Consider the following 45,811-nt stretch of genomic DNA (forward strand, 5'->3'; position numbering starts at 1 on the left):
TGGCCGGATCTGGCCACCGGGATGCCGGTCGTGGGGCGGTGGAGGTCGTCCAGCGCGGCGGTGAGGCTCGGCCGGATGGTCAGCCGCGCGTCCACACCGGTCACCTGGAGCGGGCGCAGCACGACGTGCCGGTGGGCCACGACGACGAACCGGATGCCGCGCAGCTCGGCGCGCTGGGCGGCCTCCAGGACGATGGCGATGCCGTTGGACCCGAAGAACTCGACACCGGACAGGTCGAGCACCAGGGCGGCGGGCTTGGCGTCGACCGCCGCGAGCGCCTTGGCCCTGGTGGTCTGCGCGGTGGTGGCGTCGATCTCACCGGTGAGCGCGAGCACCGACACGTCGTCGGGCAGGAGCGCGGTGGAGGTGGGAGTGGTCGGCGAGGCCTGCTTGGGCATGGGAAGTCCTCTCCACGAAGCAGAGAGAGACCAGCCGAGCTAGCTGTTGAACCCGAACCAATCTCGAACGCGCGAACGATGGTTCGCCTCGATAACGATACGAGGATCTGAAGGGGACGGCAACCCGGGAGCGTTCCCCACCCGTTCGGCGCGTCCCGGTCCGGCGGTTACGATGAGCGTCGCCGGTTGAGACACCAGCCGCGCGGACCGCAGTCGCCCACCGCGACGCGCATCCCGCGTGGATCGTGTCGCCGTCGCCACGGGAGTCGTCGAACAGTGACGGACCACCAGGACTCGTCTGCCCGGCGGCTGTTCGCCGGGCCGGGCGACACCCTCGCGAGACACCGGGCGCTCGACTGGTCGGCCACCCCCCTCGGCCCCGTCGACACCTGGTCGGTGGAGCTGCGCTCGGCGATCCGCACGGTCCTGCCCTCGCGCATCCCGATGCTGCTGTGGTGGGGGCCCCGGATGATCCAGATCTTCAACGAGGCCTACACACCGGTGCTGGGCGGCAAGTACCCCGAGGCCGTCGGCCAGCCGGGCGCGGAGTGCTGGCCGGAGGTGTGGGAGGAACTGGGGCCGATGGCGGAGTCCGCGCTGGCGGGCGGCGTCACGCACCTGGAGAACCACCTGCTGTACATGCGCAGGCACGGCTACCTGGAGGAGACGTACTGGACGTTCTCCTACAGCCCGGTGCACGCCGAGGACGGCTCGGTCGCGGGGATCTTCGTGGCGACGTCCGACGTGACGGCCCGCGTGCTCGGCGACCGCCGCCTGGAGGTGCTGCGGCGGCTCGGCACCGTGTCGGTCGCCGACGCCGCCACGGCGGCGGACGCCTGCCGGGCCGTGGTCGACGTGCTGGCGGGCAGCCCGCAGGACCTGCCGTTCGCCGAGATCCACCTGGGCGGCGCCGCCGGGCTCGTGCTCGTGGCGTCCTACGGCGACGCCGACGGCGTGGACGGCGAGGTGGTCGGGCGGGTCGCCGCGACGGGGAGCGCCGAGCGGACCGGAGCGGTGGCCGTCGTCCCGCTGCGCGGGGTCGGCGGGGTCCTCGGGGTCGTGGTGCTCGGGCTGAGCCGGTACCGCGAGTACGACCACGCCTACGCGACGTTCGTCGACCTGGTGGCCGCGCGGGTGGGCACCGCGCTGGGTGACGCCGTGGCCTACGGGGCCGAGCGCGACCGGGCGCGGGCGCTGGTCGACCTGGACGCCGCCAAGAGCCGGTTCTTCCAGAACGTCAGCCACGAGTTCCGCACGCCCCTGACGCTGCTGCTGGCGCCGCTGCGGAGCCTGCTGGACGACCACGCCGACGCGCTGCCCGAGGCCCAGCGGGAGGCGATGGCGGCGGCCCACCGCGCCGCGCAGCGGCTGCGGCTGCTGGTGGACGCCCTGCTCGACGTGGCCAGGTCGGAGTCCGGCAGGCTGCGCGCCCAGCCGGAGCCGACCGACGTCGCCGCGCTGACCGCCGAGTGCGCGGGCATGTTCACCTCGGTGGCCGACAACGCGGGCCTGCGGCTCGTGGTGGACCTCGACCCGGTGGGCGTGGTCGCGCTCGACCAGGAGATGTGGGCCCGCGTGGTGCTGAACCTGCTGTCGAACGCGCTGAAGTTCACCCCGGAGGGCTCGATCACGCTGGCGCTGCGCACCACGGGGACCGACCTCGTCCTGAGCGTCACCGACACCGGTGTCGGCATCCCGGTGAGCGAGCAGGAGCGGGTCTTCGAGCGGTTCCACCAGGTCGAGGGGATCACCGGCCGCAGCCGGGAGGGCACCGGCATCGGGCTCTCGCTGGTCGCGGACCTGTCCGCGGCGATGGGCGGCACCACCACCGTCGAGAGCGCGCCGGGGGTCGGCAGCACGTTCACCGTCACGGTTCCGCTGCGCCCGTCCGAGACCGGTTCCGGGCGCACCAGCCCCGCGGTGGCCGAGCTGGGCGCCGCGTTCGCGGGCGAGGCCCGGCAGTGGGACTCGTCCGCGGTGTCCACACCGGACGACTCGGGCAGCCGCGTCCTGCTGGTGGAGGACAACGCGGACATGCGCGACCACCTGGTGCGGCTGCTCGCCGGGCAGCAGTGGTCGGTCGACGCGGTCGGCGACGCGGACTCCGCCCTCCGGCAGGCCCGCGACAAGCGGCCCCACCTGGTGCTCAGCGACGTGATGCTGCCCGGCCGCGACGGCCTGTCGCTGCTGGCCGACCTGCGCGCGGACCCGGACCTCGCCCGCGTCCCGGTCGTGCTGCTGACCGCCCGCGCGGGCTCGGAGTCCACGGTGGAGGGATTGCGGCTCGGCGCGGACGACTACGTGGTGAAGCCGTTCGACCCGGTCGAGCTGGTCGCGCGCGTCCGCGTGCACCTGGAGCTGTCGCAGCTGCGCGAGGCGCTGATCGTCGCCGGGGAGCACCGGGTGAGCACCCTGCGCCGAGCGCTCGACACGCGCGACACGATCAGCCAGGCCGTGGGCATCACGATGGCGTTGAACCGGTGCGACGCCGCCACCGCGTTCGACCGGCTCGCGGCGACGTCGAAGAACCGCAACGTGAAGGTGCGCGACCTCGCGGTGGAGGTCGTGGAGCGGTTCACCACCGGCATCTCCTGACGGCCCGACACCGATCTGTCCGGTCGTGTCGCTTCTTGTCCGGTTGTGTCGATGACACGTAACAGGTCTGGACCATACGCTGAGTGCTCCGCTGCCACGTCGAGGAGGACGAGCCGAGGAGAGTCTGGCGTGAAGGCAACAACAGTCCGGTGGGCGGTCACCGCGGTGGCAGCGCTGTCCGCGGCACTCATCAGCTCCCCGGTGTCGGCGCAGCCGGCCCCGGCACCCGACCCGGTCCAGGCCAGGATGCTCGCGCAGCAACCGCTGATCGCGGCGGCGGACATCGTCAAGGCGGAGGCCGAGGACGTCACCGGCTTCGCGGGCCTCGTGCTGGAGGACTCGCACGTCGAGCTGTGGTGGAAGGGCGACGTGCCCGACTCCGTGGCCGCGGTGGTGAAGCGGGCGTCCGAGGTGGCGCCGGTGCGCGTCTCCCCCGCCGCGCACACCAACGCCGAGCTGCGGGAGGCGGCGAAGACCGTCGAGGCGAGCCGGGGGCCCGGGTCGCCGGTGCACGCGGTCAAGATCCCCGCCGACGGCAGCGGACTGGTGCTCGGCACCTACCCGTGGAGCGACGCGGGGGCGTTCACCTCCGCGCTCGACCCGGGCGTTCCGGTGTCCGTGGTCCGCGAGGAGCCGCTGCGGCCGGTGTCGCGGCGCAACGACGGCCCGCCGTGGAAGGGCGGCGCGACCATCGTGCTCGGCAACGCCGCCTGCACCTCCGGTTTCGCGGTCCGCAACGGCAACAACGACCGGTTCCTGCTCACCGCGGCGCACTGCGGCAACCCCGGCCAGCGGGTGACCGACCCGACGGGCGAGTACATCGGCACCGTGAGCGTCGAGCACTCCGACCACGACATCATGCTGATCCCCACCGGCAACGTGACGAGCCAGCTGTACGTGGGCGGCGGCGACAGCAACTCGGTCGAGGCCGTGCGCGGCTGGGGTGACGTCTACACCAACGAGATCCTGTGCCAGTCCGGTGTCACGAGCGCCGGGGCGACCGGCGGCGCCGTGTGCAACATCAAGGTCCTGTTCTTCTACTCCGACCGCGAGGACCTGGTGGAGGGCGAGCAGCTCAACGGCCAGCCCGCCGCGCGGCCCGGTGACAGCGGCGGCCCGGTCTACGGCCCGTCGTCCGCGGGCGGCGTGATCGCGAAGGGCACGGTGACGCGCACGGCGGGAGCCCGCATCGGGTTCCAGGACTTCCGCACGGCGAACCGCGACTTCGGCGTGTACATGCCGTAGCCGCACCGGGACCGGGGGATCCGCGCGCCGAGCGGTTCCCCCGGTCCGGGGAGCGACCTCCCCCGAACCGCTCCGCCGGGCTTGCGCTCGTCCCTACAGTGGTTCGCGCGATCTTGTCCCGCGCCACCGACCACCGAGGACGCCGACCATGCGCGTTGCCCGCACCACGAGCAGGGTCGCCGCGACGGCCGCCGCCGCGCTCCTGCTCGTCGCCGCCCCACCCGCGCTCACGGTGGCCGAGTCGGCGCCGACGAACGCCGTGCCGCCGCCGGTGGACCGCGACCTGCTGCCGGTGTCCGTGACGCCGAGGGCCGACCTCACCTACGCGCAGTCCAAGCCCTGCAAGGCTTCCGCCGCCGAGGACCAGACGCTCACGGCCAAGCCGCACGCCCAGCTCGTGCTGCGCCTCGACGACGCGCACCGGTTCGCCACCGGCAAGGGCGTGAAGATCGCGATCATCGACACCGGCGTCCGCCCGCACGCGCGGCTCGGCGACCGCGTGGAGGCGGGTGGCGACTTCGTCGTGACCTCCGACCGGGGCCTCGTCGACTGCGACGGCCACGGCACCGAGGTGGCGGGCGTCGCGGCGGCGAGCCGCGACCCGCGGACCGGGTTCGTCGGCGCCGCACCGGACGCCACGATCCTGTCCATCCGCCAGACGAGCGGCTTCTACGAGGCCGAGAACCCCGGCCCCGACGGCCGCACGACCCCCGGCGGGGTCCTCACGCTGGCCCAGTCCATCGTGCACGCCGTCGACCGCGGCGCCGACGTCATCAACATCTCGCTCACCTCGTGCACCAGGCCGAAGAGCCCCGGCCCCGGCGAACGCGCGGTGCAGGCCGCGATCGACTGGGCCGTCAACACCAAGGACGTCGTGGTCGTCGCCGCGGCGGGCAACCTGGGCCCCGAGGGCAAGGGGTGCGCCGCGCAGAACGACAACCCCGACGCCGAGGACGTCCAGGTCGTCGCGTCCCCGCCGTGGTACCGCGACGACGTGCTGTCCGTGGCGTCGGTGGACCGCCAGGGCAGGCCGTCGACGTTCAGCGTGTGGGGCCCGTGGGTGAGCATCGCCGCGCCCGGCGAGGAGATCACGACCGTGGACGCGCAGGGCGAGGGCCTCACCGACGTCTCCATCGCCGAGGACGGCAAGGAGGGGGCCATCCAGGGCACCAGCTTCGCCGCGCCCTACGTCGCGGGCGTCGCCGCGCTGGTGCGGGAACGCCACCCCGAGCTGACCGCGCGCCAGGTGGTGCGGCGCCTCACGTCCACCGCGCAGCACCCCGGCAACCAGGACGGCCGCGACCGCAAGGTCGGCGCGGGCGTGGTCGACCCGATCGCGGCGCTCACGGCCGAGCTGCCGCTGGAACGACCGGGCGCCCAGCTCCCCGAACTGCCGCCGCTGGTGACCGACCTCGGCAGCCGCGAGGCCCCGGACCGGACCCCGCTGGTGGTCGCGCTGGCCGGGAGCGGCACGGCCGCGGGTCTGCTGCTGCTGGCCCTGTTCGTCGTGCGCACGACCCGCCGAACCCGCTCGCCCCGAGGCTGACCGGGCCCTGAACCCCGGCCCGCTTCCGCACCGCGCAGACCCGCGCGCCCCGAAACCAACCGAACCCGACCCGCTTCCCCACCGCACCACCAGGCAAGCCCTTACCGCGAGCCGCCGTGCCCAGGCTTCCGGCGGCCCGCCGCCCGAACCGGGCAGCCGCACCCGGCCCCAAGAAGGTCTAGACAAGTCATCCCTTACATCGTGACTTGATTAAAGACATGCAGTAACGTCGCCCGCAGCCGCCGCCCGAGCGAAGGGAAGTGTCGATGAGGACACGAGCACTCGCGTTCGCTGGCTCGTGGGTCCCCCCGCCCTCCTGAGGGGTTCGCCGACTCAGCACCACCCGACCGGTTCCGCGGCACGACCGCGCGGACCGGCGCTCGCCGACCCCGTGCGACGCAGCCACCCTGCCGCGCCCCGCACGACCCCCGCCCCACCCGAACCGCGCTTCGCGAACCCACCGCGTCGCGCGGGGCTCCTATCCTGAAAGCGAGCCGTCCATGCAGTCATCCACGTCCAGGAGCCGTCTCCGGAAGCGCCTCGGCGCCGTCGGCGTCGCACTGGCCACCCTCGCGACCGGCATCACGGTCGCGGTCGTCGGCAGCACGGCCGCCGAGGCCACGGTCCTGCCGAACGGCTTCCGCAGCGTCGGCTACATGCCGTCCTGGTCGGGCAACGTCAACGCCATCCAGTACTCCAAGCTGACGCACATCAACTACTCGTTCGCCCTGCCGAACTCCAACGGCTCGCTCCAGGCCATCCCCGACCCCGGCAAGCTCCAGTCGCTGGTGAGCCAGGGCCACGCCAACGGCGTGAAGGTCTCGCTCGCGATCGGCGGCTGGAACGACGGCAACGACTCGGCCTTCGAGGCGCTGGCGGGCAACGCGGGCAGCCGCACGACGTTCGTCAACGCGGTCATGGGCGCCATCAACCAGTACAACCTGGACGGCGTCGACATCGACTGGGAGTACCCGGACCCCGGCCAGTCGGGCAACAACTACACCGCGCTGATGCAGCAGCTCAGCAGCGCGCTGCACGCGCAGGGCAAGCTGCTCACCGCGGCGGTGGTGTCGGAGGGCGGCACCGCGAACGGCGTCCAGCCCGCGGTCTTCAGCGCCGTCGACTGGCTCAACATCATGGCGTACGACGGCGGCAGCCCCCACGCCAACTACGACTGGTCGATCGCGTCGGTCAACTTCTGGAAGAACCGCGGCCTGCCCGCCAACAAGGCGGTGCTCGGCGTCCCGTTCTACAGCAGGCCGACCTACCTCACCTACGCCGACCTGGTGTCGCGCGACCCGGCCAACGCCAACCGCGACTGCACCACCATCAGCGGCGTGCAGCAGTGCTACAACGGCATCCCGACGATCAAGCGCAAGACCCAGTGGGCCATGGCCAACGCGGGCGGCATCATGAACTGGGAGCTGTCCCAGGACACGACCGGCTCCACCTCGCTGGTCAGCGCCATCTACGACACGGTCACCGGCGGCACCACCCCGCCCGTCGGCGGCAAGACCGGCCCCATCACCGGCATCGCGTCCAAGTGCGTCGACGTGGCGGCGGCGAACAGCGCGAACGGCACCGCGGTCCAGCTCTACACCTGCAACGGCAGCACCGCGCAGAGCTGGACGGTCGGCACGGACACCACGATCCGCGCACTGGGCAAGTGCCTCGACGTGACGAGCGCGGGCACCGCCAACGGCACGCCGATCCAGCTGTGGGACTGCAACGGCACCGGGTCGCAGAGCTGGCAGGCCCAGTCGAACGGCACCCTGCGCAACCCCGCGTCGGGCCGCTGCCTCGACGTGACGGGCAACAGCTCGGCGGACGGCGCCCGGCTCCAGATCTGGGACTGCTTCGGCGGCGCGAACCAGGTGTGGCGGCTCCCCGCCTGATCCGATCCCGCGGAACGCCCGGCCGCTCGCGCCGCGGCCGGGCGTTCCGCATTCACGAACGGCGTCCGGTCGGTCCGTTCCGGACATCAACACCGGGGCAGCTCGACCAGCGGTTCCTCCCTGTTCGCGGACCCGCCGGACGCCTCGACCGGCCCCACCGCCGCCGGTCAGATCCCGTCGGCGAGTTCGGCCAGCCTGTTCCCGACGGCCTCGGGGTCGATCCCCGTGTCGTTGGTCAGCACCGTCACGGACAGGCCGGACGACGGCCGGATGCTGTTGGCGCTGCGGAACCCCGTGACCAGCCCTCCGTGGTAGTAGGTGAGGCCGGGCCCGCTGTCGTGGACCTCGATGCCGTACCCGTACCCCACCGGCGTGCCCGGCACCTGCGCGCGCGGCACCACCATCGACGCCAGCGACCCGGCGTTCAGCACGGCGGGCGTCCCGGTGAGCAGGAAGGCGTTCCACCGCGCCAGGTCGCCCGTGCTGGACACCACGCCGCCCGCCGCGTAGTACAGCGACGGGTGGTCCTCGCCGGGTGTCGTCCAGTCCGTGTACCCCTTGGCGCGCGGGGCGGCGCCGCCGTCGTAGCGGGTGTCGCGCATCCCGAGCGCGTCGAACAGCTGCCGCCGCAGGAACGTCCCGTAGTCCATCCCGGACAGTCGTTCGACCAGCAGCCCGAGGACGACGTACCCGGAGTTGCTGTACCTCCACTGCGTCCCCGGCTCGAAGTCGAGCGGTTTGCCCGCCACGTAGGAGATCAGCTCCGCCGGGGCCACCTCGCGGTTCTGGAACCGGGCCGCCTCCTCCTCGGGGGCGGAGGTGTAGTTGTAGAGCCCGGACGTGTGCAGCAGCAGCTGCTCGACGGTGATCGGCGCCCACTCGGCGGGGCAGCCCTGGAGGTAGGCGCAGACCGGTTCGGTGACGCGCAGCTTGCCCTGCTCCTGCAACCGCAGCACGGCGACGGCCGTGAACTGCTTGGTGATCGACCCGACCTCGAACCGGGTGTCCGGCGTGATCGGCGCGCCCGACTCGACGTCGGCGGGCCCGTAGCCCTTGCGCAGCAGCACGTCCGTGCCCCGCCGCACCTCGACGGCGCCGCGGAACTGCTGCTGCCCCACGAGCCCGGTCAGGTAGTCGTCGAGCGGTCCGCCGTCCGGCGTCGGCGGGACGGACACGGCGGACGGCACCGACGGCGGCGTGGACGACGGGGCGGCCGGGGCCGAGGACGACGCGGGTGGGGGCGGCGTGGACGACGGGGCCGGGGCCGGGGCGGTGGTGCACGCCACCGCGAGACCGGCGACGCACAGCACCGCACCCACCACCGCACGCACCGAGCCGACCACGGCCACCCCCTTCACGAGGTGACTCTACGTCGTCAACCTGCGACGTTGCGCTCGGACTCCTCGACGGCCGGGCTGAACGGCAGCACGCGGGCCCCCGGCTCGGGAGCGGTCGCCGCGAGCCGGGCCAGCAGCGCCGGGGTGACGCCCCGGTAGGCGGCCGGGTCGACCGGGTTGAGCCAGTGCGACGCCCGGACGCGCGCCGTGACGTCCAGGTCGAGGTCGCCGAGCACCTCGTCCACGTTGTGCATCGAGAACGGGATGATCTTCGTGCCGCGGCAGTGGTGGCCGTCCGTGGCGGCGTCCATGAACGCCAACTGCTCCACGACCGCACCGCGCATCGCGCCCGCCTCCGGCAGCGGGACGGCGCCCGCGATGTCGGCGGCGATCCAGACGGCGGCCATCTCGGCGTTCAACGGGCTGAAGAACGAGGAGTTGTAGCCGTTGAAGTACAGGCCGGGCACGCCCAGCGGCAGGATCTGCCGGTACAGCATGAAGTTGCCGCGCTCGTCGAACAGCTCCCGCCGCACGTCCTCGGCCAGGAACGGCACCCCCTGGGTGAACCCGGTGGCGCACACGACCAGGTCGGCGGGCAGCTGGACGCCGTCGCTCAGCTCGGCGAACGGCTTCCCGTCCCGCGCGAGGAGGCGGGTGACCGTGCGGTCGCGGCGCACGGTGATGCGGCCCTCGGCGACGCCCTCGAAGAAGCCCTCGGTCGCGAGGCCGATGGCGCCGCGGACGATGTCCTCCATGGTCCCGGCGGGCACCAGGTCCAGCCGCTCGAGCCCGAACTGGCGGACCGACACCGAGCCGACGGAGTTGAGCATGGCGCGCCGCAGGCCGTTGCCCGGCCCGTGCAGGAACTTCTCGACGCCGCGCGGCCGCAGGTAGCGGAACAGCGCCTCGCCCATCCTGGTGAGCAGCAGCATCTTGAAGTTCAGCACGCCCGCGATCCTGCGCGGCACCTTCCACAGCAGTTGGCGGGCGATCACGTCCGTGCTGGCGGCGACCTCGCTGACCGGCACGGTCACGTCGCACGCCGACTTGCCGTAGCCGACGACCAGCACGTGCCTGTCCCGCGCCTCCTCGGCGTCGTGGAACTCCGTGCCCGCGAGCAGCCTCCCGCCCGCGGCGGTGAACTCCTCGACACCGGGGTAGGCCGGGACCATCGGCTCGCAGAACACGCCGTTGGCGACGACCAGCCGGTCGAACACCTCGGTGCCGACGGTGGTCGCCACGGTCCACCGGCCGTCGACGTCGCGCCTGGCGCTGGTGACCTCGGTCCCGAGCCGCAGCACGCGGTCGACCCCGTACCGGGCCGCGTAGGCCGCGAAGTACTCCTGGACCTGCTTCCCGTCCGGCCACTCGGGGTAGTCCTCCGGCATCGGGAAGTCCGACAGCGAGTACTGGGCCTTGGAGCTCTGGGTCGTCACGCCGGGGTAGCGGCGGGTCGCGCTCCACACGCCGCCGACGTCGGGCGCCTTGTCGAACACGGCCAGGTCGTGACCGGCCTGGAGCAGGACCTTGGCGGTGGCGAGGCCCGCGACGCCCGCACCGATGACGGCGATCCGCATGGCTACTCGGCCTCCGACGGGATCTGGAGCTCGATGCCGAAGTCCGCCATGATCGACTTCATCAGGGTCATGTCCTTGGGACCGGGCGGCATGTCCGCGAGCGCCTGGTAGTACCGCTCCAGCCCGGCGGGCGACACGACGGAGACCACCCGCGCCTCCTCGGCGTAGGGGTTGCGGAACGCGTGCACCACGTCGCGCGGCAGGAACAGGAAGTCGCCGTGCCCGATGGTGAACTCCTCGCCGCCGAGGGACACGTCCATCTTGCCCGCCAGGCAGATGAACGACTCGTCCTCGCGGGTGTGCAGGTGCGGAGGAGGACCGTTGGTCTCCGGCGGGACCGCGTACTCGAACATCGAGTAGGCGTCCCGCGTGGACTTCCCGTCCGCCTTGACCGTGATGCCGAGCCCGATCGCCGCGATGGCGCGGCCTTCGCGAGAGGGGAGCATGTAGCCGCCGCCCAGGGTCACCGGAGTCTCCTTCGTGGTGGTCGGAGTGTCAGCGGTCACAGCCTGGGGGTGACCACGGCGATCCACCAAACCCCAGTCCCGCTCACCGGGACTCTTTCCTCACCGGCGGGTGGCGTACGCCCGTGACGCGGCGGCGGCCGCCAGCCGTACAGCGGGCCCGATGCGGTCCGCGCGCACGAGCGCCGTGGGGCCGGTGACCGACAGGGCGGCCACGACGTCGCCGAGCGGACCGAAGACCGGGGCGGCCACGCAGTTCACCCCGATGTTGCCCTCCTCGCGGTCGACGGCCCAGCCCCGGTCCGGGATGGCGGCCAGCTCGCGCAGGACGGCGACCTCGCTGGTGAGCGTGCGGGGTGTGCGCGCGACCATCCCGGCGGCGAGCACCTCCGCGACCACGGCGGGGTCGGAGTAGGCCAGGATCGCCCGGCCCAGGCCGGAGCAGTGGGCCGGGATCGTGCCGCCGACCTGCGACAGCATCGGCATCGGCTGGTGACCGGTGATCTTCTCCACGACCAGCACCTGCGCCCCCTTGAGCACGCCGAGCTGCACGGTGGTCCTGGTCGCGTTGTACAGGTCCTGGAGGAACGGCAGCACGGACTCGCGCAGCTCGTGCCGGATCGGCGCCAGGCCGGACAGCTCGAACAGCCGGTTGCCGATCCGGTACCGGTCCTTCGGCTTGTCCAGCCACCCGAGCCTGATCATCCGGTCGGCGGTGCGGTGGGTGGTGGAGCGCGGCAGCCCGCAGCGGGTGACCAGCGCGGCGAGGGTCAGCTCCCGGTGCTCGGCGTCGAACGCGCCCAGGATGGCGGCGGCGCGGTCCAGCCCGCCCATCCCCTCAGAACTTCCGTCCCGCTCAGCGGGACTCACCGTTGGCTCCCCGAGTTCACACGGGTCAGGCTAACCCCGTCGCGACGATCTCCCCAGGAGGAAGCCATCAGCACTCGGACCGCACTCGTGGGCGGCGGTGCCGCGGGCATCGGCCACGCCACGGCGGAGCACCTGGCCCGCGCGGGCCACCAGGTCGTCATCACCGGGCGTCGGGAGGACGTGCTCCAGGACGCCGCGGCCCGGCTGCGGGACCGCACCGGCGCCACCGTGCTCGCGCTCGTGAACGACGTGTCCGCACCGGGTGCCGCGCACGCCGCGCTGACGGAGGTCGTGGACCGCTTCGGCTCGCTCGACGTCCTCGTGCTCAACGCGGGCGGCCCACCACCGGGCCGGATCCTGGACGTCGGCGACGAGCAGTGGCGGGAGGCGTTCGACCTGCTCCTGCTCGGCCCGCTGCGGCTGGCCGGGTTGGCGCTGCCCGGCATGGCCGAACGCGGCTTCGGCCGGGTGGTGTTCGTGACGTCCTCGGCCGTGCGGCAGCCGCAGCCCGACCTGGCGACGTCGGTCGTGCTGCGCTCCGGCGTGACCGCGGCGGCGAAGCTGCTGTCGCGGGAGTTCGCGGCCGAGGGCGTGACGGTGAACTGCGTGGCCCCCGGCGCCACCGCGACCGAGCGCCGCGCCCAGGTGCTCGGCGAGCGCGCCGCGGCGGCGGGCCGCGACCTCGCCGACGTCGCCGCCGAGGACGCCGCGCACGTCCCGACGGGCCGGGCGGGCGAACCGGAGGAGGTCGGTGCCGCCGTGGCGTTCCTGGCGTCCGACGCGGCGAGCTACGTGAACGGGACCGTCCTGGCGGTCGACGGTGGACGAACGGAGACGATCTGATGGCCCAGTCCGGACCGGACTTCAGCATGGCCGAGTTCCTCGGCGCCATAGCCGACACCGTGCGGCCGAGCGCGCTGCGGCCGGTGGTCGTGCGCGCCGCGGAACTGGAGACCCTGCCCGCCGCGCAGGTCCACAACCCCACGACGCTGTCCATCGCGGGGAAGCTGCCGACCGCGACGTTCGAGATCTTCCGGCAGACGATCCCGCCGGGCCTCACGTCGGACATGCAGCGCCACCACCACGAGACGGTGCACTACGTCATCTCCGGCGACGGCCACAGCGAGGTCGAGGACGAGACCGAGAGCTGGTCCACCGGCGACTTCGTCTACACGCCGCCGTGGACGTGGCACCGGCACCACAACGACTCGACCGAGCACCCGGTCGAGTTCCTGACCATCGAGAACTCCCGGCTGCTCACCGCACTCGGCGTCGGACGGCGGCAGAGCGCGGGCCTGGCGACCCTCGCGGAGGCCCGCGCCCGCTTCACGGAGGAGACCTCATGAGCGCCCTGCCCGAGCACATCAGCGTCTGGGGGGAGCTGGCCGACGTCGACCACCAGCTCCGCCACGTGGACGTCGACGGCGTCCGCACCAGGGTGTTGCAGGCCGGGGAGGGGCCGGACCTGGTCCTGCTGCACGGCACCGGCGGCCACCTGGAGGCCTACGCCCGCGACATCGCGGGGCTGGCGGCGGACTTCCGCGTCACCGCCTACGACATGGTCGGCCACGGCTGGTCGGACCTGCCGGACCTCCCGTACACGATCGACGTCCTGTCGGCGCACCTGCTGGGGCTGATGGACGCGCTCGGCATCGGGTCCGCGCACCTGTCCGGCGAGTCGCTGGGCGGCTGGGTCGTGGCGTGGACCGCCGCCCACCACCCCGAGCGGGTCGACCGGCTCGTGCTGAACACGCCGGGCAACATCGCGAACAAGCCCGAGGTCATGGCCAGGATGCGGGACAGCACCAGGGCCGCGGTGCGGGACCCGAGCGACGAGACCGTGCGCCGCCGCGTCGAGTTCCTGTTCCACCACAAGGAGATGGTGACCGACGAACTGGTGAACCTGCGGCGCGCGGTGTACAGCCGCCCCGGCTTCACCCAGGCGATCGAGAACACGCTCGTGCTCCAGGACCCGGTGGTGCGCGAGGACTTCGCCTGGGACCCGTCGTGGGTCGGGAAGGTCACCGCGCCGACGCTGCTGCTGTGGACCGAGCACGACCCCACCGGCGGGCTCGACGAGGCGGACGTGCTGCTGGGGTGGCTGCCCGACGCGCGGCTGCACGTGATCGCCGACGCCGGGCACTGGCCGCAGTGGGAGAAGCCCGCCGAGTACCTGCGCGCGCACCACGACTTCCTCGTCCTCGCCGTGGACCCCTCATGAGCGAGATCATCGGTTTCGTGGGCATGTCCCACTCCCCCTTCGCGACCATGACGCCGCCGAGCGACCCGTCGCAGCCCGGCGGCGCGTTCCTCGCGGGCACCGAGCGCGTGGCGCGGACCGTGGCGGAGCTGGCCCCCGACGCGATCGTCGTCATCGGCCCCGACCACTTCCACGCCAACTTCTACGACGTCATGCCGCCGTTCGTGCTCGGCGTGGAGGAGGCGATCGGGTTCGGCGACTTCGACAGCCGCTCCGGCCCGCTGCCGGTGGCCCCGCAGCTCGCGTGGTCGATCCGCGACGGGCTCGCGGCCGACGGGTTCGACCTGTCGCTGTCGTACTCGCTCACCGTCGACCACGGCGTGGTGCAGTCCTACGAGATGGTGTCCGGCGGTGCGCCGATCCCGCTGGTGCCGCTGGTGGTCAACACCGCGGCACCGCCGCTGCCCAGCATGGAGCGCTGCGTGCGCCTCGGTGTGGCGCTCGGCGACGCGATCCGCTCGTCGGCGTTCGCCGGGCGGGTGCTGGTCGTCGCCAGCGGCGGGCTGTCGCACTGGCTGCCGTCCAACGACCCGCGCGAGGTCGACGGGGAGCGGCGCGAGTCGGTCATCCACGGCCGCAAGGACGTCCGCGCGTTCGCCGCCGCGCGCGAGCCGCGGGTGCGGGCGATGGGCGGCGACCCGAACGCCAGGGTCAACGCGGAGTGGGACGACTGGTTCCTCACGCAGCTCTCGGCGGCGGACACCGCGCCGATCGCGGCGCTCGGCGACGCGGCGCTGGAGGACAGCGCGGGCAGCGGCGGGCACGAGGTCCGGGCGTGGTTGATCGGCCAGGCCGCCGTCGGGGAACCGCTGCGGTGGACCAGTTACGAGCCCGTCCCGGAGTGGATCACCGGCATGGGCATCGGCACGAGCTTCGAGGTGCGCTGACATGACGACGACCGAGGCGTACCTCCGACTGGCGTCCGCGCGAGCGGGTCGCCGCCCCTGTCCCCCGATCCGCGACCTGCTGCCCGTGGGCGACGTGGACGCCGCCTACCGGGTGCAGTCCACGTGGCTCTCCGAGCGGATCGCGGCGGGTTCGTCGGTCGTGGGCCGCAAGATCGGCCTGACCAACCCCGTCGTGCGCGAGCAGCTCGGCGTGGACCAGCCCGACTTCGGCTTCCTGCTGGACGACATGGTGTGCCCCGAGGGCCTGCCCGTCGACATCACCCGCACGCTCCAGCCGAAGATCGAGGCGGAGATCGCCTTCGTGCTGGCCCACGACCTCACCGAGGACGAGATCGGCCCCGCCGAGGTCGCCGCCGCGACCGACCACGTGGTCGCCGCGCTGGAGGTCGTGGACAGCCGGATCGAGGGCTGGGACATCGGCATCCTCGACACCGTCGCCGACAACGCCTCCTCCGGCCTGTTCGTGCTCGGCTCCGGCCCCGTCCCCCTGGACGGCCTGGACCTGGCCGCGTGCACCATGACCATGAGCCGCGACGACGAGGTCGTGTCCACGGGCACGGGCGCGGACTGCCTGGGCGACCCCCTGCTGGCCGTGGCGTGGCTGGCCGCGACCGCACGCGACCGGGGCCGTCCCCTGCGCCGGGGCGAGGTCGTGCTGTCCGGCGCGCTGGGCCCGATGGTGCCGGTCATCCCCGGCGACCGCTTCCGCGCGGAGATCAGCGGCCTCGGCGACGTGGCGGCCCTGTTCACCGGGGGCCGGTCGTGAAGGTCGCCGTGATCGGGTCGGGCAACATCGGCACCGACCTGATGATCAAGGTGCTGCGCGTGGGGCAACGCCTGGAGATGGGCGCGCTGGTGGGCATCGACCCGGAGTCCGACGGGCTGGCCAGAGCAGACCGCCTGGGTGTGCCCACCACCTCCGGCGGCGTGGAGGGCCTCGTGGCCATGCCGGGCTTCGAGGACGTCCGCATCGTCTTCGACGCCACCTCGGCCAAGGCGCACGAGGCCAACGCCCGAGCACTGGCACCGCACGACATCAGGCTGATCGACCTCACCCCGGCGGCACTGGGCCCGTTCGTCGTCCCCGCCGTGAACCTCGACCACCACCTGGACGCCCGCGACCTCAACATGGTCACCTGCGGCGGCCAGGCCACCATCCCCGTCGTGGCGGCGGTGGGCAGCACGACCCACGTGCCCTACGCGGAGATCGTCGCCTCCATCGCCTCCAGGTCCGCGGGCCCCGGCACCAGGGCCAACATCGACGAGTTCACCGAGACCACGGCCGCCGCCATCGAATCGGTCGGCGGCGCGCGGCGCGGCAAGGCGGTGATCGTCCTCAACCCGGCCGAACCACCACTCGTCATGCGCGACACCGTGTTCTGCCTGGTGGAAGACCCGGACGACCGCGCCATCACCCACGCGGTGGAACGCATGGTCGAGGACGTGGCCACCTACGTCCCCGGCTACCGCCTCAAGCGCCCGGTCCAGATCACCCCCCTGGACGGCCCCGTGCACACCCTCGTGGGAGACAGCGCGGTCACCCACAGGGTCAGCGTGTTCCTGGAGGTCGAGGGGGCGGCCCACCACCTCCCCGCCTACGCGGGCAACCTCGACATCATGACCTCGGCGGCCCTCCGCGTCGGCGAGCGGATCGCGGAGACCACCACATGACCAGGAGCCTGTACGTCCAGGACGTCACCCTGCGAGACGGCATGCACGCCACCAAGCACCACCTCAGCCCCGCCACGGCGGCGAAGGTGGCCGCGGCCCTCGACGCGGCAGGCGTGGACGCCATCGAGGTGGCCCACGGCGACGGCCTCTCCGGCGGCAGCCTCGTCTACGGCCCTGGCAGCAACACCGACTGGGAGTGGATCGAAGCCGTAGCCGGCGCCGTCACCCGAGCACGCATCACCACGCTGCTGCTACCGGGGATCGGCACGGTGGCCGACCTGGAACGAGCCCACGACATGGGCGTCACCTCGATCAGGATCGCCACCCACTGCACCGAAGCGGACGTCTCGGCACAGCACATCGAGACCGCACGAGAACTGGGCATGGACGTCTCCGGCTTCCTCATGATGTCCCACAGGGCATCGCCGGAAGAACTGGCAGAACAAGCCAAACTCATGGAGTCCTACGGCGCGCACTGCGTCTACGTGACGGACTCGGCGGGCAGGCTGACAGTGAACGACGTACGGGAAAGAATCCGCGCCTACCGCACAAAACTAGCCCCGACAACAGAAATCGGCATCCACGCCCACGAAAACCTCTCCCTCTCGGTAGCCAACTCACTGGCAGCAGCGGAAGAGGGCGCCACCAGGGTAGACGCCTCACTGGCGGGCCACGGCGCAGGCGCGGGCAACTGCCCACTGGAACCCTTCATCGCCGTGGCGACCCTGGAGGGCTGGCACCACAACTGCGACCTCTTCGCCCTGCAAGACGCAGCGGAAACCCTGGTCCGCCCACTACAGGACCGCCCGGTGAGAGTGGACGGAGACACCCTGACCCTGGGCTACGCAGGCGTCTACTCCAGCTTCCTAAGACACGCGGAAACAGCAGCAAAAACCCACAACGCAGAAGTAAGACAACTACTGATAAAAGCAGGCGAACAAGGCCTGGTAGGCGGCCAAGAAGACCTACTGCAAGACATAGCCCTAAGTATGACAAAACCCAACCACAGCAAACAGGAAGACACGGCTTTCCCTAAACCAGTGGCCGATTTTACTCGGGGGATTTGACCCTTACCCCGGTAGATCGGGCAGGTTGACACCACCTGCCCTTTAGCCCGATCACAGGGTCAAATCGAGGGGTCCCCGAGTCACATCGGCCACCACCGCTGGGACTCGCGGCCACCCGACCCGACGGACTTGCAGCTACCGGATCCGACGGACTTGCAGCCACCCGACCCCACGGGCCCAACAGCAACCCGACCCCGACACGATCAGCAGCCACCCGATCCCGACACGACCTCAACTACCCGATCCGACGCCACCACCGACCACCGGAACCAGCAACAACCCGCCCCACCGAGCCCCTGACCCGAACCACCCCCACCACCAAGAACACCGCACAACCCCCCACCCCCGTCCCCACCAACAACCCCTCCCCGCCCCCACCGGCCAACACCACCGCAGCCACCCCGCTGGCCACGGCAAACCCCACAGCCCCACAGGAGTAGAGAACGGAGAACGCCACCGACCACTCCTCGACCGGCAGGGCCTCCGCGACGCTCACACCGCGAGCGGTGCTGGCGGCAGCCTGGAAGAACCCGGCAACGCCCACCAGCACCACCGTGGCGACGACGGACCCCACCACCCCCACCCCGACGACCACGCCCCCGAACAACGAAGCCAGCACCAGCGTGTGCCCCAGCACCGACCCGCGCCACCGCCGAACCCCGTACACGAAACTGCCCACCACGCTGAAGACGGCCAGCAACGACAACGCCACCCCGGCCCACCCGGCAGCCCCACCACGCCCCTCCACCACACCGGGCAACGTCACCTCGACCACGGCCTGCAAAGCCATCACCACGACGGCCACCACCACCGAGGGCCACACGACCCGCAGGACCCGCACGCCCACCGCCCCACCGGCCCCAGCCGCAGACCCACCCAGCGACTCGGGCAACCGCCCCGCCACACCCACCACCGCGACCAGCCCGGCGGCAACGGCCAGCAGCGCCACGTCGGGCTCCCCCAGCACCACCGCCCCGGCGGCCAACGCGGGCCCGGCGATCTGACACACCTGGTTCACGATCACGTCGAGCGCCATCGCGCTCTCCCGCTCGCCGAGGGCCGAGGAGACCAGCACCGTCCGCAGTCCGCCGAACGTCCCGCTGGCCACTCCCCCACCGACGGCGGCGAGCACGACGGCCCCCAACGGCACCCCGCCCCGCAGCGCCACCACGACCCCCACCAACGCGACCGCCTCCACCACGGCCACCCGACGCAGCTCCGCCCGCAGCGGGCAGCGCTGGAACCGGGCCCCCATCCACGGCGCTGCGACGGCTTCCCCGACCGCGTAGGCCCCCACGACCACGGCGCCCCACGCGTAGGACCCCGTGTGCGCCTCGGCGATGAACACGACGGCCAGCGGAACGGTGCACACCGCGAGCCGGGTGGCGACCGTCGCCACCATCCACCACCACGTCGACGACCGCGAGAGCAACACCCGGTACCCGCCCACCAGCACCTCCGCCGAGCGCACGCTGGACCACCCGCCCCGGAGGATCCCGTCATGGCGACCACCGCGCCAGGGCACGACGTCTTCACCCCTGATCGGCGAGGTCGACGACCACTCGCCTGCCCCGTTCGACGTGGTGGCCGGGGGCGTCGGGCCGGGACGGTGCGGTCGGCCTGCTCGACGTCGACCCGGACGGGGCCCGCGCGCCGCGCGGGCTGGTGGGCGACCTGGCCCCGGCCGAGCGGCGCGACCACCTGGTGGGCGTCGAACCCGGTCCGGTCCGCTGAGATGGCGGGAGCCCGGACCGTGGTTCAACCTGGAGGAGCCGGGGTACCCCGGCCGGACCTGTTGTGGGCGGAGGGGCACGAGTGTCGAGTGGGCGCGAGGTCATCACGGCGGAGGTCGCCGGAGTCGTGAGCGAGCAGGGCGCTGGGGCGGTGGGGCTGCCCGAGGGGATCACCGCCGTCCTGTTCGACCTGGACGGGGTCCTGACCAGCACGGCCGCCGTCCACCAGCGGGCGTGGAGGACGACGTTCGACGACCTGCTGCGGGAGCGCGACGGCGACGGGTTCAGCCCGTTCACCGAGTCCGACTACCTGCGGTTCGTCGACGGCAGGCCGCGCTACGAGGGCGTGCGGGAGTTCCTGGCGTCGCGGAACGTCGACCTCCCCAAGGGCGAGCCCGACGACGAGCCCGGTCACGGCAGCGTCCACGCGGTGGGCAACCTCAAGAACCGGCTGCTGGAGTCGATCATCGCCAGGGACGGCGTGACGGCGTACCCCGGCTCCGTGCGGTACCTGGAGGCCGTGCGGGCCGCAGGGCTGCCGATCGGGGTCGTGACGGCGTCGGCCAACGGGGAGCTGGTGCTGGAGAAGGCGGGTCTCACGCCGTTCGTGGACACCCGGATCGACGGGGTCGTGCTCGCGCGGGACGGTCTGCGCGGCAAACCGGCCCCGGACTCGTTCCTGGCGGGGGCGCGGGCGCTCGGCGTCGAGCCGGGGTCCGCCGCGGTGTTCGAGGACGCGCTGGCGGGTGTGCAGGCCGGTCGGGCCGGCGGGTTCGGGCACGTGGTCGGCGTGAACCGGGGCAACCAGGCCGACGCGCTGGTCGAGCACGGCGCCGACGTGGTCGTGGCCGACCTCGCCGACCTCCTGGCGCGGCGCCGATGAGCGGCTACTCGGTCGAACCGTGGCAGCTGCGCTGGTCGGGTCTGGTCGTCGACGAGCTGCGGCGAACCGAGTCGACGTTCGCCCTGTCCAACGGGCACATCGGGCTGCGCGGCACCCTGGACGAGGGTGAGCCGCGCGGGCTGCCGGGCACGTACCTGAACGGCTTCTACGAGGAGCACCCGCTGCCCTACGGCGAGGCGGGCTACGGCTACCCGGAGGCGGGCCAGACGGTCGTCAACGTCACCGACGGCAAGATCATCCGGCTGCTGGTCGAGGACGAGCCGCTGGACATGCGCTACGGGCGCGCCGTCGAGCACGAGCGGGTGCTGGACTTCCGGACCGGGACGCTGCGCAGGCGCACCGAGTGGGTGTCGCCGACCGGCAAGCGCGTGGTGGTGCGCAGCGAGCGGCTGGTGTCGTTCACGCAGCGGGCCGTCGCCGCCGTGCGCTACGAGGTCGAGGTGGCCGAGGACACGCAGCTGGTCGTGCAGTCCGACCTGCTGGCGAACGAGCCGGTCGAGCGCGGTGAGAGCGACCCTCGGGTGGCCGTCGCGCTGGAGGACCCGCTGGTGGCCGACTTCGCGTTCGCCGAGAAGAACCGGGCCGTGCTGGCGCACCACGCGCGCAGCTCGGGCCTGCGGATGGCGGCGGCGATGGACCACGAGATCGAGGTGGACGACGGGATGCGCACCGACATCCACGTCGAGGAGCACATGGCCCGGTTCACCGCGGCCGTGGACGTGAAGGCGGGCCAGACGCTGCGGCTGACCAAGTACCTGGGCTACGGCTGGTCGGGGCAGCGGTCGGTGCCCGCGCTGCGCGCGCAGGTGGAGGCCGCGCTCGCGGGCGGCCTGCAAACGGGGTGGGAGGGGCTGCTGGAGGAGCAGCGGCGCTTCCTGGACGACTTCTGGGACGTCGCGGACATCCAGGTCGACGGCGACGAGGGCCTCCAGCAGGCCGTGCGCTTCGCGCTGTTCCACATCCTCCAGGCGGGGGCGCGCGGCGAGTCCCGCGCCATCGCGGGCAAGGGCCTCACCGGGCCGGGCTACGACGGGCACGCGTTCTGGGACACCGAGACGTTCGTGCTGCCGGTGCTGACCTACACGGTGCCCGAGGCGGCGCGGGACGCGCTGCGGTGGCGGCACTCGACGCTGGACAAGGCCAAGGAGCGCGCGGAGGTGCTCGGCCTGAAGGGCGCGGCGTTCCCGTGGCGGTCGATCAACGGCGCCGAGTGCTCGGCGTACTGGCCCGCGGGCACCGCGGCCATGCACGTCTCCGGTGACGTCGCCTACGCCACCGCCCAGTACGTCGACGCGACCGGCGACCGGGAGTTCGAGCGCGAGTCCGGGGTCGAGCTGCTCGTGGAGACGGCCCGGCTGTGGCTGTCGCTCGGGCACCACGACCAGCGCGGCGGCTTCCGCATCGACGGCGTGACCGGCCCGGACGAGTACTCCGCCATCGTGGACAACAACGTCTACACCAACCTGATCGCGCAGCGGAACCTGCGCAGCGCCATCGCCGCGTGCGAGCGGCACACCGACGTGGCCGAGCGGCTCGGGGTGGACGTCGAGGAGATCGCGGACTGGCGCGACGCGGCCGAGCACGTGGTGCTGCCGTTCGACGACATGCTCGGCGTGCACCAGCAGTCGGAGGACTTCACCGAGCACGCGGAGTGGGACTTCGCCGGGACCCCGCAGGAGAAGTACCCGCTGCTGCTGCACTACCCGTACTTCGGGCTGTACCGGGCGCAGGTGGTGAAGCAGGCGGACCTGGTGCTGGCGATGCACCTGCGCGGTGACGCGTTCACCGCCGAGCAGAAGGCCCGCAACTTCGCCTACTACGAGGCCAGGACGGTGCGGGACTCCTCGCTGTCGGCGAGCACGCAGGCGGTGCTCGCCGCGGAGGTCGGCCACCTCGACCTCGCCTACGACTACCTGGCCGAGGCGGCGTTCACCGACCTGCACGACCTGCACGACAACGTCCACAACGGACTGCACATGGCGTCGCTCGCGGGCGCGTGGAACGCGGTCGTGGCCGGGTTCGGCGGGATGCGCGACCACGACGGGCACGTGACGTTCGCGCCGCGCCTGCCCCCGGCGCTGAACCGGCTCGCGTTCCGGATGCTCGTGCGCGGGACCAGGCTGTCCGTGGAGATCGGCCGCGCATCGGCGACCTACCGGATCGTGTCCGGCGGCCCGTTCCGGACGGAGCACCACGGCGAGCCGATCGTGGTCGAGGCGGGCGCGGACGTGACGCTGCCGATCCCCGCCGCGCCGCGGCGGGACGAGCCGAGGCAGCCGCACGGCAGGCAGCCCGCGCACCGCGGGACGAACTGACCCGGTGGCACGGGTCTCCCGGCGCGAGCCGGGAGACCTGTTGCCAAGGCGCACCTCCTGGCCTACCATTGGCCACAATCCCCGCGGACGATGGCGATGCCTCCCGCGGATCTGCCGAAGGTCTCCCGCTCCGGTCCTCGTGACGACGACCGTGTGAACTCCGGGTCCTTCACCCCACACCCGCGCCCTGTCGCGGAATTCGACGCAACGCACAACCGTTGCGGTGGAAGGACATCACCCATGACCAGCTCAACCCTGCTCCGAAACCCCGACCCGTTCACGGTCGAACAGCTCGTCCCCGTCTCCGGCGTCGTCGACGTGCGGGGCAACTCCACGTTCCTGCGCACGTCCGGCTACCTGCCCGGCCCGAAGGACGCCGTCATCTCCACGCAGATCGCGCACAAGCACGGCCTGCGGCGCGGTGACCTCGTGACCGGTGCGGCCCGCACCCCCCGCGACGACAGGCGCCAGCGGTCGCTCCAACTGGCCCGTGTGGACACCGTCAACGGCGGTGACCTCGCGCGTGCGCTGTCCCGCGAGGACTTCACCGACCTGGTGCCGATCCACCCCGACGAGCGGCTGCGCCTGGAGACCGACCCGACCAACCTGACGACCCGCGTGATCGACCTGCTGATGCCGGTCGGCAAGGGCCAGCGCGCGCTGGTCGTCGCGCCGCCGAAGGCGGGCAAGACCTCCGTGCTGCACGCCATCGCGCACGCGATCGGCAAGAACAACCCCGAGTGCCACCTGATGGTCGTGCTCGTCGGTGAGCGCCCGGAGGAGGTCACCGACATGCGCCGGAACGTGCCGGGCGAGATCATCGCCTCCACGTTCGACCAGTCCCCCGCCGACCACGTCGCCATCGCCGAGCTCGCGATCGAGCGCGCCAAGCGCCTGGTCGAGGACGGCCACGACGTCGTGGTGCTGCTGGACTCCCTCACCAGGCTGGGCCGCGCCTACAACCTCGCCGCGCCCGCGTCGGGCCGGGTCCTGTCCGGCGGTGTGGACTCCGCGGCCCTGCTGCCGCCCAAGAAGTTCCTCGGCGCGGCCCGCAACATCGAGGGCGGCGGCTCGCTGACCATCTTCGCCACCGCGCTGGTGGAGACCGGGTCGGCGGGCGACACGCTGATCTTCGAGGAGTACAAGGGCACCGGCAACGCCGAGCTGAAGCTCGACCGCCGCATCGCCGGGAAGCGCGTCTTCCCCGCCGTGGACGTCGAGCAGTCCAGCACCCGCAAGGAGGAGCTCCTGCTGTCGCCGGAGGAACTGGCCGTGACGCGCACGCTGCGCCGCGCGCTCGACAGCCGCGACAGCCTCCAGTCCATCGAGGTCCTGCTCGACGGCCTGCGCAAGACCCGCACCAACATCGAGTTCCTCACCCAGCTCGACCGGTAGGCCGCCCAGGCCCCGAACAGCGCGTCGATCCGCGTGCGGGGCGCCGCCTCGTCGTGGCGCGGCGCCCGCGCGGGCCCCCCGGACCACCGCTAGGCGGTGAGGGGCAGCAGGACCGCCACCTCGGACTCGTCGTGGGGCAGGTACACCACCCGGACGACCGAACCGGGCTGCACGTGGCGGGACGCGGTGGGCGGCAGCGCCTTCTCCTGCGTCACGTCGAACAGGCTCTGGTCGCGCCGCGTGACCCGCAGGGTGAGCTGGACGACCGACCGGCCCTGACGGACCTCGCCGGTGGGCGACATGGCCAGCACGACGGCCTGCGCCTCCACGCCGCTGCGGGCGATGTGGAGCTGCTGCGGGGTGATGTGGCCCTTGGCGAGCTGGACGTGGTCGAGCGCGGCCTGGAGTTCGTGCTGGGCGGCGTCCGTGGCGAGCGCGACCCGGCCGTCCGGCAGGTACCGCACGGGCAGGACCGCGCCGGGCTGCACGGAGCCGATCTCGGTGAGGTCGACGATCTGGCGGGCGGTGCCGCGGAAGGTCCGGCCGTCGGGGGTGTCGACGTCGAGCTGGATGTCGAGCTGCGGCTGGTCGTTGACGCTCAGGCCGGTCCTGGCGACACCGACGACGGTGCCCATGCCGATCGGTGCGCCGAGGAACGCCTTCGGCACGCCCCCGGTCAGCGCGGCGAAACCGCCGCCGAGCTTGCCTGCGAGGGAGAACAGCACCGGTGCGACGAAGAGCAGGACGATCGGTCCGGCGAGCCAGCCGTTGAGCCACGCGAGCTGGTCGTCACCGGTCAGCCCGGTGGTGATGAACAGGGCGGTGCAGACGAGCCCGACGACGAGCACGGTCCAGGCGATGGCCTTCATGGTGGTTCCTCTTTCCAGGGTGGGTGGTGGTCAGGAGGGGTTGCCGAGGAAGTCGGTCGCGCCGACGGGCACCGCGGTGACCCGGCCGTCCGGTCCGCTGGTGACGAGCACGCCGCCCGCGGCGATCACGGCCGTGCCGTCCTCGCGGGTGACGGCCCGCTGGGGGGAGGAGTCGACGGCCAGGGAGCCGGTGACCGCTCCGGTGGTGAGCGAGACGGCGCTGATCTCGGTGCCGGTGTCGTTCACCGTGCGGTTGTGCTTGACCAGCACGTGCCCGGACACCGAGCCTGCCGCCGTCGCGCCGTCGAGCACGATGCTCGCGCCGTGGAACGGGGTGTCGCCGACCCTGGTCTCGGTGCCGTCGGCGCCGACGCGGACCAGGACGCCACCGGGACCGCCCGCGGGTCGGGGTCGCAGCTCGACCCGGTCGCCCGCGCCGAGCGCGGCCCTGTTCGACGTGGCGGGCGTGGTGGTGGGCCTGGCCGAGAGGGTGGCGAGCCAGACGGCCGTGGTGGCCTGGTCGGTCGGTGTGGCGACGACCTCGTCCAGCGGCAGGGCCAGCACGGCGCCGGTGGCGGTCATCGCCAGCACCCGCCGGTCGTCCGGGTCGTAGCCGTAGGCCGAGGGCGCGGCCACGTAGGAGCCGCCGAGGCCCTGGACGTCGGAGCCCCGCGCGACGAGCGCGCCGTCGTGCAGGTCCACGATCACCAGGCCCGACCCGGTGGCGACGTAGGCGTACCGCTCCCCCGCCGCGAGGACCCGCGCGTCCCAGACCAGCTCGTCGGAGAGCTGCACGTCCCACAGGACGTCGCCGGTGGCCGGGTCGGTCGCGGCGAGCCGCACCTGGAACAGGTCCCGCACCATCAGCTGGAACATGCCGCGCGCGCCGTGCCGCTCGTAGGGCACCAGCACCGCCTGGCGGCCGTTCACCGCGGCGAAGCCCACGCCGGGCTTGATCTCGACGTCCGGTTCGGGCGAGACCAGGTAGGAGAACCCGAAGAACATGAACCCGAAGAACAGCAGGGGCAGCAGGAGCAGGACCGGCGCCTTGACGACGCGGCGGCGGGCGGGGCGGGGCATCTCGTAGGGCGCGACCTGGCCGTAGGGCTGCGGCGTGTAGTCCTTCGGTGACTGGTACATGGGTGGCTCCCCCGGCTCGTCGTGCGGTGTGGGGAGAGCGTCCGACGCCGGTCCCGCCTACCGATCACAGGAACGGGCGGTCGCGGCGGCACGTCGACCGGCGGCCCTCGCCCGTGCTCGGCGGCCGAACGGGTGCGTCGCGGTGCCGCGGGGCTCCGCGCTGAGCGTCGAGGACACGGTGGAGGGCGGCGGTCGAGGCACTACGCTCGGCTGGTGAGCACCGTCCACGCGCGCGCGGCACCCGCCGGAGCGGCGCTGCCGCGCGGGCTGCTGATCGCGCGGGCGTGGGAGGCCCTGGGTGACGCGGTGGCCCCGCTGAGCAACCCCGAGGGGCGTCCGCTGGCCCGCACGGTGAAGCTGATCCTCGACCCGCTCGTGCTGCGCCCGGTGCAGAACCCCGGTTTCGCGGCCGGAGCGGTCGGGATCGAGCACGTGGACGCGTTGCGCGACCGGATCACGGCCGCCGGACCGGTGCTGGCGGCGACGGCCGCGTGGTTCCTGGTGCTGAAGAAGGAACGGCGGCGGGCGGGCATCACCGACGGCAACCCGCAGGACCTCTACTTCCAGCGCTGCTACGAGCTGGCCAGTGCTCACGGCGATCCGCGCGGGGAGCCCGCCGCGGTCGCCCGCCGGGCCGCCGCCGTCCTCGCGGAGGTCCACCGGCGCGAGGGTCCGACCCTGGCCGGGGTCCGCGACTTCGTGGCTGGCCACGGCGACGAGCTGACCCGGCTGCTCGACGCCGCCTGGGCCCACCCGCCCGTGCCGAGGCGGGCGCCGGGCCCCGCGCGCCCCGAGGCGTTCCTCGCCACCTGCGCGACCGCGCCCGACCGGGCACTGTTCGCGGCGCTGGTCGCGGACGCGGCGGGCAGCCGGAGCGCCGCGGACCTCGACCTGCCCGGTGGCGCGCGGGTCCGCGGCCTGACCGACCTCGACCGGCCGGTCCGCCCGGTGCCGGGGCACGGCGCGTCCAAGCAGAACCTGCCCAAGCCGTTCGACCGGTCCGTGGTGGAGCGGCTGTTCGCGGCGGTGACCGGTCCGCTGCGCGACGCGCTGGACGACGTGCCCGCGCTGGTGCGCCAGGAGGTCTCCCGGTCGGCGGGCCCGTGGCAGCTCGCCGACGAGACCGGCCGGGTCGTGCTGGCGCTGGGCTGGGAGGCGACCGCCGCCCTGGTCGGCGGCCCGCCGGGTCCGGTGGGCGGGGCCGCGGCGCGGCTGCGGCTGCGCTGGGACCGCGAGGCGTACGTGCACCGCGCCCTGCGGATGCCGTCGTCGATGCCCGACGGCGTGCGCGCCGACGTGGACGGCGTCCGCGAGGCCTACCAGCGGCGGCTCTGGGTGCGGGTGCACGGCCGCGAGCTGCGCCACGACACCGTGACGGCCGACGAGCTGTGGGACGTGCTCGACGGCGTGCTCCGCTCGGTGATCCTCGACCAGCGCGACCGGCTGCGGTCGGCGCTGCGCCGCCGGTCCGACGGGGGTGCGTCGTGAGGGTCGAGCGCACCGACACCGAGGTCCGCGTCGGCCCGTGGCCGCCGCACGCCGAGCGGACGGCGCTGCTGGAGGCGCGGGGCGCGGTGCTCGCGTGGGACGTGCTGGCCGACGACCCCGTGCCGAGCGCCCGGATCCACGACCTCGACCGGGCGGCCGACTGGCTGTGGGAGGTCTACGGGACCGCGGTCACGGACGGCGCCACCGAGGTGACGGTGGCCGCCGAGGGCGACTGGCGGGTCCGGGACGCGGCACGGGTCGTCGCGCACCTGCGCTGGGCCGAGGCGTGGTGGCCCGCCTCCCCGACGGCCGGTGTCCCGGCGCTGGACACCGCGCTGCTGCGGGCGGAACTGGCGGTGGCGACCGGCTCGGTCGAGCACCTGCTGGACGACGAGGACGCCGTGGAACGGGCGCTCGCGGCGGTCGGGCCGTTCACCGCCGACCCGGCGGTGGACGCCCTCGCCGCGAGGCTCGTCGCGCTGGCCGAGGACTACGGGGTCGTGCTCACCGAGGCCGCCGTGCCGAGCCGGTCGTCGTTCGCGCTGGCGGCGGGCGGCGGCGAGCGGGCCGACGGCGTGACCGTCCTCAGCGGAGCGGAGGTCGTCGACTGGGCGTTGGTGCCGCAGGGGGTCGTGGACGCCGCCGCCGACGCGCGGTGGTCCGTGGTCCGGCGGCGGGGCTCGACCTTCCTGGAGGTCGCGGTCTCCCCCGGTCCCCGGCGGGGCACCCGGCTGGCGGCGCGCTTCGGCCAGGTCGACGTGGCGCTGGACGACACCGACGGGCTCGGCCGCCTCACCGGCAGCGCGCCGGTCCCGCCGACCGTGCTCCTGCTGCCACCCGCCCAGCGCGTCCTCACCGTGTACGCGCCCGACTTCGCCTCCCCCGCCGCCGATCCCGACCCCGACGCGCGCACGCGGCGAGCCGCGATCGTCGCCTACGCGCGGTCCAGGGTGGGCTCGCCGACGGCCACGCTCACCGAACGACGGGCGGGCCGCCGGTGACGTGCCGGGCCCTGAACGACGAGGGCGTCCGACTGCTCCAGGAGGGCGACCTCGCGCGCGCCGAGACCGCGCTGCGCGCCGCCCACGACGCCGCGACCACCCCGGCCGAACGCGTGACCACGCTGCTGAACCTGGTGTTCGTCGTGGACCCCGAGCAGGCGCTCGGGCTGCTGACCGAGGCCGTCAACGTGGCCGACGACGACGCGCTGCGCGCCACCGCGTTCGCGTCCCGCGCGGAGACCCTGCTCCGGCTCGGCCGGTGGGACGAGGCCTGGGCGGACACCGAACGCGGGCTCGTCGACGCCCCGGACCGGGAGGCCGCGCTGCTGCGGACCGTGCGGGCCGGGCTGCTGGGCGTCGTGGGCAGGGTGGACGAGGCTCGGACCGAGGCGCTGGCGGCGGAGCGGCACCCGGAGTTCACCGAGAACGCCCGCGCGACCCTGGCGCACCTCGACCAGGCCCAGCCGTGGCAGGCGTGCGTCGCGCTGAACGTCCGCGGCACGGCGCTGGCGCGGGCCGGTGACGTGCGCGGGGCCGTGGCGGCGTTCGAGGCCGCCTACCGGGCCACCCTCCTGTCCGAGGACGCCGAGGCCGTGGTGAGCCGGGCCGCCGTCGCGGGCAACCTCGCGGGCCTGGTGGACGCGGTGCGGTGGAGCACCGAGGCGATCGAGCTGGCGCGCTCCGTGCCGGAGCAGGCCGGCTCGTCCGGGGTGCTGGTCAACGCCCTGCTGGTGCGCGCCCAGCACCTCGGGCACGCCTCCCGCGCCACCGAGGCGCTGGCCGACCTGGACGAGGCGTCCCGGTTCGCCGACACCGTGGAGCTGCGGGCCGTGCGCGCCAGGGTGCTGGCCACGAACGGCCGGTTCGGCGAGGCGTCCACCGAGGCGACGGCCGCGCTCGACCTCGCCCACGCGGGCGAGCCGCACCTCGCCGCGGGCCTGCACGTCACGCTCGCCGAGATCGCGGGCTCGACCGGCGACCTGGCGGGCAGCGCCGAGCACCACGCGCTGGCCCGCGACCTGGCCGCCGCGACGGGCGACCGGCCCACCGAGGCGGGCGCGCTGCTCAGCCTCGCGCGCCTGGCGTACCTGGGCTCTGACGGCGACCGGGCCGAAGCCCTCTACGCCGAGGCCTCCGACCTCCTGCACGACGACCCGCGCGGGCTCGCGGTGTGCCTGCACGGCCGGGCCGCCGTCGCGATCAGCCGCGGCGCACCCGCCGAGGCGCTGCCGCTGCTCGACGAGGTGAGCGACCGGCTCGGCGAGCAGGCCACCCCCGTGGAGCGGATCGCGCTGCACCAGGTCCGGGGCAGCGCGCGGGAGGCGCTGGGCGACCACGCCGGGGCCGACGAGGAGTACGCCTCCGCCACGGCCGTCAGCGAGGCGGCCGGGCTGCGGCACGTGGCCATCGGCATCGCCTGGTGGCGGGCGGACGCGATCCTGCGGTCCGCGACCGCCGCCGACGTCGACCTGTGCCGCCGGGCGCTGGACCTCGCCCTGCCCGCGGCGCTGGCCGCGGAGGCCGTGCGCCACCGCTTCGCGCACGGTCCGCTGCGCGAACGCTGGATCGCGCTGGCCGCCGCGCCCGCGACCCGCGCCGCGTTCGCCGCCATCGGCTCGCTCGGCGACGTGCGGCTCGCCGCCGCCTACGTCGACCACCTGACCGCGACGGTCTCGCTGCACACCGACGGGGCGCACGCGGTCGCCCGCGAGGACCTGGTGACGCTGCCCGCGCCGCCCGCCGAGGACCACCTGCCCTACGCCGCGTCGTTCCCGCGGGTCGCGAGCGCGGACCTCGCGGCGGACCTGGTGCTGCCGCCGCGGGTGCGGGTCGACCCGGCGACACCGTCCGAACTGGACCCGTGGATCGACCTGGCCCAGCGGCGCTACGGCCTGCCCGTGCGCTCGGCCGAGGCGGTGTCGTCGTGGTAGCGGTGCAGCTCAAGTTCGTGGACGCGGGCGACCTGTACGTGTCGTGGCGCTGGGAGCACGAGCCGGACCGGCCGCGCGCCTGGCGCTTCCCCCGCGACCTCGTGCGGGACGCGCTGGCCGACTGGGCGCGGGCCGTCCCGTCACCGCTGCCGGGTGAGCGCGCCGACCAGGCGCTGGTCCGGTCCCTCACCCACGGCCCGCTGCTGGACCTCGCGCGGGAGCGGGAGCTGTCGGGCAGGCTGGCGGGGGCGGTGTTCCCCGGTCAGCTCGGCGGGGAGCTGAACGCGCTGCTGGAGCAGGGGATCAGGCCGCACCTGCGGATCCAGCCGTCGCCGTCGACCGCGCTGGTGCCGTGGGAGTCGCTGCGGGTCGACGAGGGCGAGCGGACCGTGCACCACTCCGACGTCTCCGTGCTCACCCCGGCGACGGTCCGCAACGCCCACGGCCGCCGGGCGTCGCCGTTCAGTCCGCACGGGACGGTCGTGTCGGTCGTCGACCCGGTGGTGCCCGGTTTCACCGACACCTCGGCGCTGGGTTCCGTGCTGGGCCCGGACTCGCCGTTCGAGCGGTCCGACGTGGACCGCGACGACCTGGAGCGGGCGCTGTCCGACGCGTCCCGCTTCCTCTACGTCGGCCACGTCACCACCGGCGACCACGCCCTCGACTCGCGCCTGCACCTGTCGTGCGGCACCACCACGACCGGCCGCGCCGCGCCGATCGGCGCCCACCGCCCCCTCACCGCGGCCGACATCGCGCTGGGCCACCGCCCCGGTGCCCCGAACCCGTGGCGCGTCCCCAACCGCGTGGCCCTGATCGCCTGCGACAGCGGCGGCGACACCCGCTTCGCCGAACCCGCGGGCCTGGTCGCCGCCATGGTCCACGGCGGGGCCGAGTACACCACCGCCACCCGCTGGACCCTGCCCACCGACGCGGGCCTTCGCCACCTGGTCCCGCACTTCCCGACGACCCCGGTGCTGGTGCCGACCGTGCGGGCGATCGACCGGGCCCAGTCCTCACCGGACCCCGTCGCCGCCCAGTGCGCCTGGCAGCGCGCCCAGGCCGACGAGTGGGAGAGGACCGGCGACCCGGCGCTCTCCCCCGTCGTGTGGGCCGCGTTCGGCACGGCTTGGACACCGACGCCGCGCTGACCTACTCGTCCAGGTCGATCGCCGCCGGCTCTGGCCGTGCGGGCACCTCCAGCGGCAGCAGCACCGTGAACCGCGTGTCACCCGGCTCGGACTCGACGCGGATGTCGCCGTGGTGCTTCTTCACCACGATCCGCCACGAGATCTCCAGCCCGAGCCCGGTGCCCTCGCCGACGGCCTTGGTGGTGAAGAACGGCTCGAAGATCCGGCCCTTGACCTCCGGCGGGATGCCGGTGCCGGTGTCGCCGACCTCCACGGCCACCCGGTCGTCGACCCGGTGGGTGCGGACGGTGAGGGTGCCGGTGCCGTTCATGGCGCCCAGCGCGTTGTCGACGAGGTTCGTCCACACCTGGTTCAGCTCCCCGGCGAACGCGGGCAGCGGCGGGAGCGAGCGGTCGTAGTCCTTCACCACGCGGACACCCCCGGGGATCTTGCTGCCGAGCATGACGAGCGTCGAGTCCAGCAGCTCGTGCACGTCGACGACCTGGAACGGGGCGCGGTCGAGCTGGGAGTACTGCTTGGCCGCGCCGACGAGCGTGGACACCCTGGTGGTCGCGTCCTCGATCTCGTTCATCAGGGTCTCGGTCTCGACGGTGTAGGCGAGCCAGCGCACGGCCGCCTCGGTCGCCGACCTCGGGCACAGCTCCGCGGCCTCGTCCAGCCACTCCACGTCCAGGCCGCCCGCCACCAGCGTCGGCGCGAGGTCCCAGCCGCCGGTGATGCCGTGCTCGTCCAGCCAGTCGCCGACCTCGTCCTCGCGGTCGTTGGTCTCCAGCGGCCCCAGCTTGGGGGCCTTGGCGACGCGTTCGACGGCGTTCTCCTGGAGCTTCACCAGCGCGGGCAGCGTCTCCGGGTCGATCTTGCCGCTGGCGAGCATCGCCAGCTTGTGCCGCATCCCGGCGACCCGCTCGCGCAGCGCGGCCGTGGCCCTGACCGCCGCCGCGGCCGGGTTGTTCAGCTCGTGCGTGAGCCCCGCGGACAGCGAGCCGAGCGCGAGCAGCCGCTCGCGGTCGTTCACCAGGCGCTGGGTGTTCTGCATCCCGAGGAACAGGCCCTCCAGCAGGTGCATGGCCATCGGGAACCAGTCGCGGATCACGGGCCCGAACTCGTCGGCGTCCAACTGGAACATCCGGGTGTCGGTGATCGACTCCGCGGTCGTCCGGTAGGTCGGCGACGACTGCACCTCACCCCGCAGGTACGCCTGCGTGGCACCGAAGTACGCGCCGCGGTGGTCCGTGCGGTTCGTCTCCACGCGCTGACCGCCGACGGTGCGGCACAGCGCGATCGTGCCCTCGAGCAGCACGAAGAAGCACGTCGCGGGCTCACCCTCGCTGTGCACCGGGGTACCGGCGGTGCGGGTCTCCACGTGGCCGTGCTCCGCGAGCCACCCGAGCTGCTCGTCGGAGAGGTGCTCGAACAGGAACAGCTCCCGCAGGTCCTCCGGGGTCAGCTTCGCCACGACCGTCACGACCTCTCCAGGTACCGGTGCACCAGGGTCACGGCCATCGCGCCCTCCCCCACGGCCGACGCCACCCGCTTCACCGAGTCGGCCCGCACGTCACCCGCGACGAACACGCCGGGCACGCTGGTCTCCAGGTGGTACGGCGGCCGGTCCAGCTCCCACCCGTCCGGCGCGCGGCCGTCGGCGGTCAGGTCCGGTCCGGCGAGCAGGAAGCCGCGCTCGTCGCGCGACACCGTGCCCTCCAGCCAGTCCGTGCGCGGCGCGGCGCCGATGAAGGCGAACAGCCACGACGCCTCCACCGTGGACTTCTCACCGGTCGCGGTGTGCAGCAGCGTCAACGACTCCAGGTGGTCGTCGCCGGTGCCGCCGACGACCTCCGTGCAGGTGCGGACCTCGATGTTCGGCACGCCCGCGAGCTGGTCGATCAGGTAGCGCGACATCGACCGGTCCAGCGAGTCGCCGCGCACCACGAGCACGACGCGGCGCGCGTGGCGGGAGAAGTACATGGCCGCCTGGCCCGCGGAGTTCGCGCCGCCGACCAGGTAGACGTCCTGGCCCGCGCAGCTCGGCCCCTCCGTGGTGGCCGCGCCGTAGAACACGCCCCGCCCCGCCAGGTTCTCCAGGCCGGGAGCGCCGAGCATCCGGTAGGACACACCGGTCGCCAGGATCACCGTGTGCGCGGCGAGTTCGGTGCCGTCGTCGAACTTCACCACCCGTGCCGCTCCGCGCTGCTCCAGCGCCACGACGTCGCGGGTGGTCAGCATCTCCACGTCGAACTTCAACGCCTGCCTGCGCGCCCGCTCGGTGAGCTGCTCGCCGGACACGCCGTCGGGGAAGCCGAGGTAGTTCTCGATCCGGCTGCTCGTGCCCGCCTGCCCACCGGTCGCCACCCGCTCGACCAGCACGGTCCGCAGGCCCTCCGAGCCGCCGTACACCGCCGCGCCCAGCCCCGCCGGCCCACCGCCGACCACGATCAGGTCGTAGAAGTCCGACGACGGCCGCGTGCTCAACCCGACGCGCGCCGCCAGCTCACCGTCGCTCGGCCGCACCATCGGCTCCCCCTCCGGTGTCACGACCACCGGCAGGTCCGTGCCGTCCAGGCCCGCCGCGGCGAGCAGCCGAGCCGCCTCGCAGTCACCGTCGTCCAGCGAGTGCCAGCGGAACGGCACGGAGTTGCGCGCCAGGAAGTCGCGCACCTCGTAGGAGCGCGGCGACCAGCGGTGCCCGACCACCCTGACCTGCCGCGCGGGCTGCCGGTCGGTCACCGACCAGGCGTGCAGCAGCTCGTCCAGCACCGGGTAGAGCTTCTCCTCCGGCGGGTCCCACGGCTTGAGCAGGTAGTGGTCGAGGTCGACCACGTTGATGGCCTGGATCGCGGCCTCGGTGTCGGCGTACGCGGTCAGCAGCACGCGGCGGGCCTGCGGGAACAGGTCCATGGCCTCTTCGAGGAACTCGATGCCGCTCATCTGCGGCATCCGGTGGTCCGCGAGCAGCGCGGCCACCTCCTCGCCGCGCAGCTTGATCTCCCGCAGCGCTTCCAACGCCTGGGCGCCGGACTCCGCGCGCACGATCCGGTAGCTCTCGCCGTAGTGCCTGCGCAGGTCCCGAGCGACGGCCCTGGACACGCTGGGGTCGTCGTCCACCGTGAGGATCGAGGGTCGCGAGACCCTGGCGGTCTCGGCGGGCGGGGGTGTCGTCATGGCGACCAGTCAAGCAGCGCGAACGGCCGCCGTCACCTGCGCACCCCTCCGCCCTGGGCGTAGGTTCACCCCTGAAGACCACCGAGGCGAGGAGCACCCATGACCGCCGTCACCTGCCAGCACGTCGCCGAACTCGGCGAGGCGCCGGAGCCGAGCACGCCCGACGGGTGCGAGGACTGCCTCGCCTCGGGTGGCCGCTGGGTCCACCTGCGACTGTGCCTGTCGTGCGGCAAGGTCGGCTGCTGCGACTCCTCCCCGGCCAAGCACGCCAGCAGGCACGCGGCCGAGGAGGGCCACCCGGTCATCAGGTCGTTCGAACCCGGCGAGTCGTGGCGCTGGTGCTTCATCGACGAGACGGCGGTATGACCGGCTCGCACCGGTAGGGCCCCAGTTCCCGACCGGAGGCGCCGAGCACGACCACCACCCCGTCGAACGTGCTGCCCGCCCTCTGGACGCCGGGCAGCACCGTGCAGGCGATCTGCCCGCCCGCCCGCGCGTCGAGGTCGGGGACGCGGTCGTCCTCCCGGTCCACCACGACGGCGAACCGGCCCGCCTCCCGCTCCACGACCGGACCCGCCCGCCGGTAGCCCGCGGGCACCGCCGTCCCCACACCCGCGAGGAACTCGGCCTCCGTCGGCCCGGCGAACAGCAGGTCGAGGCGCTCGGCGGCGCCGAGGGAGTCCGGACCGGGGCGCAGCACCTCGAACGCGTCGCCGCCGAAGAGCAGGTGCAGCTGCACACCGGTCACGGGGCTCCTGGGCGGCAGGCCGTACAGGAACGGCTCCGTCGGCGTGATGCCGCACCCGGCGACCGCCGACACGACCAGCAGCACCGCGGCCAGACGACGCCTCACGACCGCCTCCTTGGCAACCGCACGGTGAACCGGGCCCCGCCGCCAGGGGCGTTCCCGGCCTCCAGCGAACCGCCGTGCAGCCTGACGTTCTCCCACGCTATGGCCAGCCCCAACCCGCTGCCCTCCGACCGCAGGCGGGCCGCGTCGGCCTTGTAGAACCGCTCGAACACGTGCGGCGACACCTCGTCGGCGAGACCGGACCCGGAATCGGTGACCTCCACCACGACCTCGTCGGGCGAGGAGCGCAGCACGACGGTCACCGGTTCCGCGCCGTGCCGCAGCGCGTTGCCGACCAGGTTCGCCAGCACCACGTCGACCCGGCGGCGGTCCAGTTCGGACGGCCCCACCGACGGCAGGTCCACCCGCACCACGTCCGTCCAGCCGCGCGCGGCCAGCGTCGCCACCACCAGCGCCCCCAGCTCGACCGGCTCCGGCCGCAGCCCGGCCACCCCCGCGTCGAACCGGGAGATCTCGATCAGGTCCTCCACCAGCGCCCCCAGCTTCCGCGTCTCGGTGCTCACCATCCCGGCCGCCGTCGCGGCGTCACCGGTCAACGCCTCGTCGTCCAGCGCCTCGGTCACGGCGGTCATCGCCGTCAACGGCGTGCGGAGTTCGTGCGACACGTCCGCCACGAACCGCCGCGACCGCTCGTCCACCCGCCGCAGCTCGGCCACCGTCCCCTCCAGCTCCGCCGTCATCGCGTTGAACGTGCGGACCAGGTCCGCCAGCTCGTCCGAACCACCCGCGGGCAGCCTGGTGTCCAGGTGCCCGTCCGCGACCCGCCGCGCCCCCGACCGCAGCGCCCGCACCGGCCGCAGCACACCCCGTGCCGCCAGCAGCGCCAGCACGGCCGCGGGCAGCAGCGAGAGCAGCACCAGCAGCGCCGCGGACCTCGGGAGGGCCGCGATGGCGTCCTGCTGCGCCCCGAGGTGCTGCCGCCGGTACAGCTCCACACCCGTCGAACCCCGCACGTCACCGTCCAGCGGCGCCCCGACCAGCGCGTACGGCTGACCGTTGACCTCCACCCGCTGCACCAGCGTCCTGCGCCGCTCCCGCACCTGGTCCCGCAGCTCCTTCGGCACGTCCGCGAAGCTGATCCCGTTGCCGCTCGCGTGGTCGTTCGCGAAGACCGCGACGGCCCTGTACCGCCAGGCCAGCTCGACGAGTTCGGCGTGCGTCGGCGAGTGGTCGAGCGGCACCTCCCGCTCCAGGTCCGCGCGGAACCGCTCCACCATCGTGTCCTGCGCCGCCGACAGCACCATGTCCCGCTCCCTCAGGTACGACGCCGCACCGACCGCCGCCCCGGTGGACACCGACACCAGCGTGAACGCGACCAGCAGCCGCGCCCGCAGACCGAGCCTCACAGCGGCCCGAACCGGTAGCCGAAACCGCGGACGGTCCGCACGAACACCGGCGTGGACGGCACGTCCTCCACCTTCAGCCGCAACCGCTGCACGCACGCGTCGACCAGCCGCGAGTCACCGAGGTAGTCGTGCTCCCACACCGACTTCAGCAGCTGCTCCCGCGTCAGGACCTGCCCCGGCGACCGCGACAGCTCCAGCAGCAGCCGCAGCTCGGTCGGCGTGAGCCCCACCGGCACGCCCGCCTTGTGCACGGTCAACGCCGCCCGGTCGATCACCAGGTCGCCGAACACGCTCGTGCTGCGGGTGCCCTCGCGCTCGCTGCGCCGCAGCACCGCCCGCAGCCGCGCGTCGAGCACCCTCGGCTCCACGGGTTTGACGACGTAGTCGTCCGCCCCCGCCTCCAACCCGCCGACGACGTCGAAGTCGTCACCCCGCGCGGTGAGCATGACCACGGGCACGTCCCCCATCGCCCGCACCCTCCGGCACACCTCGAACCCGTCCACCCCCGGCAGCATCAGGTCCAGCACGACGATGTCCGGCACCGCCTCCCGCACGAGCACCAAGCCCTCCTCACCGGTCGCCGCCGCCGACACCTGGTGCCCCTGGCGGCGCAGCGCGAACCCCAGGGCGTTCCGGACGGCCTGGTCGTCTTCGATCAACAGCACACGAGCCACGGCAGCGAGTATGGGGCGCGCGGAGCGCCGGACCCCCCGTCTCCCCGCGCTCTGTGGCGAAACCCTGACACGACCCCGACGAGATCGGGAAGCGCACCACCGACCGCTACCCGTCGTGACCTCCGGGTGGCCGCCGCACCGGTGGGGGGAGCTGCCCGTGATCCAGGCGGGCCGCCGCGCCCCGTCCCACGTCGCGCCCCCGGCCCTTGCGCGTTCCGTGATCCACTCGCGACAATCCCGCCTCGGACCCACCGGACCGACGACGCTGGAGGACCAGTGCGGACGACCCTGCGCGTGCTCGGAACCGCCCTCTCCTGCGTCGCACTGGTGGCCGGGGCCACCACCGCGCACGCGGACACCGGGTGGACCCCCACCACCATCACCTGGCACCCCTGCCCCGAGGTCCCGGCCGCCGAGTGCGGCACGCTCCGCGTCCCCGTCGACTGGAACGCCCCGCGCGGCGAGTCCTTCGACCTCGCCGTCTCCCGCCGCGCGGCGACCGACCCGGCCCGCCGCCTCGGCGTGCTGGTCGCCGACCCCGGAGGACCCGGCGGCTCCGGCGCCGCGTTCGCCCAGTCCGGCTCGCTCTTCAGCCCCGAGGTGCGGGCGCGGTTCGACGTCGTCGGGTTCGACCAGCGCGGGACCGGCGGCAGCGCGTTCGTCCGCTGCTCCGAGGACCTGCTCGGCCGCGGCCCGTCCACCGACCCCGTCGACCAGGCCGCCTTCGACGCGCTGGTCGCCCACAACCGGACGCTGATCGCCGACTGCCGCGCGCGCAGCGGCCCGGTGTTCGACCACGCCGACGCGGGCCAGTCCGCCCGCGACCTCGACGCCCTCCGCCGCGCGCTGGGCGAACGGAGGATCAACTACTTCGGCATCTCCTACGGCACCGTGCTCGGCCAGGCCTACGCGGAGCGGTTCGGCGGCCACCTCCGGTCGATGGTGCTCGACAGCGTGGTCGACCACAGCGCCGACACCCGCCGGTTCGTCATCGACCGGGCGGCCTCGGTGGAGGCCGCGTTCGGCGAGTTCGCGGCGTGGTGCGACCGCACGCCCACCTGCGCGCTGCACGGCCGCGACGTCCGCGCGGTGTGGGAGGACGCGCTGGACGGCGCCGACGCCATCGGCTGGGGCAGGGCCGGGTTCATCAGCACCATCCACACCATGCTCTACGACCCCGCCTGGGCCGAGATCGCCCGGTACGTGTCGGACCTCGCGGAGGAGGAACCACCCCTGTCCGCGCGGTTCGAGTACAACTACCCCGCCGTCCGGCTCGCGACCGTGTGCCAGGACTTCTCCCTGCGCGTCCGCGACCACGCCGACTACGCCCGGCTGCGCGCCGAGGAGCTGCGCCGCGGCCCGACCCTGCGCGGCAGCGACCTCGGCCACGACGAGACCACGTCGTGCGCGGGGATCACCGGCCCCGCGGCCAACCCGCCGCACCGGCTCACCATCCACACCGGACCCGAGATCCTCGTGGTGAACTCCCGCCACGACCCGGCCACGCCGTACGCCTGGGCGCTCAGCGTCCACCGGCAGGCCCGCGCGCACACCGCGCTGCTGACCTACGACGGCTGGGGCCACGTCGCCTACGACCGCGGCGAGTGCACCCGCTCCACCGTCGACGCCTACCTGCTCGCCCTGCGCACCCCCGCCGAGGGGGCCTCGTGCCCCGCGGTCGAGCCGGCCCCGTGATCAGAGCGAGGGCAGCACGGCGGACAGGACGATCAGCACCGCGATCACGCCGTTGACCACCCAGTGCTCCACGAGGATCGCGACGAACTCGCGCAGCGTCGCGGTCGGCCAGAAGTACCAGGCCGTCGGAGCGCCGATGACCTGGCCGTTCAGCTTCGCCTTGCGCGCCAGCAGCGCGGCCCGCAGCACGTGGAAGTTGTTGGTGACGACCAGGCAGCGGTAGTCCGGCCGCTGCTCGGTCATGATCGCCTTGCTGAACACCAGGTTCTCCCACGTCGTGGTCGACCGGTCCTCCAGCAGCACCCGGTCCCGCGACACGCCCCTGGACACGAGGTAGTCGGCCATCGCGACCGCCTCCGGCACGTCCTCGCCCGGCCCCTGGCCACCCGAGGTGATCATCGCGGGCTCCACGCCCTTCGCGACCGCCGCGTCGAACGCCGTGCGCCCGCGCTCCAGCCTGCTCGCGAGCAGCGGCGGGACCTTCTCGCCGATCAGCCCGGCGCCCAGCACCACGATGAAGTCGACACCCCGCTTCGGGCGGATCCGGCCGTAGACGAACGAGTACAGCAGGAAGCACGCGAACAGGAAGCCCACGTAGGCCAGCAGACCCGTCATCACGTCACCCGCGACGCCCAGCGGCGGCCAGTCCACGTGCTGCCGCACGGCCTGGAAGAGCACGAACGCGATGATCCCCAGGCCCGCCGCGAGCGACAGCAGGTTCACCGGCCGCAGGCCTTCGCGGCGGACCATCGTGACGCCGTTCGCGACGAGGAACACCGCGAGCCCGACGATGAGCAGCGGGACCAGCACGACGACACCGACGACCACCACGGTGGCGGCCGTCTCGGAGACCGACGCGAGCGTCAGCAGCAGGCCCAGGCCCAGGAACGCGAGCGTGAGGAAGAGGTACACGCCGTTGCGCAGCCTCCTCCGGTCCCGGACGAAGCTGACCAGGAAGAACAGGAACCACAGCAGCGCGATCCCGTAGCTGTAGACGCTGACCGTGGTCATGGGCCGGGCCACCTCCGAGTCGAGGTGATCATTAGACCAGACGGGGGACGGCGTACCCGGCGGAACGTCCGTCCGCGGCGGTCCGGGGCGTGATCGGGCCCTTCCGCCGGTGCCGCCGTGACCGTGCGTCGTCCCGAACGATCTTGTTTCGGTCTACACTGAAGTCATTGAGGAGGCTGAGGCACCGGGCGGCGGGCGGGCTTCGCCGTCAGGTCGTGAGAGCGTCGTTCATGGTGCCGAACACCGCCAGCTCCCGGTCGATCCGCGAGACGTGGAGCACCGCCAGCACCGCCGGGGTGTTGACCACCAGGCGCAGGACGTTGCCCCGCGCCTTGGCGTGCAGGTGGGCGTCCAGCACGACGGTGAGGCCGGTGGAGCCCAGGAAGCGCAGGCCGAGGCAGTCCACCACCACCAGGGTGTACCGGGAGCAGAGCGCCCTGAGCTCGCGGCCGAGCCGGTGGGCGCTGGCCGAGTCGGACTCGCCCTCCACCGCGACGATCGCGCTGCGGCTGCCCCGGCACACGCGGATGGTCAGCGCCTGCCCGTGGGTGACCAGCACGCCGGGTGGGTGTGGTTCGGACACTGTGCACCCCAAGCAATCCCCGTTTGAGCGGGAGAGGACCCTATCGGGCACCCGGTGGCCCCACAACGCCGCGCCGCCACGTTCACCCGGCTCGCTTAGCCCGTTAGCGCGAGCGCGGTCCCGCACCGTCCGAAGTGGACGTATCAGGTCCCGCGGGGCGCCAGTGCGCGGTCCATGGTCCCCGCCAGCACCGCGGCGCCCCGGTCCGGCCCGGCCGCCCGCACCTCGTCGCGCAGCGTCCGCAGCCGGGGCGTGGCGCCCACGGCCAGCAGGCCGCGCAGCGCGGTCTCCACCAGGGGCGCGGTGAGGGTGTTCGGGTCGAGGACCACTCCCGCGCCCGAGCGCTCGGCGTCGTGGGCCACGCAGAACTGGTCGCTGGAGAACGGGAGCACCAGCGCGGGCACACCCGCCTCCAGGGCCTCCGTGAAGGTGTTGTTGCCGCCGTGGTGCACGATCGCGGCCACGTGCGGCAGCAGTGCCCGCTGCGGCACCTCGGCCTCCAGCAGCACGCGGGGGTGGGCCGCGAGGTCGGCCAGCGCCTCGACGCGCGCGCCCGCGGCGACCACCACCAGCACGTCCGGGACGGCCAGCGCGCCCGTGACGGCGGTCCGCAGGACGTCGTCGCGGGCGGACAGGAACGTGCCCAGCGCGACCAGCACGACGCGGCGGTCGCGGACGCGGGCGAGCCGGTCGTCGTCCAGCCGGTCGGGTTCGGTGCAGTGGCCGAGGAACACCAGCTCGGGCTCCCGCGGCAGCGGCGGCAGCCACGGGAACCTCGGGTAGTTGAGGACGGCCGCGTGCGGGGACGTCAGCGCGAACGCCCGGCGCGGCGCGGGCCGGTCCGGGGCGTGCCGCGCGACGAAGTCCGCGAACAGCTCGGTGAACCGGAGGTCGGTGAGCCTGGTCGCCTCGCGCAGCTCGGCGAGGTCGCCCGGCGCGACGGCCGACGGCCAGAGCTGGGGCAGGCCGAAGAACTGGTCGTCGCGGGTCACCAGGTAGGTGGGGTGGCCGGGGCAGAAGGACGCGAACGGCAGCCCCAGGGTGTGCAGCGCGAGGGTCACCGCGTAGTTGAGCTGGTCGACCAGGTACCAGTCGGGGCGCAGGCGCTCGTGCAGCGCGGCGAGGTCGGCCAGCACCTCCTCCGGCGCGGCCAGCACGTCCGCACGGCGGTGGGTCGTCTGCGCCAGCAGCGCGGGCACCGCGCCGCGCCTGGTCGCGTCGAGGAACTCGGCGAGCCTGCGGGCGGACTCGGCGTCCTGCACGGTGTTCTGCGCCACTCCCGTGTTGGCGTTGCGGGTCGTGCGCAGCGGCGTGAAGTCCAGTCCCCCGGCCAGGTCCACGAACTCCGGTGTGGACGCGAATACCACGTCCACACCGGACCCGCACAACGAACGGGCGAGAACCGACAGCGGTTGCGCGTGCGAGCGGAACGGGGGGCTGATCACGACGACACGGGACACTGCTCGCCTCACTCTCGTTGGGAACACCGGGTTCTGTTCGATCCGGAAGGCCGCCCGGTTCGAACGTAGTGCGTGCGACCACACCCGGATCTCTTGCGAGCACTGGAAAACCGTCGGCACCGCCTGGGCCTCCCGCCCTCCCCACCGGCGGTGGAAGAGGCCGTCGAGGCCCTCGTTCGAGCGCCCTCACCTGCGGCGTTCTCGCTGTTGTGCGATCTGTTCCCGGACGTGCTAGCCGACGGCGGCGCGGAGCGGCTGTCCGCACTGCTGCGGAGGACTCTGCTCGACCGGCCGGGCGAGCCGGTCACCGGGTGGCTGCTCGACCTCGCCGCCCTGCACGGCCTGGCCCCCCTGCGCGCGGACGAGGTGCGGGCGGTGGGCGACGGCGCTCCGCTGTGGCGCTACCTGCACGGGATCGGGCTGCCCCCGCGCGGCGAGCCGAGGTCGCCGTACGAGAAGCTGCTCCTGGACCTGCTCGGCGGCGGCGGGTCCGCGCCGCGCGCCGAGCCGGTGGACGGGCCGGCGGTGGTGCAGTCGATGCTGATCGGCGGCACCGGACGGCCCGGCGAGGGCGCCAGCGGCGGGCTCGGGGTGTTCCTGCGGTCGCTGGGCGACGCGCTGGCCGACCGCGCCGACGTCGGCCGGGTCGTGACCGTCGTGCTCGCGGCGAACCCCACGGCGCTCGTCGTGGAGCGGGCGGCCGACCGGGAGCACTGGACCGTGCACGTCCCGGTCGACTCCCCCGTCGCGCTCGACCAGCGGGAGATGGGCGGGCACCGGGCGGCCATCACCTGGTGGCTCCGCGAGCTGCTGTCCCGCCACGGGCTCGTGCCGGACGTCGTGCACGTCCGCTACTCCGACGACGGCTCGCTCGCGGTGGCCGACGCGGCCCGCCTGCTGGGCGCGCGCGTGGTGTTCACGCTCACCCCGGACCCGCACCGCCACCTGGCCGCGCGGTACCCGGAGGAGGGGTCGGACGTCGACGCGCTGCGGTTCGACCTGCACCGCGTGCGCGTCGCGGACCGGCTGGTCGGGCGCGCCGACACCCTGGTCGCCATCGGCGGTCGGGGCGACGAGCTGCTGGAGCACTTCCCCCAGCTGGAGCACCGCCACGCGGTCGCCATCGAGGAGGGCATCGCCCCGCTGGCCGGGACGGCCCGGCCCGCGCTGGTGCGCGAGCTGTTCGAGCCGTCCAGGGTGTTCCCCCGGCTGGACGACTCGGCGCGGGGCCTGCCGGTGCTGCTCAACGTCGGCCGCCTGCACCCGGTCAAGCAGCAGGCGGTCCTGGTGCGGGCGTGGCTGGAGGCGGGCCTGCACCGGTCGACGGCGCTGGTGCTGATCGGCGGCTCGGTCACCGACCGCACGCCGGACGAGCAGGCCGTGCTGGACGAGGTGCTGGCGCTCGCCGCGTCGGTGCCGGGGTCGCGGGGGCGGTTGGCCGTGCTGCCCGCGTGGCCCAACACGAAGGTGCGGGAGCTGGAGCACACGCTGGTCCAGGCCGTACTGGCCCCGTCGCCGCACGTCTACGCGTGCGCGAGCGCGAAGGAGGAGTTCGGGATCGCCGTCCTGGAGGCCATGGAGGCCGGGATGCTGGTGGTCGGCCCGCGCACCGGCGGCCTCCCCCACTACGTGGACCACGGGCGCAACGGGTTCCTCGCCGACACGTCCACCGCCGAGGGGCTGGGCGACGCGCTGCGGGAGGTCGTGGCGCTGGGCGACGCGACCCGCGCGGTCGCCGACGCGGGCCGGGAGACGGTGCGCGAGCGCTTCCCGATCGCCCGCGTCGCGGGGGCCTTCGCCCGCGTCTACCTCGACCTCGCCTGACCGAGCCCGGCGGTCCCGAACACCCCGCGGACCGCGGGGTGGCACCACTTTTGCGGACGGGGGGTCGCGTTCGACACCGAAGTGCCGAGGTGCGCACGAACGCCGGGGGTGTTTCGGTAACATCGCCGAACGTGACCACGCCGACCCAGACATTCGAGTTCCAGTCCGAGGCGCGCCAGCTCCTCCAACTGATGATCCACTCGATCTACTCGAACAAGGACGTCTTCCTGCGGGAACTGGTGTCCAACGCGTCCGACGCGCTGGACAAGTTGCGCCTGGAGTCGTTCCGCGACAAGGACCTGGACGCCGACACCGACGACCTGCACGTGGAGATCGCGGTCGACGCCGAGCAGCGCACGCTCTCCGTGCGCGACAACGGCATCGGAATGACCCGCGACGAGGTCATCGGCCTGATCGGCACCATCGCGAAGTCCGGCACCGCGGAGTTCCTGAAGAAGGTCAAGGAGTCCAAGGACGCCGCGGGGTCGCAGGACCTGATCGGCCAGTTCGGCGTCGGCTTCTACGCGAGCTTCATGGTCGCGGACAAGGTCACCCTGGTGACGCGCCGCGCGGGCACGTCCGAGGGCGTCCGGTGGGAGTCCGAGGGCGAGGGCACGTACACGATCGAGCCCGTCGAGGACGCGCCGCAGGGCACGACCGTGACGCTGCACCTGAAGCCCGAGGACACCGAGGACCACCTGTTCGACTACACGTCGACGCGCAAGGTCCGCGAGATCGTCAAGCGGTACTCCGACTTCATCACGTGGCCGGTCAAGATGGCCGCCGAGAAGGCGGAGGAGGGCGCCGAACCCGCCCTGGAGACCGTGAACTCGATGAAGGCGCTGTGGGCCCGCTCCAGCAGCGAGGTCGAGCAGTCCGAGTACAACGAGTTCTACAAGCACATCAGCCACGACTGGAACGACCCGCTGGAGACCTTCCGCATCCAGGCGGAGGGCACGTTCGAGTACCAGGCGCTGCTGTTCATCCCCGCGCAGGCGCCGCTCGACCTGTTCATGCGCGAGCGCAAGCGCGGCGTGCAGCTCTACGTCAAGCGCGTGTTCATCATGGACGACTGCGAAGCGCTGATGCCGGAGTACCTGCGGTTCGTGAAGGGGGTCGTCGACGCGCAGGACCTGTCGCTGAACGTGTCGCGTGAGATCCTCCAGCAGGACCGCCAGATCGAGCGCATCCGCCGCAGGCTGGTGAAGAAGGTCCTGCAGACGATCAAGGGCCTGCCGGAGGAGAAGTACACGACCTTCTGGGGCGAGTTCGGCAAGGCCGTCAAGGAAGGCCTGCTGGACGACGCCGAGAACCGCGAGGCGATCCTGGAGATCTGCTCGTTCGACTCCACCCACTCGGCCGACGAGCAGACGCGGCTCGCCGGGTACGTCGAGCGGATGAAGGACGGCCAGGAGGACATCTACTACCTCA

At 73.3% G+C, this 45,811-nt stretch carries 37 protein-coding genes and 1 pseudogene (1 of these 38 cut by a window edge); 22 read left to right on the forward strand and 16 right to left on the reverse strand.

The genetic code is table 11. The annotated features are described in order from the left end of the window. Nucleotides 1-398: the 5' portion of an STAS domain-containing protein gene (locus AC156L_RS19400; protein ID WP_330883146.1), read on the reverse strand. The gene continues 7 nt to the left of window position 1, outside the view; only the first 398 of its 405 coding nucleotides appear in the window; its start codon is at nt 396-398; its stop codon lies beyond the left edge, outside the window. A 276-nt stretch (nt 399-674) separates the two neighbouring features. Here AC156L_RS19400 and AC156L_RS19405 point away from each other — a divergent pair, with 276 nt between their 5' ends. From AC156L_RS19405 to AC156L_RS19420, 4 genes are all read left to right on the forward strand, one after another. Then, nucleotides 675-2,993, forward strand: coding sequence for an ATP-binding protein (locus AC156L_RS19405; RefSeq protein WP_330883144.1), 2,319 nt, complete (start codon nt 675-677; stop codon nt 2,991-2,993). A 129-nt stretch (nt 2,994-3,122) separates the two neighbouring features. Then, nucleotides 3,123-4,238 (forward strand): chymotrypsin family serine protease, encoded by a 1,116-nt coding sequence (locus AC156L_RS19410; RefSeq protein ID WP_330883142.1) that lies wholly within the window; start codon nt 3,123-3,125, stop codon nt 4,236-4,238. Nucleotides 4,239-4,386: 148 nt separating this feature from the next. After that, complete coding sequence (mycP, locus tag AC156L_RS19415) at nt 4,387-5,784, forward strand: type VII secretion-associated serine protease mycosin (protein ID WP_484407132.1); 1,398 nt, start codon at nt 4,387-4,389, stop codon at nt 5,782-5,784. 500 nt (nt 5,785-6,284) lie between these two features. Further along, nucleotides 6,285-7,679: a glycosyl hydrolase family 18 protein gene (locus tag AC156L_RS19420; RefSeq protein ID WP_330883138.1), complete on the forward strand. Its 1,395-nt coding sequence runs from the start codon at nt 6,285-6,287 to the stop codon at nt 7,677-7,679. Between the two features lie 167 nt (nt 7,680-7,846). On the opposite strand, the gene AC156L_RS19425 is transcribed toward AC156L_RS19420, so the two are convergent. The 4 genes from AC156L_RS19425 to AC156L_RS19440 all read right to left on the reverse strand — a co-directional run bounded on the left by AC156L_RS19425 (nt 7,847) and on the right by AC156L_RS19440 (nt 11,927). Next, the gene (locus AC156L_RS19425) at nt 7,847-9,037 is read right to left on the reverse strand and encodes a serine hydrolase domain-containing protein (protein ID WP_330883136.1); all 1,191 of its coding nucleotides are present in this window, start codon (nt 9,035-9,037) and stop codon (nt 7,847-7,849) included. A gap of 17 nt (nt 9,038-9,054) precedes the next feature. Beyond that, entirely contained in the window at nt 9,055-10,593 is a 1,539-nt protein-coding gene (locus tag AC156L_RS19430) for a flavin-containing monooxygenase (protein WP_330883133.1), read from the reverse strand. Between the two features lie 2 nt (nt 10,594-10,595). Then, entirely contained in the window at nt 10,596-11,060 is a 465-nt protein-coding gene (locus AC156L_RS19435; protein WP_330883130.1) for a cupin domain-containing protein, read from the reverse strand. A 99-nt stretch (nt 11,061-11,159) separates the two neighbouring features. Further along, on the reverse strand, nt 11,160-11,927 hold the full coding sequence (locus AC156L_RS19440; protein WP_330883128.1) for an IclR family transcriptional regulator: 768 nt from the start codon (nt 11,925-11,927) through the stop codon (nt 11,160-11,162). A gap of 66 nt (nt 11,928-11,993) precedes the next feature. On the opposite strand from AC156L_RS19440, the gene AC156L_RS19445 reads away from it, so the two are divergent. From AC156L_RS19445 to dmpG, 7 genes are read left to right on the forward strand one after another with little or no spacing between them, the layout of a single operon-like run. Then, a complete protein-coding gene (locus AC156L_RS19445) occupies nt 11,994-12,770 on the forward strand; it encodes an SDR family oxidoreductase (RefSeq protein WP_422664579.1) in 777 nt (258 codons plus the stop codon). Beyond that, the gene (locus AC156L_RS19450) at nt 12,770-13,273 is read left to right on the forward strand and encodes a cupin domain-containing protein (RefSeq protein WP_330883124.1); all 504 of its coding nucleotides are present in this window, start codon (nt 12,770-12,772) and stop codon (nt 13,271-13,273) included. The genes AC156L_RS19445 and AC156L_RS19450 overlap by 1 nt, the downstream gene beginning before the upstream one ends. Next, a complete protein-coding gene (locus AC156L_RS19455) occupies nt 13,270-14,148 on the forward strand; it encodes an alpha/beta fold hydrolase (RefSeq protein ID WP_330883122.1) in 879 nt (292 codons plus the stop codon). The genes AC156L_RS19450 and AC156L_RS19455 overlap by 4 nt, the downstream gene beginning before the upstream one ends. Next, on the forward strand, nt 14,145-15,074 hold the full coding sequence (locus AC156L_RS19460; protein ID WP_330883120.1) for a DODA-type extradiol aromatic ring-opening family dioxygenase: 930 nt from the start codon (nt 14,145-14,147) through the stop codon (nt 15,072-15,074). Before AC156L_RS19455 ends, AC156L_RS19460 begins: the two co-directional genes overlap by 4 nt. 1 nt (nt 15,075) lies before the next feature. After that, entirely contained in the window at nt 15,076-15,861 is a 786-nt protein-coding gene (locus tag AC156L_RS19465; RefSeq protein ID WP_330883118.1) for a 2-keto-4-pentenoate hydratase, read from the forward strand. Continuing rightward, nucleotides 15,858-16,766 (forward strand): acetaldehyde dehydrogenase (acetylating), encoded by a 909-nt coding sequence (locus tag AC156L_RS19470; protein WP_330883116.1) that lies wholly within the window; start codon nt 15,858-15,860, stop codon nt 16,764-16,766. The genes AC156L_RS19465 and AC156L_RS19470 overlap by 4 nt, the downstream gene beginning before the upstream one ends. Beyond that, nucleotides 16,763-17,833 carry a 4-hydroxy-2-oxovalerate aldolase gene (dmpG, locus tag AC156L_RS19475; RefSeq protein ID WP_330883114.1) on the forward strand — a complete coding sequence of 357 codons (1,071 nt, stop codon included), beginning with the start codon at nt 16,763-16,765 and terminating at the stop codon, nt 17,831-17,833. Before AC156L_RS19470 ends, dmpG begins: the two co-directional genes overlap by 4 nt. Before the next feature lie 235 nt (nt 17,834-18,068). Here the strand turns inward: dmpG and AC156L_RS19480 are convergent, their stop codons facing one another. After that, entirely contained in the window at nt 18,069-19,304 is a 1,236-nt protein-coding gene (locus AC156L_RS19480; protein WP_330883110.1) for a hypothetical protein, read from the reverse strand. A 413-nt stretch (nt 19,305-19,717) separates the two neighbouring features. On the opposite strand from AC156L_RS19480, the gene AC156L_RS19485 reads away from it, so the two are divergent. From AC156L_RS19485 to rho, 3 genes and pseudogenes are all read left to right on the forward strand, one after another. Next, the gene (locus tag AC156L_RS19485; protein ID WP_330883257.1) at nt 19,718-20,449 is read left to right on the forward strand and encodes an HAD family hydrolase; all 732 of its coding nucleotides are present in this window, start codon (nt 19,718-19,720) and stop codon (nt 20,447-20,449) included. Continuing rightward, complete coding sequence (locus AC156L_RS19490) at nt 20,446-22,785, forward strand: glycoside hydrolase family 65 protein (protein WP_330883108.1); 2,340 nt, start codon at nt 20,446-20,448, stop codon at nt 22,783-22,785. Before AC156L_RS19485 ends, AC156L_RS19490 begins: the two co-directional genes overlap by 4 nt. 291 nt (nt 22,786-23,076) lie before the next feature. Further along, nucleotides 23,077-24,180 (forward strand): annotated as a pseudogene (gene rho / locus AC156L_RS19495) (transcription termination factor Rho); the annotation flags it as partial. Nucleotides 24,181-24,269: 89 nt separating this feature from the next. Here rho and AC156L_RS19500 read toward each other — a convergent pair. Together AC156L_RS19500 and AC156L_RS19505 are read right to left on the reverse strand one after the other, a co-directional pair. Beyond that, nucleotides 24,270-25,049 (reverse strand): hypothetical protein, encoded by a 780-nt coding sequence (locus AC156L_RS19500; RefSeq protein WP_330883106.1) that lies wholly within the window; start codon nt 25,047-25,049, stop codon nt 24,270-24,272. A gap of 30 nt (nt 25,050-25,079) precedes the next feature. Continuing rightward, nucleotides 25,080-26,189 (reverse strand): PA2928 family protein, encoded by a 1,110-nt coding sequence (locus tag AC156L_RS19505; RefSeq protein WP_330883104.1) that lies wholly within the window; start codon nt 26,187-26,189, stop codon nt 25,080-25,082. Between the two features lie 213 nt (nt 26,190-26,402). Here AC156L_RS19505 and AC156L_RS19510 point away from each other — a divergent pair, with 213 nt between their 5' ends. The 4 genes from AC156L_RS19510 to AC156L_RS19525 are packed head-to-tail and all read left to right on the forward strand — an operon-like array spanning nt 26,403 to nt 31,757. Next, nucleotides 26,403-27,677 (forward strand): hypothetical protein, encoded by a 1,275-nt coding sequence (locus tag AC156L_RS19510; RefSeq protein WP_330883102.1) that lies wholly within the window; start codon nt 26,403-26,405, stop codon nt 27,675-27,677. Further along, the gene (locus AC156L_RS19515) at nt 27,674-28,678 is read left to right on the forward strand and encodes a hypothetical protein (RefSeq protein ID WP_330883100.1); all 1,005 of its coding nucleotides are present in this window, start codon (nt 27,674-27,676) and stop codon (nt 28,676-28,678) included. Before AC156L_RS19510 ends, AC156L_RS19515 begins: the two co-directional genes overlap by 4 nt. Then, nucleotides 28,675-30,609 carry a hypothetical protein gene (locus AC156L_RS19520; RefSeq protein ID WP_330883098.1) on the forward strand — a complete coding sequence of 645 codons (1,935 nt, stop codon included), beginning with the start codon at nt 28,675-28,677 and terminating at the stop codon, nt 30,607-30,609. Before AC156L_RS19515 ends, AC156L_RS19520 begins: the two co-directional genes overlap by 4 nt. Then, entirely contained in the window at nt 30,603-31,757 is a 1,155-nt protein-coding gene (locus tag AC156L_RS19525; protein ID WP_330883096.1) for a CHAT domain-containing protein, read from the forward strand. Before AC156L_RS19520 ends, AC156L_RS19525 begins: the two co-directional genes overlap by 7 nt. Before the next feature lies 1 nt (nt 31,758). Here the strand turns inward: AC156L_RS19525 and AC156L_RS19530 are convergent, their stop codons facing one another. Next, nucleotides 31,759-33,213: an ATP-binding protein gene (locus tag AC156L_RS19530; protein WP_330883255.1), complete on the reverse strand. Its 1,455-nt coding sequence runs from the start codon at nt 33,211-33,213 to the stop codon at nt 31,759-31,761. Between the two features lie 5 nt (nt 33,214-33,218). Further along, nucleotides 33,219-34,916 (reverse strand): NAD(P)/FAD-dependent oxidoreductase, encoded by a 1,698-nt coding sequence (locus tag AC156L_RS19535; RefSeq protein WP_330883094.1) that lies wholly within the window; start codon nt 34,914-34,916, stop codon nt 33,219-33,221. 99 nt (nt 34,917-35,015) lie between these two features. Between AC156L_RS19535 and AC156L_RS19540 the strand changes: the two genes are divergently transcribed. After that, complete coding sequence (locus tag AC156L_RS19540) at nt 35,016-35,282, forward strand: UBP-type zinc finger domain-containing protein (protein WP_330883092.1); 267 nt, start codon at nt 35,016-35,018, stop codon at nt 35,280-35,282. On the opposite strand, the gene AC156L_RS19545 is transcribed toward AC156L_RS19540, so the two are convergent. The 3 genes from AC156L_RS19545 to AC156L_RS19555 are packed head-to-tail and all read right to left on the reverse strand — an operon-like array spanning nt 35,260 to nt 37,807. Continuing rightward, entirely contained in the window at nt 35,260-35,769 is a 510-nt protein-coding gene (locus AC156L_RS19545; RefSeq protein ID WP_330883090.1) for a hypothetical protein, read from the reverse strand. The two genes, AC156L_RS19540 and AC156L_RS19545, sit on opposite strands and share 23 nt — an antisense overlap. Then, nucleotides 35,766-37,133, reverse strand: a complete 1,368-nt coding sequence (locus tag AC156L_RS19550) for an ATP-binding protein (RefSeq protein WP_484407134.1) — start codon at nt 37,131-37,133, stop codon at nt 35,766-35,768. Before AC156L_RS19550 ends, AC156L_RS19545 begins: the two co-directional genes overlap by 4 nt. Continuing rightward, nucleotides 37,130-37,807: a response regulator transcription factor gene (locus tag AC156L_RS19555; RefSeq protein WP_330883086.1), complete on the reverse strand. Its 678-nt coding sequence runs from the start codon at nt 37,805-37,807 to the stop codon at nt 37,130-37,132. Before AC156L_RS19555 ends, AC156L_RS19550 begins: the two co-directional genes overlap by 4 nt. A gap of 276 nt (nt 37,808-38,083) precedes the next feature. On the opposite strand from AC156L_RS19555, the gene AC156L_RS19560 reads away from it, so the two are divergent. Next, nucleotides 38,084-39,502 carry an alpha/beta hydrolase gene (locus AC156L_RS19560; protein ID WP_330883084.1) on the forward strand — a complete coding sequence of 473 codons (1,419 nt, stop codon included), beginning with the start codon at nt 38,084-38,086 and terminating at the stop codon, nt 39,500-39,502. Here the strand turns inward: AC156L_RS19560 and AC156L_RS19565 are convergent, their stop codons facing one another. The 3 genes from AC156L_RS19565 to AC156L_RS19575 all read right to left on the reverse strand — a co-directional run bounded on the left by AC156L_RS19565 (nt 39,503) and on the right by AC156L_RS19575 (nt 42,463). Beyond that, on the reverse strand, nt 39,503-40,513 hold the full coding sequence (locus AC156L_RS19565) for a YdcF family protein (protein WP_330883082.1): 1,011 nt from the start codon (nt 40,511-40,513) through the stop codon (nt 39,503-39,505). 208 nt (nt 40,514-40,721) lie between these two features. After that, nucleotides 40,722-41,096 carry an STAS domain-containing protein gene (locus AC156L_RS19570; protein ID WP_330883080.1) on the reverse strand — a complete coding sequence of 125 codons (375 nt, stop codon included), beginning with the start codon at nt 41,094-41,096 and terminating at the stop codon, nt 40,722-40,724. 143 nt (nt 41,097-41,239) lie between these two features. Beyond that, complete coding sequence (locus AC156L_RS19575; protein ID WP_330883078.1) at nt 41,240-42,463, reverse strand: glycosyltransferase; 1,224 nt, start codon at nt 42,461-42,463, stop codon at nt 41,240-41,242. Between the two features lie 321 nt (nt 42,464-42,784). On the opposite strand from AC156L_RS19575, the gene AC156L_RS19580 reads away from it, so the two are divergent. Continuing rightward, a complete protein-coding gene (locus AC156L_RS19580; RefSeq protein ID WP_330883076.1) occupies nt 42,785-44,380 on the forward strand; it encodes a glycosyltransferase family 4 protein in 1,596 nt (531 codons plus the stop codon). A gap of 131 nt (nt 44,381-44,511) precedes the next feature. Beyond that, nucleotides 44,512-45,811 (forward strand): molecular chaperone HtpG (gene htpG, locus AC156L_RS19585; protein WP_484407136.1); only part of this gene is annotated, 1,300 nt, incomplete at its 3' end.

The sequence above is a fragment of the Umezawaea sp. genome, assembly GCF_057122925.1.

Bases quoted from the DNA above. Each gene is read 5' to 3' on its own strand.
- mycP (WP_484407132.1), top strand. From the start codon at position 4,387: ATGCGCGTTGCCCGCACCACGAGCAGGGTCGCCGCGACGGCCGCCGCC.
- AC156L_RS19420 (WP_330883138.1), top strand. From the start codon at position 6,285: ATGCAGTCATCCACGTCCAGGAGCCGTCTCCGGAAGCGCCTCGGCGCC.
- AC156L_RS19430 (WP_330883133.1), bottom strand. From the start codon at position 10,593: ATGCGGATCGCCGTCATCGGTGCGGGCGTCGCGGGCCTCGCCACCGCC.
- AC156L_RS19450 (WP_330883124.1), top strand. From the start codon at position 12,770: ATGGCCCAGTCCGGACCGGACTTCAGCATGGCCGAGTTCCTCGGCGCC.
- AC156L_RS19455 (WP_330883122.1), top strand. From the start codon at position 13,270: ATGAGCGCCCTGCCCGAGCACATCAGCGTCTGGGGGGAGCTGGCCGAC.
- AC156L_RS19460 (WP_330883120.1), top strand. From the start codon at position 14,145: ATGAGCGAGATCATCGGTTTCGTGGGCATGTCCCACTCCCCCTTCGCG.
- AC156L_RS19465 (WP_330883118.1), top strand. From the start codon at position 15,076: ATGACGACGACCGAGGCGTACCTCCGACTGGCGTCCGCGCGAGCGGGT.
- dmpG (WP_330883114.1), top strand. From the start codon at position 16,763: ATGACCAGGAGCCTGTACGTCCAGGACGTCACCCTGCGAGACGGCATG.
- AC156L_RS19490 (WP_330883108.1), top strand. From the start codon at position 20,446: ATGAGCGGCTACTCGGTCGAACCGTGGCAGCTGCGCTGGTCGGGTCTG.
- AC156L_RS19500 (WP_330883106.1), bottom strand. From the start codon at position 25,049: ATGAAGGCCATCGCCTGGACCGTGCTCGTCGTCGGGCTCGTCTGCACC.
- AC156L_RS19505 (WP_330883104.1), bottom strand. From the start codon at position 26,189: ATGTACCAGTCACCGAAGGACTACACGCCGCAGCCCTACGGCCAGGTC.
- AC156L_RS19535 (WP_330883094.1), bottom strand. From the start codon at position 34,916: ATGACGACACCCCCGCCCGCCGAGACCGCCAGGGTCTCGCGACCCTCG.
- AC156L_RS19540 (WP_330883092.1), top strand. From the start codon at position 35,016: ATGACCGCCGTCACCTGCCAGCACGTCGCCGAACTCGGCGAGGCGCCG.
- AC156L_RS19565 (WP_330883082.1), bottom strand. From the start codon at position 40,513: ATGACCACGGTCAGCGTCTACAGCTACGGGATCGCGCTGCTGTGGTTC.